Source organism: Actinoallomurus vinaceus, assembly GCF_039542055.1.
Classification (GTDB): Bacteria; Actinomycetota; Actinomycetes; order Streptosporangiales; family Streptosporangiaceae; genus Actinoallomurus; species Actinoallomurus vinaceus.
Window position 1 is genome coordinate 173,014 of sequence record NZ_BAABHK010000018.1, and the last position, 55,941, is coordinate 228,954.

Sequence of the window (55,941 nt, forward strand, 5' to 3'; positions counted from 1 at the left end):
CCGCGCGGCCCTCGCCGACCTGCTCGGCGCCCTCGACGCCGCAGTTGAGTAGGGCGTACTCATGCTCCGCCCGCCTGGCGTTTCTAGCGTGGCCATCAGCCGCCGAACCTCCGGCGGCGAGACGGGGAAGGGGCAGAGATGGCCAAGCTGTACGCGTCATGGGTGCCGGGGTACTCCTGCGTCGCCCAGAGCATGGGCCCGCCGACGCTCGCTCCTAACAACCAGCCGTTCGTCGACGTCAACGGGCTGCGCGAAGGCTTCGGGGCCTACTACTACCTCAAGGAGGGCCAGAGCAACTGGTTCCACATCGCGATCCCGACGCCGGTCATCGTCGAGGACCGCCGCGCGACGCTCGGCCGGGTCATGATCCTCTTCTCGGTCACGGCGCAGTTCGGCGCGCTGCGGTCGGTGCACGTCTGGGACGGCCCGAACCGCATCCTGCAGCGCGACGGGCTCAGCGTCGACGGCAACCACTCCGGGAGCCTGGACGCTTTCAACACCTTCAACGTCAACCATGACGGGATCGCGTGGGGCGTCGGGATCTCCATGCTCTTCTCGGCGCCCGGGGGCGCCGAGATCTACTTCGCCTCCGCCGGCGGCGACTTCTTCCACAACATCTGACCCATCGCCCGGCCGTTGCGGGGGCGCCGGCCGGGCCCTTTCCAGCCCGCATCAGCCCTGCGGGACCACCAGAGCAGACGGGGAGACCGGCGTCATGACCGCCAGAACATCGATCCAGGATCTGTCCGGGCCCCGCCGCGGCCTCGGCCGGAGAACCAGGGGCCCGCTGGCGGCCATGGCGTTCGTCGCCACTCTGCTCGCCGGCTGCAACAGCGGCGCCGTGAACGGCTCCGGCGGCGACCACGGCGGCTCCGGCGGAAGCGGCGGCCACGGTGGCGGAAACGGGAACGGAGGTGGCAGCGGCGGCGACCGATACGGCTTCGGCCTGCCCGACGGCCCGAGCAGCGGTAATCCCCCTGCCTTCGTCTACAACTTCATCCGTAGCAAGCAGTGCGATAAGGCGCAGAAGGAGATGGAATATCAGGGTTTGGACAAGGACGGGAGCAGCTACGGGAAGATAATGAAGATCGGCATCGCGGTGTGCCGACATGACCTGGACACCGCGCAGGACGGTCTTCGAACGCTCACCCGGCCCTCTTTCGATTCGCACAACTGGTTCCTCTGCGAGCTTTACCGGGCCTCCGCGTCCGTCGTCTACCAGCGGCCGAGATCGGCGTACGGGACCTGCCCGGCGCCTGAGCCGGAACCCTCCGCCCCCTCGTCGCCCGGAGGAGGAGAATCGTCCGGGCCCGCGACCTCCACCGGCCCCTCCGACTCCCCGGAGTCCTCATCCGGAACCGGCGGGTGACCCATGCCGGACGGGCACCCGGAACGTACGGAGGCCTCGGCGGGAGGGCGGGAGACGGCGCCGGGAACACCGACCCCTCCCCCTGGAACGGCACCCGACGCGGGCACTTCGATCTCCCGCCCGGGCGCTCCTGAAACGGGGACACCGACCTCCCTGCCAGGCGGCCCGGAGACGAAAGCGGCACCGCAAGGGGGGACGGCGACGGGCGAGGCCCCCGGTGAGGGCGGGAAGGACAACGAGATCCTCCGCTGGATCTTCGGCGTCGTCGCCAACGCCACCGTCCTGACCGCCCTGTTCGTGTACTTCGGCTGGCGGCGCAACGACGTGCAGTCGAGGGAGCTGGGGTTCGACGAGAGCATCCTCGGCATGCCCACCCGCGACTACGTCCTGCGCAGTGTCCTACCGGTGCTCGTGCTGCTCCTGGTCATCGCGGTCGGCGGGATGGTATGGCTCCAGTGGGACGACCGGCTGGTGCGGCGCATCCACGGCAAGGGGCGGGACGACCGCGTCGTCCGGTGGACGCTCCGGATCCTGCCGTTCGCCTGGCTCATCCTTCCGGGGCTCGTCTGGGTCCTCGGCTACGTCTGGCGGGCGACGGCCTACGTCGCCTTGCCCTTCGGCATCGGCGCCGGCGCCCTCCTCATCCTGTACGCCGCCCACCTGCGGAGCATGCTGCCCGGCGCGGCCGAGCCTCTGCCGGGGCGAGTGCCGCTGCTGCGCGCGTTCATCGCGATCATCGTCGGCGTCACGCTGTTCTGGGGGACGTCCAACTACGCCGAGGTCCGCGGCTACGCATTGGCGGACCACTTCGCCTCCCACATCGGGGGCCTGACCCAGGTCGTCGTCTACAGCCCCAAGCGCCTGTACCTGACCGCGCCGGGTGTGACGGAGACCACGCTGACCGACCCGCAGGCCGCCTACCGCTACCGGTACACCGGCCTGCGGCTCAACCTCCACACCGGCGGTCACTACGTCCTCGTCTCCGACGGCTGGACTCCGACGCACGGCGTCGTACTACTGATCGCCGACAACGACCCCGTACGCCTGGAGTTCGTACGGCAGCGGTGAGCCTTTATCCGGCCGGCAGAGAACGAGCGAACCGCCGGGCCGTGCGGCTCAGCAGACCCATGACACAAGCGAGCGAGAGGACGGCACCCCAGAATGCCGCAGGCAGGAGGATAAGGGCGCCTGGAAGGGTCGGCCATTCGCCTGATGGCAATGGAAGCATTTTGAAGGAGAGGTAGGTGCCGAAGCAGGCCATCAGGGTCTCCAGGCCGATGACCGTTCGCCGTACTCCCTTCCTGCCGGGCTTCAAGTACAGCGCCAGCGCCGCGGAACCCGCGGCGAAGCACGGGGCGATGACGGCCCAGGCCGCGGTCGCCCCGTCGAAGTGGGGAACGCTGCCGGTGTAGAGATAGCTCAGAGCGGAGGGCGAGAGGCCAAAGGCGAGAAGCGCCCAGATCGAGGCCTGAACCGAGAGGAGTATGCGGGCCGACAGCACCGATATGGGCGCAGGATGCCGCGCTGGGCCGCCCGGCCCCATATACGCATAGGACATGATCGGAGCGTACTCCCGCCCCGGCCGGCCCTTCATGGCGCATTCCGGGAACCAACCGAATGACGCGATCCGGGGCCCCGGCACGACCGCCGAGGGTATTCGTGGCCAGGACCCCGAAAACCCTCGGCGTGGAGGCCGGGAGTCAGAACGCGGCGTCGAGCCACTCCTGGAACGTCGGGCCGGTGAGGGTGGCACCCGGGCCGGGCAGCAGCGCACCGGCCCGTACCACGTCGCGGTCCGGGTCCGCCGGGTCCTCCGCGCCTTCGACGCGCACCGGCTCGCCGCGCCGGGCCGCGAGGCGGGTGGCCATGTCGACGAGTTGTTCCTCCCGCGGACCGGCGATCTCCAGAATCGGCGCCTCGCCCGGGCCCGTGGCGGGCGCCGGTCGGGCACCGGTGACCAGGTCGGCGAGCGCCCGGGCGACCGCCTCGGCGGCCACCGGCTGTACGCGCATGACCGGCACGTGACTCACCGCACCCTGCCTGCCCCACTCAAGCGTCTGCCCGGCGAACTCATGGAACTGCGCCGCACGCAACACGATGACCGGAACCGAACCCGAGACCACGGCCCGCTCCTGCGCCGCCTTGGCCGCCATGTACCCGCCGGAGAACCGGTCGACCCCCAGGATGGAGAGCACGACCAGCCGGCGCACGCCGGCCCGCTCCCCGGCCTCCTGCAGGTTCCGGGCCGCGGCGGTGAAGAACTCGGTGGCCGCGGCCTGATCGGTCGTTCCGGCGTTGGCCACGTCGATGACGCCCTCCACGCCCTTCAGGGCCGCGGCCAGACCGTCACCTGTGACCACGTCCACACCGCCGGAACGTGACATCGCGACCACATCGTGTCCGCCGTCCTTGAGCACCGCCACGAGATGACGCCCGACCATCCCCGTCGCCCCCGCTACCGCGATCTTCATCTACCTGCCCCTGTCCCATCGGCTCGCTCTGATCCGTCATCAGGGAGACGACGTATGACCTTGGGATGTGACAACGCGACCTCGGAAATCCCAACAGAGTGACGGCGGTCCCGACGCCCAAGCCGCACGATCACGCCGTTTGACCCTTACGTAACAGGAGGGCCTACCTTCCGAGCCATGAAGATCGTGGTTCACGACACGGCGTCGGCCATGCTCGACCTCCTGCGGCGACCGCTGGAGGAACGGCCCGACGCCCTGCGAGAAATGCTCAGCCCGCTCCAGAGCGCGATGTCCGCCGCGATGGGCGATATCGACCTGGTCCAGATACACCAGATGGGCAGCGGCTTCCGGCTCGACCGCGACGATCCCCGGCACGTGCCCGCTCTGCGTCAGATGCAGGACACGGGCGTGTGGAGCCGGGTCGAGGACTCTCTCGCCGCCGCGTGGGAGCGGATCAGCGGTGCGGTGCCCGGCATCGAGCACGCCGAGACCGTGGACGTCGTCCTGGTGCTCGGCGACCCCGACGACCACCACCTCACCGTCCGCAGCGCCGGCTACTTCGGCATGGGCGGGATCCCAGGCGCGATCCACCTGCTGATGTGGCCCACCGAGACGAGCCTGAAGAAAATCGGCCACGCCGCCGCCCACGAACTCCACCACAACGTGCGCTACGCGAACGTGGTCTGGAACCCGATGGCCGTCACGGTCGGCGAACAGGTCGTCGCCGAGGGACTGGCCGAGGCGTTCGTACGGGAACTGGCCGGCGAACAGGCGATGGGCCCCTGGTCGCAGGGCCTGACCGGTGCGGAGCTGGACAGCGCCTACGAGAAGATCACCGCCGGGATCGACGTGGCCGGGATGCGGAACCTGCCCGCGTACGTCTTCGGCGACGCCACCGCGCGGCTCATGGGGCAGCAGCCCGTGGGGCTGCCGGACTTCGCCGGGTACGCGGCGGGACTGCGGATCGTGGACGCCCACCTGGCGGCCTCCGGTCTGACCGCCGCCCAGAGCACCGCCCTGCCGGCGCGCGAGATCCTCGTCAACGCGGGCGTACCGACCAACGCGTGACCACCCGGACGGGATCGCGCGGGCGCGTTTCGTACGAACAACCGATTGGTTGGCATTGCCGGCCGACAGCGGTCCGCCGCCCTCGACGCATGCCGGCTCCGGCGACCTGGAACCGGCATACGTCGGGGGCGGCGGCATCGCGACCGGGCGCAGAGCTCGGTGATGACGACCACTCTTGGGCGATTTGCCCGGGGGATGGCGACTCGCACATTCCGTTTCCGAGCATTCGGCCCGCGCCAACGGGGGCGCCTGGTGACCCACCCGCCCCTGCCCGCTGCCCTGCGGCGCGGGCGGGGCCCTCAATCGTCCGGCCGATCGACCGCCCCGGCCGGTGGGCACGATGCCCGCGTCAGCGGGCGGCCGGGATCGTCCGGTGCTCGCGGACGCGGTTGTGACGCGCGGTCTCGACGGTGCGGTCGGCGACCGGCTCGAGTGCGGCGCGGCGGCGCATCCAGAAGTTGTTCCGCGCCCAGTCGAGGCCGTCGCGGCTGTCCGCGCCGGCTAGGGGTCCGAGTACAGCGAGCGCGACGAGAATCGCGACCATCGCCAGCATGGCGATCTCCTCCGTCATCAGTGTTCTGCTTTCTTGCTGCTTACATTGTCGGCCCTTAAACCATGAAGGTCCAGCGAGCATTACTGCATGGAACGTGTAAGACTTGCTGAATGATTGACCTGGCCCGGTTGCGGGTGCTCCGCGAGCTTCAGCTGCGCGGCACGGTCGGCGCGGTCGCCGGCGCGCTCGGCTACAGCCCGTCCGCGGTGTCGCAGCAGCTGGCCCAGCTCCAGAAGGACATCGGGGTGCCGCTCACCGAACGTGTCGGTCGCCGCCTGCGGCTGACCGAGGCTGGCGAGACGCTGGCACGCGCCGCCGAAGGTCTCCTCACCCAGGCCAAGCAGGCCGAAGACGCCGCGCGCGCCGCGTGCGGACTGGTCGCCGGGACCGTACGGCTCGTCGCGTTCCAGACCGCCCTGCTGCACGTGGTGGCACCCGCCCTGGAGGTGCTGTCCGCCCAGTACCCGGATCTCGTAGTCGAGGTGCTCGATGACGAGTTCGAGCACGCCTTGCAGGCGCTGGTCCTGCAGGAGGTCGACCTGGTCATCAGCAACGAGTACGACGTCCTCCGTCGGCCGCGCACCGCCGACCTGATCGACGAGATCCTGCTCACCGAGCCGACCCGGCTGATCCTGCCCGCCGGGCACCGCCTCGCCGCCTCGGAGTCGGCCGTACGGATCGCCGACCTCGCGGGCGAGGTGTGGGCATCCGGGCACCCCGGCACATCGCACGCCGAGATCACCGAGCGGCTGTGCGTGGAGCATGGCGGGTTCCGCCCCGAGATCCGGTACCGCTCGAACGACCTGCTCGTGAACCTCGCCCTCGCCGCCCACGGCCAGGCCATCGGCTTCCTGCCCGAGCTGGTCCGCTTCACCGAACAGTCCGGAATCGCCGTCCGCGACCTGGCCGACGCGACCGTACGGCGCCACGTGATCGTCTGGACCCGCAGGGACGGCGACGTACGGCCGTCGGTCCGCGCGGTCCTCGACGCCTTGCGGGCCGCGGCCGACACGCTGGCGGCCGAGCATCCCGGCGTCGCCCGCCCTACGTGAAGGCGATCACATGGCCGGCGACGTCATCCCGGGCCACGACCAGCGCGTCCTCGTGGGGCGGCCCCCACGGCGGCGGGTCGTCGTCCTCCAACCGCAACCACGATAGGTATTCGGTCGCTCGTGGCCGTCGCTACATGCCCGGCCCGGGCGTCAGCGGGATCGGCGGGGGGCGGCGTCGCGTTCGCGGCGGACGGTGGGCTTGCGGCCCTTGATGGTGGTCCTGCGCAGGGCCTTGATCACGTCGTCGGCGGCGCCTTCGGGGATCTCGACGAGGGAGAAGCGGTCCGCGATCTCGATCGTGCCGATGTCGCGCCCGGACAGGCGGGACTCGCCGGCGATGGCGCCGACCAGGTCCTGCGGCCGGATCCCGGCGCTGCGGCCGGCGCCGACGAACAGCCGTGTCATGCCCTCGGCGGGTCCGCGGCCGCGGCGTTCGCGACGGTTGCCGTCCCGGCGGTCGCGGCCGTCACGCCCATCGCGCTCGGGCCTGGGGGCGACCTCCGGGATCTCCTCCTCGTCGACCGTCGCCCCGCTGGAGTCGTACGCGAGCTTGACCGCCGCGAGCGCCACCTCCATGACGTCGAACTCCTCGGCGAGTGGCTCGACCACGCCGAGGAACTGCTGCAGGTCGTCCTCGAGAAGGCTCTCCTGCAGCGCCGCGCGGGTCAGCTCGAAACGCCGGGCCCGCAGGTCGGCGACGGTCGGGACCTTCTGGACGGTGATCCGCTGCTTGGTCTGACGCTCGATCGCCTTGAGCATGCGGTGCTCGCGCGGCTCCGCGAGAGTGATCGCGACGCCCTCGCGGCCCGCGCGCCCGACGCGGCCGATGCGGTGCACGTACGTCTCGGGCGCGGAGGGGACGTTGTAGTTGACGACGTGGGTGAGCTGCTCGATGTCGAGCCCTCGCGCGGCCACGTCGGTGGCGATGAGCAGTTCGGCGGTGCCGCCCCGCAGCCGCCCCATGACCCGGTCCCGGTGTTCCTGGCTCATCCCGCCGTGCAGGGCCTCGGCGCGGTAGCCCGAGCCGTTGAGGTTCTCGGTGAGGGTGTCGACCTCCTCACGCGTCCGGCAGAACACGATCGCGGCCGTGGGCGCCTCCACGTCGAGCAGCCGCCCGAGCGCCGCCGGCTTGTGGGCGCGGCCGACGACGTACGCCTCCTGCCGCACCTTCGGCGTCTCGCCCGGCGCGGCCGTCTCGCGGCCCATCTGGATCCGGGCGGGTTCGCGCAGGTAGCGCCCGGTGAGGCCCTCGATGCGCGGGGGCAGCGTCGCCGAGAACAGCACGGTCTGGCGTTCCTCGGGGGTCTCCTGCAGGATCGCCTCGATGTCCTCGGCGAAGCCCATGTCGAGCATCTCGTCGGCCTCGTCGAGGACGACGACGCGTACGGTGTCCAGCCGGAGCGTGCCGCGCCTGATGTGGTCGAGGGCCCGTCCCGGTGTGGCGACGACGACATCGACTCCGCGCTCGATCGACTTGATCTGCCAGCCGATCGGCTGGCCACCGTAGATCGGCAGGGCGCGCGCACCCAGCTCCCGGCCGTACCGGTGGAACGCCTGGGAGACCTGGACGGCCAGCTCACGGGTCGGCACGAGCACGAGGGCGAACGGGCCGGCGCCCCGGCCCTCCGATATCCGCTGCAGGATCGGCAGCGCGAACGCCGCGGTCTTGCCCGTCCCCGTCGCCGCCTGCCCGACGAGGTCGCCGCCCTCGATCAGCGGCGGGATCGCCTCCCGCTGGATCGGGGTGGGCTCCTCGTAGCCCAGACCGGACAGGGCGTTCAGCAGCTCCGGCCGCAGCGGCAGGTCCGTGAAGCCCGTCGTGCCGTCGACCGTGCCATCGGCCGTGCCATCGGACTCATTCGGGGTCGTCATCGACTCGTCCTTCCCAAAGCTCACCTCTACGCCTACACCGTCCCGTTCGGCGTCGTTCGACCACCCCGGGTTGGAGCGTTCCCGACGGGGCGGGAGCCGTCCGCGCGGAAGGCGCGGAAGTGAAACGCTCGGGGCGGGGATGTTCTGCGGCGGCACCCGTCAGGGCTTGCGCCCCACGCCCGCGATCGCCCAGACATCCCGGGGGTCGACGGAGGGTTCGCCGGGGTCCGGGCGCCACGCCGGTACATGGACGATACCGGGCTCGGCGAGTTCGAGCCCCTCGAAGTAGGTCTCGACCTCCGCCCGGGTGCGGACGTTGCGCCGGCGCGACCCGCGGACGATCTGCTCGTCCTGGTAGAGCGCGGACAGCTGCTCGGTGACCTCGGGACGCACGTCGGAGATGGCCTGCGTCATGACCAGGTGGCTTCCGGGAACGACCGCCCGGCGCAGCCGGTCGACGACGCTCCGCGCGACGTCGTCCTCCGGTATCACGCCCAGTACGCCGACCAGCACGACCCCGACCGGCCGCCCCAGGTCGATCAGATCCGTCAGCCGCGGATGGGCGAGCAGTTCATCGGGTTCGCGCAGGTCCGCGTGGATCGCGGCGGTCCGGGCCGTGTGTGTCAGGAGCGCCTGGGCGTGGTTGACGACGAGCGGGTCATTGTCGACGTAGACGACCCGCGCGTCCGGGGCCGCGGCCTGCGCGACCTCGTGCACAGGGCTCTGGGTCGGCAGCCCGCAGCCGATGTCGACGAACTGCCGGATCCCGGCCCCCACGAGGAAGCGCACCGCCCGGTTGAGGAACTTCCGCGACTCGCGCGCCATCATGGGCAGCTCAGGTGCCAGGGCGAGGGCCCGGTCGGCGGCGGCGCGGTCGGCGGCGAAGTGGTCCTTCCCACCGAGCATGTAGTCGAGCATCCGGGCTTCGTTCGGCATCGTCGGATCGAAGCCCGACGACCGCGACGCTGACTCCACGTGTGCTCCCTCGCGAACCGCCACGGCGAAATCATCCCAGAAAGCGGCACTTACCGTTGGACCATCAAAGAGCCGTCTAAAGCGGTCCGTCCGGAAGGTCCTCCGGCTGCACAATCGTCAGATCCTCCTTCGTCGGCGCGCGCAGCTCCGCCACCCGCTGTGCCTGCTGCTCGGTCACCCGCTGGAACACCTGCCGGGCCGCGCGGCCGTTGCCGAACCGCGCCCCGCGCGGGTAGCGCTCGAAGTAGTCCAGCAGGCGGGCGAGGGTGTCGTCCGGCAGGTGGTAGTCGTGCTGCCGGGCCTGGTGCTGCACGATCCGGACGAGTTCCTCGGAGGAGTAGTCCTCGAAGGTCAGCGTGCGCGTGAACCGCGACGCGAGCCCCGGGTTGGAGTCGATGAACCGCTCCATGTCCCCGGGATAGCCGGCGGCGATCACGACGACCTCGTCGCGGTGGTCCTCCATCAGCTTGACCAGCGTGGCGATGGCCTCCTGCCCGAAGTCGTTGCTCTGCCCGTACGGCGCCAGGGCGTACGCCTCGTCGACGAACAGCACGCCGCCGAGCGCCCGCTTGAACACGGCCTGCGTCTTCGGCGCGGTGTGCCCGACGTACTCCCCCACCAGGTCGCCGCGGTCGGTCTCGACCAGGTGGCCGCCGGACAGCAGCCCCAGGGCCGCGAGGATCCGGCCGTAGAGGCGGGCGACGGTGGTCTTGCCGGTGCCCGGGTTGCCGGCGAACACCAGGTGCCGGGACAGCGGCGGCGGCGAGAGCCCCACCTCCTCGCGGCGCTTGACCATCTGCATCAGCTTGGCCAGGGAGGCGACCTCCTGCTTGACGCGGCCCAGGCCGACCAGGCGCTCGAGCTCGGCGAGGAGGTCGGCCAGGTCCTCCTTGCCCTCTCCGTTCGCGAGGGCGCCGCCGGCGGTCGCGTTCGCGGCGCCGGGGCGGAACACGGCGCGCTGGCTGCGCTCGGCGGACGGCATCGCGCTGGTGGCCACATTGCCGGTACGGCAGTCCTGGAAGACCGGCTCGGCGCCCTCCGCGACGGTGAGGTCCTCCTTCGTGTCGTGGATCAGACAGCGGCGCACGGTGGGCGTGGCGTGCGGTCCGACGAACAGCGCGGGAAAACCCGTCTCGGAGATGTCGCAGTCCTCGAGCACGCCCGCGCCGCCCTCGTTGACGTACACGCCGTTCTTCCCGCACCGGGCGATGGTCACCGACCGGACGCGCGGGCGGGCACCCGTCCAGATCACCAGCGCGCTGCCCTCGGTGTCGCAGATCTCGACATCCTCGATCCACGCCTCGCTGCCCTCGTCGAGGAACATCCCGGCCGAGCCCGTCCCCGACACGCGGCCCCCGCGGATCAGCACACCGGTGTCGGGCCCGACCTCGATCCCCGTGCGCACCACGTCGGAGAAGTCGCACGCGTCGAGCAGCGGCCGGTGCCGCGTGGTGATCTGTGCCCCCATCTCGACGTCGCTGATCCGGCACTCGCGCAGCACGGCGTCAGCGCCCTCGATCGACACTCCCGTCATCCGGGCCCGCTCGATCCGGGTCCGCTCGGCGAACAGGTCGGCGCGCTCGTCGACCCGGACGCCGTGCTCCGGCGACTCGCGGATGTGGCAGTCCTGCAACGTGGCCCGCGCGCCGCCGCCGAGGTGGACCGCCGTGAACGCCGTCCGGGCGATCTCGCACTCCCGCAGCGACACGACCGCGTCGCCCTTGCAATGGACGCCGTTGGCCGCCGACCGGGCGAAGACCGACCGGCGGGCGCGTACGGCGGCCGAACCGGTGACGACGAGCGCCGTCCCCGTGACGTCCACCGCGCGCACGTCCTCCAGCTCCAGCCGGCACGACCCGGTCGCCATGATCGCCACCGCGTCGGTCTCGCGGACCTGACAGTCCTTCAGCCGGGCGACGGCCTCGCCCCGGACGAGGACGCCCTCGGCCTTGGTGCGGACGATCTCGCACCCCTCGAGCCGGACACGGCGGTCGTCCAGGCCGGCGGAGGCACCTTCGGCCTCGTCGCCCCGGTGAGCGGCACCCGAGGCGGCCGCCTGCCCCGCGACCCCTGCCGAGTCCTCCAGGCGCACCCCCTGCGCGCCGGAGTCGTGCAGCTTGCACCCCCGGAGGTAGGCGTACGCCGCCGCTCCGATGGCCAGCGCGGCCTCTCCTGACCCGCTGACCTCGCAGTCGGTGAACAGCCCGTGGGCGCCGGCGGTCAGCTGCAGGCCGGGACCGCGCGCCCCGTCGACGACCGTTCGGACGCACTCGAGCTGGGCGACGCCGTCGAGGCGTACGCCCGCGCCGGCCGCCGACCGTACGGTGCAGTCCGCGACGATGCCCGTGCTCGTGCCCGTCACGCGCACGCCCGAGTCGCCCGCGTCGCGCACGGTGCAGCCGCGCAGCGTGAACGCCGCGTCGGTGAAGGTGATGCCGCCACCGCTGATCTCGCAACCTTCGATCACCGGAGTGCCGGAGCGGACCAGCACGGCCACGTCCGCCGACGCGGGCGCCTCGAGCGTCAGGTCGCGCACGGTGGCCGAGCAGCCGTGCAGACTGAGCGCCGGCCCGTGCGGCGAGACGACGCGTACAGTGCCCGCGCCCCTGGCGGCGACGATCGTGACGTCACGGTCGACGATGAGCGCCTCGTTGTAGATGCCGGGCGGCACGGAGACCACCGCGCCGTCGGCGGCGGCCCGCACGGCGGCGCCGATCGTCCGGTGCCCGCCCCAGGCTCCGGGCGCGACGCGCTGCCACCCCGCCTTGACCCTGCTCTCCCCCAGCGGTCCCTGCTGACCGGGCGGCCGCCGATCTCCCGGGGCTCCCGGCCCGGGGACCGGGGGCCGCGGGCCGGTCAGGACCGCCCGCCGATCGTCACAAGGGACCCACCGGCCGTCGCCGCGAGTCCGCCGATCCTCGCCCCGAGCCCGCCGGCCGCGGTCGCCCCAGGCCCGTGTGCCCCGGTGGCTGCAGGCCTGCCCAGTGCGGCCACCGCACGCCCTCGCATCCCGGGTACCCCGGTCCCGCGTCTCCCGGCCGCCGCCGGCCCGCGTGCCCTGGCGGCTGTTACCGTCACCGCGAGCACCGGGGGAAGAGGTGCCGCGGCGTCCGGCCGGCATGACCGGAAGTCCTCACGATCCGTGTTCCCTGGCATACCCACGCGATCAAGCTTGCCAGGCTCATCTGCCGCACGCGAGTGCCGCGATTTCACGATCCGGCGTCCGATACGTCTCGCTCGATCACGATGCCGCAACGCGCACCGGCACCGTTCCGGTGAGTGAGATCATGCCTTATGGCCTACCCTGCGCGACCGCCCGGCTACCCGAGCCGGGCGAGTATGCCGGACCGGCGGACGGCGCTGCTGGCCGGTCTCCGGCTGGCCGCCCTGGGGACGGCCGGCCTCGGAGCGGCCGGTGGCTGCGCGCTGACCGGTGGCTCGGGCGACTACCGGAAGGGGCCGCTGCCGATCGCGACCGGCGTCGCGGACGGGGTCTACTACCTGTACGGTCGGCGGCTCGCCGGGCTGATCGACCGTGAGCTCCCGGGCGTCCATACCTCAGTGGACGTCACCAGCGGGTCCGTCGACAACCTCCAGCGGCTGCGGGACGGCCGCGACCGGCTGGCGTTCGTGGCGGCGGACGCCGCCGGCACCACGACGTCCGGATCCGGTGTGCCGCTCCAGGCGCTGGCCCGCCTGTACGACGACTACATCCACCTGGTGGTCAAGGGATCGTCGGGCTTCTGGTCGATCGACGACCTGCGCGGCCGGGTCGTCTCGGTCGGCGGGAAAGGGTCGGGCGTGGAGATCGTGGCCCAGCGAGTGCTGACCGCCGCCGGGCCGAAGGTGGAACGACACATACGGCGGGTCCATCTGGGCCTGGAATACGCGGCCGCCGCGCTGCGCACGGGTTTGATCGACGCGTTCTTCTGGTCCGGGGGTCTGCCCACAGCCGGGATCGCCGAGCTGGCCGGGCGCCTACCGCTCCGCTTCATCCCACTGGGCGGGCTGGCGCCAGAGATCCGCCGACGCTACGGCCCGTACTACCGGGCGGCCACGGTCCCCGGCGGCACCTACGTGAACGTCGACGAGGTCCAGACCCTCGCCCTGGCCAACTACCTGGTGGCCCCGCCCGCTCTCGATGCCGGGCTCGCCTACCGCCTGACCGAGGTCCTGATCCACAACCGGAACGCCATCGCGGCGGCCGTACCCTCGGCCGAGCTGTTGGACGTGCGCAGCGCCGTCCAGACCGATCCCGTACCCCTGCATCCGGGAGCAGCGCGGTACTACCGATCCATCAAGCTTTGAAGGGCCGCCGCACCCTGTGAAGGGCCGCCGCAACGTCCGCCCATCACACCAGCGCGGTGCCCGGCCACCGTCGGCCGACGGGACGCCGATCAGGCATTGACGGCGGGCACGGCCATGGTCACCCGCAGGCCCGCCCCCTCGGCGGCGGCCACCTCCAGCCGACCGCCGCTCGCCTCGAGGAGGGTACGGGCGACGGAGATCCCGAGCCCGGAGCCGTCGACGTTCTGGTGGCCGGGGCTGCGCCAGAAGCGGTCGCCGATGCGGGCGAGTTCCTCGGGCGGCAGGCCGGAACCCTCGTCGATGACGCGGATCTCGACGTCGTCACCGACCGCGGCGATCTCGACGGTGACGGCCGATCCCTCCGGGGAGAACTTCAGCGCGTTGTCGATCACCGCGTCGAAGGCGCTGCCGATGCCGGTGGGGTCGGCAGCGCCCAGCACCGGCCCCTCCCAGCTTCGGCGCACCTCGATGGCGCGCTGGTCGGCGACGACCTGCCAGGCGGTGACGCGTTCGTCGACGAGCACGGCCACGTCGATGGCCTCCACCTCGGGGCCGCCCTCCTCGGCGAGGGCGAGTTCCAGCAGGTCGTCGAGGACGCGGGTGAGGCGCTGGGCCTCATGCCGGAGATCCTGGAGCTCCTCTTCCGACCCCGGGGGCAGGGACAGCGCCAGTCCCTCGAGCCGCAGCATGACGGCGGACAGCGGATTGCGCAGCTGGTGGGAGGCGTCGGCGACGAAGGCGCGCTGGCGTTCCATCGTGGCCTCCACCTTCTGCACCATCTCGTTGAACGACGTCGTGAGGCGGCGCAGCTCCGGAGGCCCGGTGGCGGCCGGCGCGCGCACGTCGAGCCGACCGGTCGCGATCGTGTGGGTCACCGCGTCGAGCGCGCGCACGGGCCGCAGAACCCAGGTGGCCAGCAGGTGGGCGAGGGCCAGGAACAGCAGTACGGCGACCGCCTCGGCGGCGGCGAGCAGCGCCCAGTTCCGGGCGACGGCGGAACGCATGCGGTCCGTGGGCGAGACCGTCACCACGGCGCCGATGACGTCGCCGTTCCGCGTCACCGGCGCGGTCACCACGAGAGGGCGGTCGTCCCAGGGCCAGATCGTGCGGGGCTCGGCGCTGTGCCGGCCCGCGAACGCCTGCCGCAGCCCGACCGCGATGTCGCCCGTCTCATTGTCGGGATAGCCGGGCGTGCTGACCCAGGTCGAGCGCTGCCGGTCGATCACCGCCACCGACACCCCGTACAGCTGGTGGTAGCGCGTGAGTTCGGAGCCGACGTCCAGGGAGGACGCGCCGATGGGAGCGCCCATGGCGCGTGCCGCGAATCGCGCCGTGTCGTCGAGGCGGTCCTGGAACAGCGCATCCTGGTGCTGCCGGACGATGCTCGTGGCCAGCGGGACGCCGAGCGCGAGCAGGCTGCAGATGACAAGGGTGTTGAGGACGAGAATCAGGCGAGCGCGCACGGTCGGATCAGGGTAGCGGGCGTCCGGAGCGCGGGCCCTCGGCGGACGGCCTCGTGATGCGCGGGCTTCCGGCCGATGGTCCGTTCGCCTTCGGAGCCTCCGCCGGCGGGTCCGTCACTTGTGGGCCCCCCGTCGAGGGGCCGGTCACCTGCGGAGCACCGGCCGACGGGCCTGTGGCCGGCGAGCCTTCCGCCGGCGGGCCGCCGTCGGGAGTGACGCGGTAGCCCACCCCCCGTACGGTCTGGATGGCGTCGGGCACCCTCAGTTTGGCGCGCAGGGAGGCGATGTGGACCTCCAGGGTCCGTTGGTTGCCCTGCCAGTTGGTCCGCCACACCTCGCTGATCAGCTGCTCGCGGGGGCAGACGACGCCGGGTCGGCGGGCGAGGACCGCGAGCAGGTCGAACTCCTTGCGGGTCAGGCTCGCGGGCACCCCGTCGACGCTGACGACCCGGCGGAGCCGGTCCAGGTGGATGCGCCCGGCGATGAGCGCGTCGGCGGGCGGCTCGGCGGGCCGGGCGCCGTCGTGCCGCGCGGTGCGGCGGCTGACGACGTGGATCCGCGCGATCAGCTCGCCGACGTCGTACGGCTTGACGACGTAGTCGTCCGCGCCGAGGTGGAGGCCGTGGATCCGGGAGCGCACGTCGGCCCGCGCGGTGACCATGATGATGGGGATGTCGCGGACGGCGCGGATGCGGCCGCACAGCTCGAACCCGTCGCGGTCGGGCAGGCCGAGGTCCAGCAGGATCACGTCCGGTTCGCTGTCGAGGCGCTCAAGGGCCTCCGCCGCCGTCCGCGCGGGCTCGACCTCGAAGCCGTGTCGCCGGAGCACCGAGCACAGTGCCGCGGCGACGCGCACATCATCCTCCACGACGAGCAGCCGCATCACCGCTCCTTCCTGTCCGACGTCACCGACGCCACGTATCGGGATCAATCAATCGCTCACCGTACCGGTCCCTCACCGCCGACCCGGCCGGGCCCGTGCGGTGAACCGGTCCGGGCCCTCCCGCCGGGGGGACGGAGGGGACGGGAGGGCCTGGACCGGAGTTCGGGTCAGCCCACCGGGGCCAGGTCGGCCTGCGCGGCCGCCGACTCGCCCGCGACCTCGCGCGACGGCCCCGCCCAGCCGCTGCGGACGCCCCAGGCGTAGAAGGCCAGCGACGTCACGGCGACGACGCCCATGTCCACGCCGTACGGGATCAGGTCGTGGCCGCCGAACTTCGCGCTGCCCAGCGCGGACAGCAGCACCATCCAGGCCAGGTAGGCGACGAGCCAGATGCCGGCCTTCAGGTGCGGGGCCCATCCGGCGAACCGCTGCCGCCAGCCGTAGAACAGGTAGATCGGCAGGCCGAGGGCCATGATTCCGACGACCTCACCGGTCAGCGGCCACTTCGACCAGTACAGGAGCAGGGAGGCGAACATGAACCCGGCCGGAGCGACGATCTTCAGCGCCGGCGCGCGGGCGGGCCGCTTCAGGTCCGGACAGGTCCGGCGCAGCACCATCGCCGACACCGGCCCGGTCACGTACGAGATGACGGTCGCGACCGAGATGACCTCGGCGAGCGATCCCCAGCCTCGGAACGTGAACAGGAAGACGAAGGAGACGGCCAGGTTGAACCACATCGCCGGCTGCGGGATGCCGTACTTCGGGTGGACGCGGCCGAGGATCTTCGGGAAGTAGCCGTTCTCCTTCATGCCCTGGATCATCCGGGCGGTGGAGGCGGTGTAGGTCATGCCCGTGCCGGACGGGGAGACGAACGCGTCGGCGTACAGGGTGACGGCGAGCCAGTTGAGGTTCCACGCCATCGCCAGGTCGGCGAACGGCGAGTTGAAGTCGATGCCGGACCAGCCGTGGCCGAGCAGGTGACCGGGGACCGCGCCGAGGAACGCCGTCTGCAGGCCCACGTACACGAGCGCCGCGATGACCAGCGCGCCGATCAGCGCGATCGGCACCGAACGGCCGGGGTTGCGCGCCTCACCGGCGAGGTTGATCGGGCTCTGGAAGCCGTTGTAGGCGAACACCACGCCGGAGGTCGCGATCGCGCTGAGCACCGCCGCCCAGCCGTACGGGGCGAAGCCGCCGTGGTGCGTGAAGTTGGAGCCGTGGAAGCCGGAGGCGATCAGCCCGATGACCGTCAGCGCCGGGACGGCGAACTTGACGATCATGATGAAGTTGTTCGCCATCGCGTACAACCTCACGGTCCAATAATTGAGCAGGAAGTAGACGACGACGAGGACGGCGGCGAGCGCCAGCCCCATCGGATGGAGTTCCTTCCCGTCGTACAGGCCCTTCGCCCAGTGCCACTTCCACGAGCTCATGTACTGGATCGAGGCCTCGGCCTCGATCGGGATGACCGAGACGATCGCGATCCAGTTCGACCAGCCGCCCATGAAGCCGACGAGCGAGCCGTGGGAGTACTGCGCGTACCGGACCATGCCCCCGGACTTGGGGAACGCCGACCCGAGCTCCATGTACGAGAGCCCGATGAGGATCATGATGCCGGCGCCGATGATCCACGCGAAGAGGGCCGCCGGTCCGGCGACCTTCGCGGCCTTCCAGGATCCGAACAGCCAGCCGGATCCGATGATCGAGCTGAGCCCGACCATGAGGAGCGAGAACGTCCCGAGTCGCCGCCGGTAGTCACCGGCCGACGCGGACCCGGACGGGGGTGACGCGTTCGCCATGGATCACTCCATATTCATTGCGCGCTTTCGCGGGGGGAGATTCGCGGGGGGAGAAAGGCGTGTCTCGCGAGATTTGGTCGAGGATCCACCCGCCCGGCGACGCGGCCCAAGACGTTTGAGCGAGATCTGAGGTTCCGCCAGGGACGATTCGGACACTTCGGAAGTTTTGACGGCACCGGCTTGTAGCGTCGCCGGGCATGTCGGATGTGACGCAGTCCTACGCCTATCTCCACCGCTCCTCGCTGGCCGACGGCCGGCTCGGCCTGGAGACCTCCGGCGGCACCGCGCTGGCCGGCCCGGCGGCTCATCCCCGCTTCTTCTCCGGCTTCCTGACCGACCCGGCACCCGCCGCGGCCGGCCTGCTCGCGGTCGCCAAGGTGGCCCGGACCCGGTACTTCCTGCCGATCCAGGAGCGCGTACGCGACCCGGTGGTGACGTCCAACGGCGACCGCCTGCGCTTCGAGTCGTTCTCCGCCTGCTGCGGCGTCTACGCCCGGCTGGACCTGCTGTCCGACGCGCTCGACGGCGAGATGCACGACCGTGGCACCACGAACGTCGACGTGGGCGAGCCGCTCCGCCAGTCGCTCACCCGGGTCGGCCGCGACCCGCTGCACCTCGCGGTCGGGCCGGACGAGCTCACGGTGACCACCTTCGACGGCACCGTCGTGGAGAAGAAGGTCCCGCTGCCCCAGCGCTGGCTGCGCGGGTTCGCCGAGGTCCAGGTGATCACCGCGGGCTTCGAGCCCCGCGCCGAGCTGTCGGCGGCCGAGGCCGCACGCTTCCTGCGATCCCTCCCGAAGGGTTCGCGGGCGAGCGGCGCACAGTGGGTCGTGCCGGCGGGCCGTTCGTTGCGGCTGACCCCGCGCGCCGCTCCGGGCGCGGTCTGCCTGCCCGGCCCGCAGCGCCTCGAGGCGCTGGCTCCGCTGCTGCCGTACGCCCGCGCGCTGCGCGCGTACGGTCCGGCGGTACGGCCCGGTGACCTGCCGTGCGCGAGCGCGTGGGAACTCGACCTGCCCGGCATGCGGCTCGTCCTGACGCTCTCCCCCGAGGTCCGCCGCGGCTTCTCCGGCGAGGGCGCGGTGCTCGACGGGCTCACACGCGACGAGGCCGACGCCGACCTGGTCGGCGCGCTGCTCGCCTTCGAACCGCGAGTGGAGGTCGATCTGCTCGCCGACCGGTCCGGCCTGCCCGCCGACCGGGTGCGCCACGCGCTCACCCGGCTCGGCACCGCGGGCCGGGTGGGATTCGACCTCGCGGAGGCGGCCTACTTCCACCGCGAACTGCCGTACGACGCCGGACTCGCCGAGGCGATGAACCCGCGCCTGGCGAACGCCCGCGCGCTGATCGCCGCCGGCGAGGTTCGCCCGGACGGCGACCTGACCGTCGTGGGCGGGCAACGCGTGCGCTTCGAGAGCGACGCCGCCTCCTGCACCTGCCCGTGGTGGGCCGAGTACCGCGGCAGCCGCGGCAAGTGCAAGCACGTGCTCGCCGCCGAGATCGCCCGGAGAGGTGACACGTGACCGAGCGAAGCGAGGGAGCCAAAAAGCACAGCACCTCTGGTCACTCCTCCGACGCCGGGAGTCGGTCGGGGCCGGGAGGTCGGTCGGGGCCGGTTGGTCGGGAAGAACAGGTTGGTCGGGAAGAACAGGTTGGTCGGGCGAAGGAGGAGGCCGCATGACCGGCTGGAACGACCTGAAGCCCCTGCTCGACAAGGGCGACGTCCCCGCCGTCGCCGAGCTGGCGCGCGGACTGTCGGACGAGGAGCGGCGGCCGCTGGTCACGCCGCTGAAGGAGTACGAGCGGCGGCTGCGCCGCGACTGGCAGCTCCGGTGGTCGAACAGCGGCACCGCGGTGACCATCGCCGGCGCGGCCTGCCTGTCCGGGGCCGCCGCCCTCGCTCCCTGGCTGGCCCGCGGGCGGCTTCAGGACCACGTCCAGCCGTGGCTGGCCCCGACCGACGCCTCGCCCGTAGTAGTCGTCGCGTGGCAGAACCGGCCGGAACCGTACGACGTCGTCGGCGCGGTCATCGACATCCTGATCGGACGCGAAGCCACCTGGCTGCCGGGCCTGATCGGCCGGCTCGCCGAACGGCTGCGCATGCGGAACTGGGACGACCAGCTCTTGTGGCAGCTCGTCAACGGGCTCACCGAGCGCACCGGAATCGATCCGCCCCTCGCAGACGGTTTCGTGACCGGCTGGGTGGGAGAGCACGCGGTCAACGGTTCGGCCGTGATCGAGCAGGTCCGCCGAGATCCGCGGTGGGCGGCCGTGATCCTCCAGGCGTTCGAGGTCGAGCAGGCCGGCGGGTGGTTCGACCGGCCTCACGCCGAGGGCTGGCCCGCCACCCTCACGACGCTCACCGCCGAGGGCCTCGTCGACCGGGATACGCTCCTCGACGCGTGCCTCGGCGCGCTGCAGCGCGGCGGACGCGCCGGTGAGCTTCGCGGCTTCCTGGCCGTGCACCAGGCGGTCGCACCGACCGTGGACGAGCTCGCGGTCCGGGCCCGCGACTACGCCGCCCTGCTTCCGGACGGTCCGTCGACCGTGGCCGGCATGGCGCAGGACGCCCTCTTCCGTCTCGACGACGCCGGGCGGCTCGAGCTCGACACGCTGCTCGACGCGAGCCGGTCCGTGCTCCTGCGCCGCGAGAAGAAGCTCGTCCGCGCCCAGCTCAAACGCCTGGACGCGGTCGCCCGGCGCGGCGACGCGAGCGAGGTCGTCCGCGTGATCGCGACCGCCTTCGGGCAGGAGGCGGCGGACCTGCAGGAGCGGGCCTTGGGACTGGCGATCGAGCACGCCTCCCTCGACGTGTACGCCGAGCTGGCCGAGGCGGCGTCCGTGCTCCCCGTCGATCTCAGGGAGCGCGCCACCGAGGCCTTCGGCGGGGACCCGTCCGATCCGGCCGTCCCCGTGCCCGGCCCGCCCGCTTGGTCACCGCCGGCGCCGCCGTCGCCGATCGGCTCTCCCGGCGAGCTGGCCGAGGAGTTCTCGGTGCTGTGGGCCGGCCGCTCGGACGTCGTCGACCCGACCGCCGTCGAACGGGTGCTCGCCGCGCTGGTGGCGTTCGCCTGGGCCGACCGCGCCGCGCTGCGCGACGCGCTCGATCCGGTCATGAAGCGGTACCGCATCAGCCCAGGCCTCGCCTCTCCCCCGGAGCGTTACCGGTTCCCGAGCGAGGCCGGGGAGCTGTTGTCGGCCATCGGCGCGGCGGTGGTCCCGCCCGGTCCGCGCCGTAGGGCCAGGGAGCGGAAGTGGCGTAAAGCCGTGGACCGACGTTCGTGGGCCGGGCCGGAGCGGGTACTGGTGCTCCGGCTGCACGAGATCGCGGTCGGACTCGCGCACGATCCCCGGCCGATGCTGGTGTCCACCCCGACCACGGCCTCCGGCCTGCTCGATCCGGCCGAGCTCCTCGCCCGGCTGGAGCGCCTCGCCGCCGAGGGCCTGGAGCCATGGCCGCTCGACCTCGAACAGGCTTTGCTCCGGTTGCCTCGCGAGGTCGATGACGGCATCACGGTCCGCGCGCGGCGGATCGGCACGGCCGCGGCCACGTCCCTCGCCGACCGGCTCGCGGACGGCGGACTGCCCGCTCCCGAGGTCACACGCCATCGCCACGAGTTCAAGGCCCATCACTGGGGTGACGAGAAGTGCGTCCGGGATCTGGTGACCATGACGTCCCGTGCCCAGGACGGGACGCTGGCGACCGTCCTGACCGCGATCTACGAGGCGGACACCTGGCCGGGCTACTCCTCGTACTGGCTGTCGTGCTGGCCCGCGATGCTCCCGGCGCACCGCGACATCAGCGCCTCCCACCTGGCCGGCCACTTCGCCGCCCAGACCCGGCGCGGCAGCGGGGCCGGTCCGCTGCTGCCGGTGCTCGCCGAGGCCGACGGACCCATCGGCATCGGGATGACCCTCGCGCTCGCCTACGGCCTCGGCGCCCGCGACCGAACGGACCGTGCCTGCGCCGTCGACGCCCTCCTCATCCTCGTCGCGCGGGAGCCGCGTGTGACTGCGGCGGACGCGCCCTCGGGGAGGGCCGACGGCACGCGCGGCGGCCCGGCCGCCGACGGGCCGGACTGGTCGGCGCTCGGCAGGGAACTGGGGACGATGGCCCGCGACGGTGTGCTGTCGCTCAACCGGGTCGTGGCCGCCCTCACCGACCTGGCCCGGTCGGGAGCCTGGGCGCAGACCTGGGAGGTGATCGCCGCGGCGCTCCCGCCCGCCCTCGAGGGCCGCCCGCAGCGCCTCGCCGACCTGCTCGCCCTCGGCGTGGAGGTCGCCGGCGTCGTACGGCCCCGGGAGGGGGTTCCCGCGCTCAAGGCCGTCGCCGAACGCGGCGGTTCCAGCCGCCTCGTCGCAGAGGCGCGCCGCCTGACACACGTCCTCCCCTGACCCGGAACCACCGACGGCCGGCCGAGTCCGCTCGGGCTCGACCGGCCGCGTCTCCCACGCCGTACGTGCGTCCTGCCGTGCAGCTTTGTCGAGCTTTGGTCACCAGCGACATCCACCACGGCTACACGATCCGCCCCATATGAGACAGGAATGATGGTGTCGTGCTGATTCGCATCGAGGCGTCACAGCTGCCCGGACGGGATTGTGGACAGGCCCCCGGTTTTCCCGGTTACCGCAACATCCACGTCGGCGTGCAGCGGCGTGACCGCCCGGCTGAGCTTCTCGACCTGCACCCCGGCGACGCCCCCTCCGCGGCATGGGAGCTGGAGGTCACCACCACCGCGACCGAGACGGGGTGGGATCTTCGCGGCCCCTACGTGCAGGGTCGTCCGGGTAGCCGGTTCGTCTACCTGTCATGGGGGGCCGTGAACAGCGACGGGCATTTCGCGATGTTCCGGCGGGCGAAGCTGTGGTTCGACGCCATCGGCCTGGACGTCCTGGACGCGGCGGTGAGCAGCGGGCTGTTGGTGGCCCAATTGGGATTGACCGATGCGCGCGGCCATCCGCTGTGCGCGGCGGTCCGGCCTCCGCTGATCGAATGGTCGGCCGGCTCCTGAACTCCCGTCTGTGTCCCTATCACCGGAGATAACCCATCAGTAACGCCGAGCAGGGCAGCGGGGGTTCCGCTGCGTCCACCGCCGAGCCACGTCCCGACGCCTCGGCTCCGGCCGGGCACCCCCGGCTGCCGCGCGCGTATCTCGTCTGGCTGTCGGGCGCGCTCGCGTCGCTCGCCGGCGACTCCATGCTGTACTTCGCGCTGGGCTGGGCGGCGACCGCGCACAGCGGCGCGGTGGCGGGCCTGGTGCTCACCGCGATCAACCTGCCCCGCGTGGCGCTGCTGCTCGTGGGCGGTGCGGTCGGCGACCGGCTCGGAGCGCGTCGCGTGATGATCGCCGGTGACTCGGCGATGCTCGTCGTGTCGCTCGTGCTGGCCGCCCTGTCGTACCACTTGGGTGCCGAGCCCTGGCTGCTGATCGCCGCGGGTGTCCTGATCGGCGTCGTGGACGCCTTCTACCTGCCCGCCTCGGGGTCGATGCCACGCCGTCTCGTCGGCAACGCCCGCCTCCCCCGCGCGCTCGCGCTGCGGCAGGTCGGCGCACAGCTCATCACGATGGGGGGCGGCCCGCTGGGTGGTCTCCTGGTCGGGCTCGCGGGCCTGGCCGGGGCGGCGCTCGTCGACGCCGTCACCTTCGTTCTCGTACTCGTCGTACTGATCGTGATCAAGCCGCGTCAGGACGTACCGGCGGCCGGCACCGAGCGGAACGTCCTACGGGAGGCCGCCGACGCCGTACGCGTGGGCTTCGGCGACGCGGTGCTGCGGCCGGGGCTGCTCCTCGTGGGGACGGCGGCCGGGTTCCTCCTGCCCGTCATGCCGCTGCTGCTGCCGCTGCTCGCCCGCGACCGGCACTGGAGCGCGGGTGCCACCGGCCTCGTCGTCGGCGCCCAGGGCATCGGCATGGTCGCCGTCACGCTCGGTGTCGTACGACGCGGTCCACTGGGCCGACCTGGTCTGCTGGCCGCATGCGGTCTGATGGTGGCCGGGCTCGGCGTGCTCGCGCTCGCCCTCGCGCCAAGTTCCGCCGCGGCAATGGGCGCGGGACTGATCGTCGGGCTCGGCAACGGGCTGTTCTCCTCGCACATCGGCCCGCTGATCATGACGGTGACGCCGGAGTCCCATCTCTCCCGTATTCAGGCCCTGTTGACGCTCGTGCAGAGCCTGTCGCTCCTGGTCATGAACAACGTCCTCGGCAATGTCGCGGGCCTGGCCGGCGCTGCCCTCGCCGTCGCCGTGTGCGCGGTCGCGGTCGCCGGGACCGGGCTGCTCGCCCTTGCCTCCCGCCCGCTGCGCACCACCCGCACGGGGCTCGGCCGGCCGCGGCTCCCCTGATCAGCAGCCGATGCGGGAGGAGCCGACGGCGACGTCGTCGAACCAGAGGGTGTCCTGCGCGCCGCCGTAGCTCTCCCAGCCGAGGCGCAGGTCGGTGGGGTGCGGGCGCCAGTTCGCCCGGCTCAGCCACTGGCGGTCGACGTCCGGCGTCGGGGTGCCGTCGAGGTGGAGGCCCGCCACCTCGGTTCCGTTCAGCCAGGTGCTCATGGTGCCGTTCGTCCCGTTGACGGCGAACTCCAGGCAGGACCACTGGTTCACCGGGAGCGGCACGCTCATCGCGACTCCGGCCGGGCTCTGCTCGGGCAGCGTCGCGTCGTCGGACTCGCGGTTCCACTGCAGCGCCTGGTTCTGGCCGCCCAGCCGCAGGTGCTTGCCGCCGTCGGCCGCGTCGGTGAGGGTCGTGAAGGCGACGTGCCCGGCCGGCAGCGCCTGCGTGTGCCGGACGTAGTAGCGGACGTACACCACCGGCCCGGCCGCGGCCACGCCCGTCGTGTTGACGGCGAACGCGTGGTCGCAGTAGGTCGCGCCGCCGTCGACGCGAAGCGACGTGCTGCCGGTGTGGGCCTGGGTGTGGTCGACGGCCACGGTGCCGGTGCCCTGGCAGTCCGGGTACGACGGCTGCCAGGCGCCGGACGGCGTCGTGCCGGTCTGGCCCTCGAAGCCGTCGCAGAACGCCGCCTGCGCGCATGACGTCGGCGGCGTGGGCGTCGGGGTGGGGGTCGGCGTGGGCGTGCCGTCACCGTCGCAGCGCGCACCGTTCAGGGCGAAGTCGCCCGGGACCGCGTTCTGGCCGCTGAAGGTCCCCTGGAAGCCGAAACCCGCCGACCCTCCGGTCGCGAGCGTGCCGTTGTAGCCGCTGTCGTGGGCCGTGACGGCCTGCCCGGTCTGCGTGACCTGGGCGTTCCAGGCCGAGGTGACCTTCTGGTCCCCGGCGAACGTCCAGGTCAACGTCCAGCTCGTGACGGGCGCGGCGTTGTTGGTGACCGTGACCTGCGCGGTGAAGCCGCCCGTCCACTGGTTGAGGGAGTAGGCCACCGCGCAGGGCGGCGCGGCGGACGCCGACCCGGCCCCCGGCAGGCCGAGGGTGAGCGACACCACGAGGAGCACGGCCCCGAGCACCGCCGGGACCACCCCGTACGGCCACGAGAGACGCCGGGAAGTCGTGGGACGGGGGTTCGCTGGGCCGGTCATGGGCACTCCTCACCGGGGCGGCGCGTACGCACCAGAGTGCGAGCACCTCAACCACCCCGGCAAGGATCTTCCACGTTCTTTCACGACCGGCCGGAACGGCTCAGTGAGTGGGCTTCCAGCCGTGCAGGCGCATCAGGACGGCGGCCACGTGGGCGAAGCGCTCGCCTTCGAGGATCGCGCCCTCCCGGCGGATGTCGTCCTCGTCGAGCTCGAAGACGCGGTCCAGCCGCACGTACGAGTCACGGCCGTCACGGTCCCAGGTTCCCGAGCCCAGCTCCATCCAGTCCGGGTCGTCACCGTGGTCGCGGCTGGACAGCATCATCGCGAGCAGCCGGCGCCCGTGGCGTCCGACGACCAGCAGCGGCCGGTCCTTCCCGCGCGCCGGGTCCTCCTCGTAGGGCACCCACGCCCAGACGATCTCACCGGGGTCCGCGAGCCCGTCCAGGTCCGGGGAGTATTCCAGGGTCGCGGCCCGCTCAGGGGTGTAGATCTCACGCACCACTCCGCGGGCCGGCCGCGGGTCTTCACCGTGATCAAGCATCCGGGCAGCCTATCCGGCCGGGTCCGGCGCCGTTCCCTCGGCCAGAGAGCACGCCGGACGGTGACCGAGGCGGAGGCCGGCGATGATCTGGGCGATGTACGCGTCCTCCGCGGGTGCCTCACCGAGCAACATCTTCATGAAGACGTGGTTGAGGCAGGCACCGAGGAGGAGCTGGGCGGCCGCCGTGCAGTCGACGTCCGGCGCGATCCGTCCGAGCTCGCGCTCCCCGGCGAGGTAGCGCGCGACGGCGTCGTACGCCGCCTGCGGACCCAGGTCATGGGTCTGGAAGACCTGCCGGAGCCGCATCAGCTGGTCCGGGTTGGCGAAGACGGACACCTTCGCGGTCAGGATCCCCGTGTAGAAGCCGATGGTCGCCTGAGCGGCGGGAGCCAGGTTGTCGGTGACGTCACCTTTGCCGACCCGCGTGCCCAGGTCCTTCATGACGCGCGCGTAGACGGGCAGCCGGTCCTGCAGAAGGGCGAGGTAGAGGGTCACCGCGGACTGATCGGACGGGTCCGCGGCCGCCCGCCCATCGGAGCCGACGGCCGGGGCGCCCCGCATGATGTCCGCGGCCGCTCCGAGCACCTGATGTCGTACGGCGTCGCCATGACCGCCCGCCGGCGAAGACCACGCCGATTGATCATCGGATTCCATGACGCACAAGGATCTTGCGTAGAACCGACCCCGTCAACGCGAACGTTCCAAACAGCGCGGAGTCGCCCGGTCGTCGCAGGCCGGGTGGCGGCCGGAACCGTCCAGGCCGCTGACCTCGTGGCCCCGGGACAGCGCCTCGGCCACCACGCGGGCGCCGACGTCCCCGGTGATGCGCATGCTCACGAACTCCGTGCCGTCGTGATGGGGGTGGTCACGGTCTGCGGGCGCGGTCTGGCCGAGGTCTGGCCGGCCAGCGTGCCGCCGAAGGCGAGGGCCATGCCGAGCAGCTGCAGCGGGGTCAGGGCCTGACCGAGGGCCGCCCAGCCGATGACGGCCGCGGACAGCGGGCTGAGCAGAGCGAGGAACGACACGGAGGTGGCGGGGAGCCGGGAGATTCCGCGGAACCACAGCCAGTACGCCGTGGCCGTGCCGACCGCTCCGAGGTAGACGTAGCCGCCGACGGCGCGCCCGTCGAGGGCGGGCGGCGGGCCCTCGATGAGGAGGGTGACCGGCACGAGCAGCAGCCCGCCGGCGGTGAGCTGCCAGGCGGTGAGGGTGAGCGCGCCGACGCCCTCGGGGCGGCCCCAGCGCTTGGTGAGCACCGTGCCCGCGGACATGGACGCGGCCCCGGCGAGCCCGGCGAGCACTCCCACCACGTCGAGCCGCGCGTCGGCGCGCAGGACGACGAGGCCCACCCCGGCCAGCCCCGTGAAGGCGGCGAGCAGCCTGCGGGCGGCCGGCCGCTCGGCGAGCAGCAGGGCCGCGAAGCCGAGGGCGAAGAGAGGGCCCACCGCGCCGAGCACCGCCGCGATGCCGCCGGGCAGCCGGTAGGCGGCCAGGAAGAGCAGGGGAAAGAACGCGCCGATGTTCAGAAGGCCCAGCACCGCCGCTCGCCAGAGCCACGCGCCGCGCGGGAGGACCCGGGTGGCGGCGAGCAGTACCAGGCCGGCGGGCAGTGCCCGCATCGCCGCGGTGAACAGTGGCCGGCCGGGCGGCAGGAACTCGGTGGTGACCGCGTAGGTCGATCCCCAGGTGAGGGGGGTGAGCGCGGTGAGGGCCAGATCGCGGACGTTCGGCAGGGAGACGCCGCGCCGGGCCGTGAGGGCGACCATGAGATCACTCCTTATTAAGAATCTCAACGTTGAAATATCAGCACGACGGTATGCTCAACGTCAAGTAGATGAACGTTGAGATTGTTCGCGTTGAGAGGTGTGCCCGATGGCCGATGCGGTGGACCGGATCCTCGACCAGTGGCGGAGCGAGCGTCCCGACGTCGACGTGTGGCCCATGGGGGTCATCGGCCGGCTCAACCGGCTGTCGCGGATCCTGGACCGGGAGCTCAAGGAGTTCTTCTCCGGCCACGGCCTCGAACACTGGGAGTTCGACGTCCTGGCCACCCTCCGCAGGTCCGGCCCCCCGTACGAGCTGACGGCGGGCGCGCTCAACCGGGCCGCCATGGTGACCTCCGGCGCGATCACCAATCGGATCGACCGGCTCTCCGCCCGGGGCCTCGTCGAACGGGTTCCGGACGAGGAGGACCGGCGGTCCGTACGGGTCCGGCTGACCGACGGCGGCCGGGCGCTGGTCGACGAGGTCGTCGGCCTCCACGTCGCGAACGAGGTCCGCCTGCTCGGCGCGCTGGCCCCGGACGACCGCGACCGGCTGGCGGATCTGCTCCGCGGCCTGCTCGAGTCCCTGGGCGACACTTCCATCGATTAGGACACGTCCGGAAACCCCGGCCGCTACGGTAAAGAACCGGTAAATCGGCACCCGGCCGCCGTGACGCGCCGATCGAGCGTTCTGTCCGGGCCGGGAGACGTTTCCAAGGGGGATCAGTGAGAGTCATCCGCAGAAGCGCCTCGGCCGTCGCCCTCGCCGGGGTCCTCATGGCCGGGCTGTCCGGCTGCTTCGGGGATGACGAGAGCGGCGGATCCAAGGCGCAGGGCGGCACCGGAACGACGGCGGCCAAGGGCGGCGTGACGGTCGCGAAGGCCGACAAACCGATCGCGCAGGCGACGTTCCCCTCTCCGATCGCGGCGGGGGCCACCGTGGACCTCGCGATCCTCGGTCTGAAGGTCGACGGCAGGCTCGCCGATCTCACGATCTCGATGACCCCGCACGTGCGCGCCGCCGGCTCCGCCCAGCGGCTGACGCCCTACCTCCTCAACGGCGGCACCTCGCTCGGCGTCTTCCTGATCGACACCGTGAACCTCAAGCGCTACCTGGTCGTCAAGGACAGCTCCGGCAAGGACCTGCAGACGGACTACGTCACGACGAACCTCGCCAACGACCAGCCGGGCCAGCTGAGCTTCACGTTCGCCGCGCCACCGAAGGGCGTGGACCGGATCGACGTGCAGATCGGCAACTGGCCGACCTTCCACAACGTGCCGATCGAGCGGTGACCGGGATGCGGCGCGGTTCCCTCTTCGCAGGCGCGGCGCTCGCGCTGTTCCTGCCCGCCGCGGCGAGCGCCGGCGACGTTCCCGACGCGAACCTCCGGCAGTCCGTCCAGTCCATCTCCGTGGCGGACGGCGTACGCGACATCGACCTCGGGCACGCGGTGATCCCGCTGGAGGAGAAGGACACGTCCGGCGGGGAGGTCACCGTACGGATCAACGCGGACGTCCTGTTCGACTTCGGCAAGGCCACGCTGACCGACGTCGCGCGGCGCAGGATCGCCGAGATCGCGAAACAGATCCACGGGCCGGTGCGCGTCGCCGGGTTCACCGACGCCATCGGCTCCCCCGCGCACAACCGCACGCTCTCGAAGCAACGGGCCGAGGCCGTGCGCGCCGAGCTCGCCCGGCACGTGAAGGTGACGATCACCGCGGTCGGCTACGGCGAGGCGCGGCCGGTCGCTCCGAACCGGACGCCGGACGGCAAGGACGACCCCGTGGGCCGCGCCAAGAACCGCCGCGTGGAGATCTCCTACAAGCAGTAGGTCAGGTCGTGTCGAAGCAGCCGTCGAACTCCCACAGCGGGTTGGTCACGGTCGCGCCGTCCGCCGCGACGATCATCTGCTGGCCGTTCAGGTCCGCCGGGCCGTCGCCGTCCGCGGAGTAACAGCCGTTCGTCTGGACGTGCAGCTGGTACGACGCGGTCTCCGGAACGGCCGGTCCGACGTTGAACCAGGTCACCGTGCAGGTCCAGTCGTTGCCCGCGCCCTGGTCCGGGGTGGTCGGCCCGCCCTTGGCGCAGGCCGCCTTCGCGTGCATCGACGCCGTCGTGACCGTACGGCCCCGCAGGGACTGCTGGAGCACGTAGAGGTTGGCGAACGTCGGCGCGACGGCGATGTTCAGCCGGTCACGGGTGATGCCGGACGATCCGCAGCCGGTGGTCGCCAGCAGGACGGCCGCGAGCGCGGCGTTCGTTGCCCATCGCATGGTCTCAGCCCTCGGTGATGTCACGGCGGCGCAGCAGCGCGTGCGCGCCGACGACGCAGACGACGAAGTACACGGCGCTGACGACGACTCCCTGCGCCAGCGGCCCGGCGAACGACGGCTCGGTGAACAGGCCGTGCCAGGCCCCGAACGCCGTGGTGGGCAGCAGCATCCGGACGGCCTCCGGGGCGTTGACCAGCGACGCCAGCTGCAGCGCCAGGCCGACGACGACCGGGCCGCCGATGCCGGCCGCGCTGTTCCGGCTCGCGACCGACAGCAGCAGCCCGAAGGCGGTGAACGCCAGGACGGGCGGCAGCACCGTCGCCCAGGCGGTCAGCACCAGGGCCGTGCAGTGCCCCGGCTGCAGGAGCGTGCCGGACAGCCCGATCAGCGGCTGCCGACCCACCAGCAGCACCCCCGCGGCCAGGCTCGACAGCGCCACGAGCACGGTCATCGCCACCGCGTACGTCATGGCGGCGAGCGCCTTTCCGGTGAAGATCTGCGAACGGCTGCGGGACCTGGTCAGGATGGTCTTCCAGGTGCCGTACCGGTCCTCGCAGGAGAAGATGTCGCCCGCGACGACGCTGGTGAGGGCCGGGAGCGCCCACTGGCCGGCGAAGCCGAGCACGACGAGCGGGATCGCGAAGCCGGAGTCGTGCACCCACCGGCCGAAAAGGGTGTCCTGCGGGGTGTTGCTCTGGACGTTCAGCGCCGACACGAACAGGAACGGCGCCAGCAGGCACACGACCGCCGCGGCCTGGACCTTCAGCTGCCGGACGAGCTTGGCGAGCTCGCACCGGTAGACGACCCACGATCCACCGCGCGCGGCCGTACGGGGCTCGGGGGGTGCCGCGACCGCCGTCATCGGGTCGCCTCCTGGGGGACGCTTGCGGCCGGTTCGGCCGACTCTTCGGGTTCGTCCTCGGTGAGCGCGAAGAACAGGGCCTCGAGCGGGGAGGACTCCAGGTCGAGGCGGCGTACGGCGACGTCGGCCCGGCCGAGCGCGATGACGTATCCGTCGAGGTTGTCGCGCTGGGCGTGCACGAGCAGTTCGTCGCCCGCGACGGCGGCGGCGATCCCCGGCGCGTCGCGGGCGACCTCCAGCGCCCGCTCGTCGTCGCTCGTCGCGAGCCGGAACGCCGGGTCCGGGGCGCGCTGCCGGAGGGTGCCCATCGACCCGTCGAAGACCACCCCGCCCCTGCGCATGATCGTCACGTTGTCGCAGAGCTCCTCGACCTCGGCCATGTCGTGGCTGCTCAGCAGCACGGTGGTCCCGTCGTGGGCGAGCCTGGCGACGAGGGCGCGCATATCGCGCATCCCGGCCGGGTCCAGGCCGCTCGCCGGCTCGTCGAGGATCAGCAGGCGGGGGTCGCGCAGGAGCGCCGCCGCGATGCCGAGCCGCTGGCGCATGCCGACCGAGTAGCCGCCGACCTTCGCGCCGGCCTGCTCGCGCAGGTCGACGAGGTCGAGGGCCTCGTCGATCCGGCTCGCGGCGGCGCCGCCGTCGAGCTCGGCCAGCAGCGCCAGATTGCGGCGGCCGGAAAGGTAGGGGTAAAAGCGCGGGCTCTCGACGAATCCGGCGACCCCGTCGAGCATGCACGCGCCGAATTCGTCCCGGGTGCGGCCCAAGATGCGGATGGTGCCCGCGTCGGGCCGTACCAGGCCCATGAGCATGGTGAGCAGCGTCGTCTTTCCGGCGCCATTGGGCCCGAGCATTCCATGGACCCGGCCGGGGCCGACCACGAGGCCGACCCCGGCAACGGCCACCGTCTCCTCGAAGCGCTTGGTCAGGCCGAGCGCCTCGATCGCCGGTGAGAAGGATTGATCCATCTGTTTATCGATACCTGTCAGTTCGCCTTGTGGGGCACCTGGGCGCGGCTTGACGGAATGTCATTGTCCACGCCGCCCGTCACCGTCGTCTGCGGGAACTTCTTGAGCACCTCTTCCGGAGTCATCACCTTGGAATCGCCCGGGTACGGCCGCTTCCAGCCGGTCGTGGCGTACCACGTGAGCCGGTTGAACGGAGCGAACGCCAGCTGGTCCTCGGACTTGAAGTTCTGCTTCTCGGACCAGGCGAGCCAGGCCTTCTGCATCGGGTCCGTGGCCTGCGCCGCCGTCCCGTTCATCGTGTCGAGCGGGATCTGGTTCGGCAGCGCGGTGTACGGGGTGAAGTCGGGCCGGTCGGTGAACGCCCCGTACATCGGCTCGGCCGCCATGTCGAGCTGGTTCATCGGCGGAAGGCCGAGGATCTGCTCGATCGTGCGGACGACGTTGAGCTGGCTGTAGTAGGTGTGGTCGACCGCGCCGCGCTTGGCGTACGGGCTGGCGATCAGCGTGACGTTGCGGTGGCCGTCGACGTGGTCGATGCCGTTCTGGGAGTCGTCCTCGACGACGAAGACCGCGCTGTCCTTCCAGTACTTCGAGTGCGAGATCGCGTCGATGATGCGGCCCGTCGCCAGGTCGTTGTCGGCGACCATCGCCGACGGCGTCGGGTAGCCCTTGTTCAGGCCGTTGGTGTGGTCGTCCATCACCCACAGCATGTTGAGCGCGGGTAGCTTCCCGTTCTTCTCGTACTGCTGAAGGTCCCGCGTGAACAGGTCCGCGCGGTACTGGTCGGGGATGTTCGTCTGGAAGTTCGGGAAGTCCCGCGACAGGACCTTGTCGAGCGAGGGCACGTCGGCCGTGGTCTGGCAGTAGCCGACCGGCACGTGCGGGGTGCCCGTCGCCTTGCCCTCGAGAATCTGGGAGTCCTTGTACCAGTCCGCCCACGTGCCGGGGCAGACCGCTCCGCCCGGGGCGTTCCAGAACTCGGCGTACTCGCCCCAGACGTGCGCGGTCAGGCCGTGCGCCTGGGCGTTGTCCCACAGGAACCCGGACTTGGGGTAGACCATCGCGTCTGGCTGGCCGTAGTCGCGGATGTAGTTGGCGTAGGACCGCTCGAGGTAGTCGTTGACGAAGCCGGCGTCCAGCCAGGTGTGACCGACGGCGGAGTTGGTGCCGTCGGAGTACAGGTTGTCGATCAGCGGGAACTGCTGGGCGAGCGCGTGGATGTTCGGCGTGGTCTTCTGGCCGAACTGCGCGTACGCCGGGTTGCCGTTGCCGCGCGGGTCGTCGCCGAGGACCTGGTCGTACGTCCGGTTCTCCTTCACGATCATGAACACGTGCTTGATCTTCGAAGGGTCGCCGACGCGGAGCGGGAGAGCAGTCGGCCGGGTGCGCCGGGAACCCTTCTGGTTCCGGGCCCGCAGGCCGAGCCACTGGTTGTTCCGGAAGACCTGAGCGGTGTACTTGGCGATCTGCGCCCGGGTCGGCCGGTCGACGAGACCGACGGTGCCGACGTCGGCGTACACCTGGCGGCCGGTCGCGGGCGTCGTGCCCGGTCCCTCGCTGATGGTCCCGTCCTTGCCGAGCGCACCGACGCCCGCCTGGTTCGCGACGACGAGCTTGTTCAGCGTGGCGTTCCAGTGGAGCGTTCCCGGGTACCAGGCCGTCGGGATCAGCCCGTCGAAGGCGACCGGCCGGCGCGCGCCGCGGTACTCGTACACCGCGAGGGCGTTGTTCCGGCCGAGGCTGACGACGAGGTGCGACGGGTCGAGGAACTCCAGCGCGTTGGGCGAGCTGCCGAACGGCTGGCCGGGCAGCGGGTTGACGTTGAACGTCTGGGTGACCCGCTGGGCGGCCGTGTCGATGACGGACACCGTGTCGTCGCTGGAGTTGGTGACGAGCACCTCGGTGCCGTGCGCCAGCATGCTGCTCGGGTCCAGGCCCAGCCGGTACGTCTTGACGACCTCGTTCGTGGCGAGGTCGACCTCGGAGACGGTGCCGGTGCTCGCCCGGCCGTCGACCTTGTCGGCGACCACCGGCGAGTCGTAGCTGAGGTTGGTGACGTCGCCGTCGGCCGGCTTACGGCCGCCCTCGTTGCTGACGAAGGCGTGGTTCCCCACGACGACCACGTCCCGGGGCGCGACGCCGACGGACGTCTGGGCGGTCAGCGTACTCGTGGCGGGGTCGAGTACGCCGAGCCGGTCCCATCCGTCGAGCACGACCAGGATGTGGCTGCCGTCCGGGGTCCAGGCCAGGTCCGTCGGCAGGGGCTGTGCCGCGGCACCGGTGGCGTCCTTCGGAACGTTCGCGTCGGCCGGGAGCTTGATGACGCTCGGGCTGCTCAGCGTGCCGTCGGCGGCGACGGCGAACTTCAGGACGTCGCTGCCCTGGGCGGCGTAGAGGGTGTTGCCGTCCTGGGAGTAGAGCAGGCCGCCGACGCCGACGTTGCCGCTCCCGGTTCCCTTCGGCGGGGTGTACTGCTGCACGACCTTCTGGCCGACCAGATCGACGACCGTGAACAGGCCCGCACCCGATTTGGTCAGGTCGACGGCGGTCTTGCCGTCCGGGCGTACGGCCAGGTCCATCGGGCGGCCGGACTGTTCGATGCTTACGCCTGCGGGGGTGACATATTGGTTGTCGGGGGTGAGTACGGAACCGTCAGCCTGCCGTCCGACCAGGTGGTCGGCCAGCGGTTTGTTCTGGCTGGTCACGCCCGCGGCGAAAGCCGCCGTGGATGTGGCCAGGGCCATGGCAATGCCGAGTACCGGCATTGACAGGAGCCTTCGGGCCATGGATTCCTCCTGACGCATGGCCTGCCGGGCGGCAGACCAATCCGCCGGAGAAATCTAGACCGGTAACAGCCGTCACGCCTCCCCCGTGAGGTGCAGAACACCTTAACTATGGTGGCCGAAATAGGCCTTTAAATCCGGTTTTAAAACGATCACTCGATGTCCGGCGCGTCACCGGCCGTTCATCCGCTGGCTACTTCCGGCGGAAGACGTCCTCGATTCCGCCGTTCCACGCGACGGTGAGTGTCCTGGCCCCGGCACCGAGCGCCGCACGGCCGGCGGTCCGGTCACGAGCACCGTTCGCGCACGTCAGCGCGATGCGCATCGCCGCGTCGACCGTCCCGGTGCAGAAGTACGGGGCGTTCAGCGCCGCCGCGCCACGGAAGAGGTAGAGGGCCACCCGGGTGTTACCGCTCCGGGCGACCCACGTGCCGTCGGCCGCGGACTTCCGCTCCGCTCCCGGGTGGACCCCGTTGATCGTCGGAGCGGATCCGGTGCCCTGCGTACGCCCCGCCGTACGGCCCGGGCCGGTGGCGGCGTGGCCTCCCTGGACGGACGGGGGAACGGCCGTCGGCGTCGCGTCGTGCCCGGAGCCGCCGCAGCCCGCCACCGCCACGGCGAGCACCGTCACGGCGAGCGCCGGCGTCACGGTGCCGTGCCGTCCTCGCATCCTGTCCTCCCGCTGCGCGATTCCGTGCTTCCGACGCAGAGCCTGCGACCGGCGAGCCCGCGACGAGCCCGGACGTCCCGGCGGTCCCGAGGGCCGAGCCGCCGATGGGGGCACGGGACGGCCGACGGGTCCCGCCGAGACGGGGCGTCCGCCGCGAAGGGCCGATGCGGCGCCGGCCGGCGGCCAGCGCCCCATCGACGCGGCCTAGTGCCGGGCCTTCACCTTGACGGTGACCTTCTTCGGTGCCTTGACGTGCTTCTTGCTGCCCGCCTTGGCCTTCGGCTGCGGCCGGAGGCCGGCGACGAGCTTGGACAGCACCGACGTGGACGCCGTGGACCGCAGGGCCGGAGTGTCGGCGGGGTTGATGCCGGCGCCCAGGCTCATGACGCCGACGAGGTTCATCGCGTTGTTCGCCGAGCCCGCCGGCAGGCCCATCATCAGGTTGATGACGCCGTCGAGGATCGAGCCGGGGCCGCATCCCTTGGCGGCGGGCACCGCGATCTTGTTGTTGATCTGGATCGGGTACGGCGACCAGCCGAGCGACGGGTCGCCGGCCCCGCCCGGGACGAGAACGGTCGGGGTCAGGCTCGTCGTGATCGGACCGATGACGCAGTTCGAGCCGAGCAGTTGGTTGTTGAGGTGGACGTTCAGCTGCGCGGTCGCCTGGATGCCGCCCTGGCCGAGCTGGACGGTGATCGGCGCCGCCAGCGACTGGGTGACGGTGAGCCGGTTGAACGGCAGCATCGCCGCCGGGGTCTTGCCCAGGATGGGGCCGATCAGCGGCAGCTGCCCGATGAGGCCGCCGGGGACCTCGACGGGCTGCGACACCAGCTGCTCCCCCATGACCGGTGCGTGCAGGACGCTGCCCGGGCTCAGCGAGGTGATGTACCCGGTGACGCGGATGGCGTTCGGCGGCAGGTCCAGGGCGAAACTACCGATCTTCACGCTGCCGCCGGAGGTCACCTGGGTCTGGCAGGTGGTGTTCTGCGGGCACTGACTCTGGAACTTCGCCGCGACCCGCGGCGTGCTGCCCGAGGCGAGCGGCGGGGCGGCCGGGTGCGGCGAACCGGTCGGCGGCGACGCCGGGTCGAGGCTGCCGACGACACCTCTGCCCGACTCGCTGAACCACAGTCTTCCGCCGGGGCCGGAGGTGATCCGCATCGGCGTGGACAGGGTGGCCGGAAGCGGGTACTCGCTGACGGCCCCCGACCCGGGGTCGACGCTGCCGATGTTGCTGGCGGCGGCCTCGGTGAACCAGATCAGGCCGTCCGGGCCGACGGTGATGCCCATCGGCGCGGAGTCGGCGGTGTTCACCGGGTACTCGTCGATGTTGCCCGTGGCCGGGTCGAGCCGGCCGATCTTCCCGACGCCGGGCTCGGTGAACCAGAGGCCTCCGTCGGGGCCCTTGACGATCCCGCCGAGGGTCGGCGAGCCCGAGCCCGCGGACGGCGGGTAGTAGGCGGTGACCGCGCCGGTCGCCGGGTCGAGCCGCCCGATCGAGCCGTCCGTCCCCGTGTACCAGATGGCGCCGTCGGGCCCGGCCGCGAGGCCGTAGACGGCCGCACCGGCGGTGGCGTACGCGGTGACGGTGCCCGAGGCGTCGATCCGGCCGATCGCCGTCGCCGAGACGCCGCCGAACCACATCGCGCCGTCCGGACCGGCGACGATGTCGGTGAGCCTCCCGCCCGCGAAGTTGACGTCCGTGGTCGTGGGGACCTCGAACAGCGTCGTCTTCCCGGTCGCCGGATCGACGTACCCGACCCGCGGGACGTCGACGGAGGAGTCGGTGAACCAGAGCCGCCCGCCCGGCCCGGCGGCCATCGCGTCGGCCGCGCCGAGCGTCTTCTGCGAGTTGGCGGGAAGGGCGTACTCGGTGACCTTTCCGGCCGAGTCCACCTTTCCGAGCCCGCCGGCGTTCTCGCCGAACCAGACGCTGCCGTTCGGGCCCGCGACCAGGCCCGCCGGGGTGACGTCGGGTACGGGCAATCCGACCTCGGTCACGCCGGCGGCGGCGCCGGCGGGCGAGGTGGGGCTCAAGGCGACCGCGCCGAGCAGGGCCGCCGACGCGAGGACCCCCGCGCGCACACCACGATGGCGCATGCCATCGCCTCCTTGACTGACTTCCCCCGAGGACGACAGGACAGAGCAGGTAATGGGCTACTAGAAACCCATGGGTGTTTCACGTCAAGACGATCAGTACCGCCCGACCGGTTCCGGTCACGTCGCGGTACGCGGAACGGCAGGGGCCGCCGGAAGACGGCCCTCACGAAGGTGTCCGAGGACGGCCCTCGCGGAGAGGGGGCAGGGGCCGCCGGACGGCGGCCCCTGCCCGTCTCGTGTCGCCGTCGGACGTCAGGTGATCGTCACGAGCGGGCTCGTGCTGTAGACGCCGGTCGCGGTGCCGGTCGGGCTGATGCTGCCGCAGGCGGACGTCCCGGAGAACGGCACGCTCGCGTTGGTGAACGTGGCCTTGCCGGTCGTGTTGCTGTAGCTGGCCGTGATCGTCGCCGGAGCGGTCGGCGCGGCGGTCACGGTGCAGCTGGGCAGCGTGCTCGTTGTGACGGTCACGCCGGCCGTGGGGATGGTGATCTTCACCTGGGTCGGGCTCGCCACGGCGGTCAGCTGCCAGCTGCCGTTCGTGTGGTTGGCGGTGATGGTCGCCGTGCCGCCGAAGTTGTCGGTGCAGCCGGTGAAGGTCGGGTCCGGGCTGATGGCGACCGGGCCGTACCCCGACGCCGGGGTGGTGAACTGGATCGTCGAGCCGGTGCAGGTCACCGAGAACGACAGGCCGGACAGGGTACCGGCGAACTTCACGCTGGTGCTGGTGGCGGTGATCGCGGTGCTGGCCGGGCTGACGCCGGCCGCGTAGGCGGTGCCGCCCATCATCGCGACCAGGGCGCCCGCCCCGGTGATGGTCAGGGCGAGTTTCGCCGTCTTGGGGATCATGCGCTGTACCTCTCGTAAAAAGGGGACCGGGAACCGGCGTCGCCGGTCTCGGGTGGCGGGGTTGGTGGCGGGGAGTACCGATAGAGAGAGTTGGATCAGGCGGGGGATGTGAGTCACGGCCTCCTTCCGGTCAGTTCGCGTGGGCTCCCGCTCCGACGCTGAGGATCGCGGTGAGGTCGAGGGTGTTGCCCGAGGTCGAGGGCAGGCCCATGGTCGAGTTGATGACGCCGTCGAGGATTCCGCCGAGGCCGCAGCCTGCGGCCTTCGGCACGGCGAGGGTGTCGTCCTTGATCTCGACGTTCAGGGGCTGCCAGCCGAGCTGCGGGTCGTGCGCCGAGCCGCCGGACCGGTCCGTCGGTCCCAGCTTCGCGGTGATCGGGCCGATGACGCAGTTGCTGCCGAGCAGCGTGTTGTTGAGGTGGATGGTCAGCGAGGCGGTGGCCTGCAGACCGCCGGGGCCGAAGCCGACCGTGATCGGCCCGGCCAGGGACTGGGTGATCGTCAGCTTGTTGAACGGCAGCATCGCCGCGGGCGTCATGCCGAGAATCGGGCCGATCAGGGGCAGGGTGCCGATGATGCCTCCCGGCACCTCGACCGGGACCGACTCCAGCTGGGAGCCGGTGAGGGGCGGCTGGAGGACGATCGAAGCGCCGCTGAGCGAGGTGACATAGCCGGTGACGCGCAGCGCGCCGGAGGGCATCGTCTGGCTGAAGCTGCCGATCTTCACGCTGCCGCCCGTCGTCAGCTGGGTCTGGCAGATGATCGCGGTGGTGGGGCAGCGGCCCTGGAACGACGCTGCGATCCGCGGGCTGGTCCCGTCGACGATGGGCGGGGCCGCGGCGTGCGGCGAGCCCGAGGGCGGTGAGGCGGGGAGGAACCGGCCGACGTTGCCCGTTCCCGACTCGGTGAACCACAGCGCTCCGCCGGGGCCCTTGATGATCCGCGTCGGCGCCGACAGGGCGCTCGGCAGCGGATACTCGGTGATCTTCTTGGTCGAGGGGACGATCCGGCCGACGTTGCCCGCGGCCGCCTCGGTGAACCACACGTTGCCGTCCGGGCCGGCGGTGATGCCCTCGGGCCCGGAGTTCGCGGTGGGCACGGCGTACTCGGTGATGGCGCCGGTGCCGGGCACGATCCGGCCGATCTTCGCCACCCCGGGCTCGGTGAACCAGAGGGCGCCGTCGGGTCCGGCCGTGATGCCGCCGGCCGCCGGGTTACCGGTCCCGGAGGAGTCCGGCGAGTAGGTCGTCACGTCGCCCGTGGCCGGGTCGAGACGCCCGATCGATCCGCCGTTCGTGTCGGTGAACCACAGCGCCTTGTCCGGCCCCGTCGTGATCGCGTACGGCGACAGGCCGACGGTGGCGTAGGCGGTGACCGCGCCGGACGAGGTGACCCGGCCGACCGCGCTGGACGCGCCGCCGGCGAACCACATGGCACCGTCCGGACCTGCGGTGATGTCGGTGAGCTGGCCACCCGCGAAGCTCACGTCTCCGGTGGTCGGCACCTCGTACGTCGTCACCGCCCCGGCGGCGGAGACCTTGCCGACGCGCGGCACCGCGGTGGACGCGTCGGTGAACCACACCGTGCCGTCCGAGGCGGTCGCGGCGCCCTCGGGGACGGCCACGTTCTGCTGCGAGTTCGCCGGGACGGCGAACTCCTTCAAGACGCCGAGGGCGTCGACGCGGCCGAGGCCCTGCGCGTGCTCGGCGACCCACACGCTGCCGCTCGGCCCGGTCGTCAGGCCGAGCGGCGTGCTGTCCGGAACACTCAGCGCGGTCTCGGTGACCGTGCCCGCGGCGGCCTCGGCCGGGACGTACGGGAGTGCCACGACGAGCGCGGCCAGCAGGAACACTCCCGCTCTGGATCCACGATGGCGCATGCCACCGCCTCCTTGGGACTCATCCCCCGAGGACGACGTTGGGCCCGAAACCTGTCGGTAACAAACGAGCTTGCTTGAAATAGAAACCGTATGGTGTCTCATGTCAACCACAGCCGGGACAACGGCCGGATCCGGCCGCCGCCGGATCGGGATCGGCGGCCCCTCACCGTTTACGCCCACCCCGGCAGGCGATAGACAGCCACCTAAGGTGCCCACCGACGAGAGATCAGCCCATGCGCGAAGGAACCCCGAGGGCCGGGCCGGACGCCGTCCCGCCACCGGCCGAACCCGGCCACCCTCCTCGACGCCGGCCGAGACCGGGCTCGCCCGATGCGACGGACGCCGGGCAACGAGCCCGGCTCATCGACGCGCTCGTCACCGTCGTCGCCGAGAAGGGCTATTTACGGACCACGGTCGGCCAGGTCGAGTCCACGGCCGGCCTCCCCGAGAACGCCTTTAACGCGCATTTCCGCGATCTCGACGAATGCTTTCTGGCCGCGTACCGGCGCGGGACCGAGGTACTGCTGGCCGGCGTGGAGGCCGCCTATCGGGCGGAGCCGTCATGGCCTGCCGGGATCAGGGCCGGCCTTCGGGTGGTGCTGGAGCTGGTGGCCGCCGAACCGGCCTTCGCGCGAACGTGCCTCATCGAGGCCAGCGTCGCCGGCCCACGGGTCCACCGGGCACGACTCGCCTTCCTCGCGAAGTTCCGCTCGTACTTGAGCGGTCCGGACGTTCCCCAGGTACCCGATGTCATCCGCGACGCCGTCATCGGCGGCGTTTACACAATGATTTACAACTACGTGGAGAGCGACCGGACCGCCGAACTCCCCGGCCTCCTGGATCCCTTGACCGATTTCACGTTGATGTTCTTCCGCGGTTAGGGCTCCCGGTCGAGCCGCACCGCTCAGGGCTCCAGATCGAGCTGGGCCGCCGCCTCTTCGCGGCCGAGCGGCAGCAGCGCGAAGTAGACGAGGGAGGGGAGCAAAGCGGGCAGCCGATCCCCCTCCCCCGCCTCCACCGCGCCGTAGACCGCTCCATAGATCCCGCCGATGATCGCGTCGATGACGACCGTGGGAAGCGACGGCAGGTCGTAGGCGGGATCGGTGAAGTACCGCCGGAAGCTCGCGAGGTGCTCGATCCGCGCCTTGCGCAGCCGGGGGCCGGCGGCGTTCACCTCGACCAGGGCGGCCCGGGCGAACCGCGGCTCGGCGGCCAGGACCTCGAGCATCACCCGGAGCCCCGCACGGATGCCCTCGGGCCAGGACGGCGCGGCCCGGTAGGCGTTCGTCATCCGGTCGAGCAGGATGCCCGTCCCACGCTCGTACGCGGCGAGGAAGCAGTCGTCCATCTCGGTGAAGTGGACGTAGAACGTCTTCTTGGTCACCCCGGCGGCTTCGGTGATCTTCGCGATGGTCGTCCGCGCGTAGCCGTGCTCCGCCACCACCTGGACGAACGCGTCGATGAGCCGGTCGCGCTGGATGCCGGCGACCGTCTCCGGCGGCAGCCCGTGCCGCCCGGGCTTGATGGCCCGGCCGGGCTCGCGGGCGGATCGGGATCCCGGGAGGGCCGGCTCCGCACCGGTCGCCGCCGGAAGGGCCGGAGCGTCACCGGTCGTCACCGGCCGTTCGGACTGCCTCGACATGAATCCGCGCGTTTCTCCCGATGCCGGAAAGCCGGCGCTCACCTGGTGTCCGGCTCACACTACTTGCGGTACCCGAAGCCGAAAGGCTACCTCCCGCATGCCGGGAACGCACGAGGCATGGGCCGAACCCGGCCTCAGCACGTGGTTTCGAACCACCGATGGCCGGGCCTCGCACCATCGCGCGGTCCCGGCGCCTCTCCGGCGGTCGTGACGTCATCGGCCCGCCGTCCGATCCCGGCCGCCACCCAGGGACACCGGTCGCCACCGCACAGCCCACGAAACACCGCGATAACACGCCTGTAAAACGACCATTGCGTGTCCGCAATCCGGCTTCTATCGTGTGGGGCACCGCGGTTCCCTCTTCCCCGCAACAGTCGAATTGACGTCGAAGCGCTTCGACGCTTATTCGACAGAGAGGTGATCGAATGAAAGCGGCGCGATTCTCGGTGCCCGCATTGGTCCTCACCCTGCTATGCCTCGTGTGGTCCGGGACCGCCCAGGCGGCGACCTGGTCGTCCTCCGACCAGTGGGGCACCTGGTCCAACGGCGGCTACACCCTCTACAACGACGTCTGGGGCAGCGGAGCCGGCCCGCAGACGATCTGGGCCAACTCCTACAGCAACTGGGGCGTGTGGGCGAACCACCCGAACACCGGGGGCATAAAGTCCTATCCCAACGTCTCGACGTCCATCAACAGGTCGCTGAGCTCGCTCGGCTCCCTCAAGAGCAGCTTCAACGTCACGGTCCCGGGCTCCGGAGCGTACGAGTCGGCCTACGACATCTGGGCCGACAACAACGCGTACGAGATCATGCTCTGGATGAACAAGACCGGCGCCGTGGGGCCGCTCGGGTCGTACCAGACCAGCGTCTCGGTCGGCGGCCACTCCTGGAGCGTCTACAAAGGCAGCAACGGCTCGAATCAGGTGTTCTCCTTCGTTCGGTCCGGCAATACCTCCTCCGGCAGTGTCGACATCCGCGCCGTACTCAACTGGATCAAGAGCGCCGGCTGGTTCGGCAATATCACGGTCGGAAACGTGCAGTTCGGGTACGAGATAACGTCCTCGAGCGGCGGCCTGAATTTCACGACCAATAGTTACTCGGTGTCGTCCAGCTGACGAACGCGGAAAACGGGTGAGGGCCCGCCCCCGATCGGCCGGCCCTCACCCGTGACCCCTCTGGTGGCCGGCGGGCCGCGTGGCCCACCGCCACGACGCCTCCACTCAAGGCCCGCCCGCGAGCCCGGCCGTTGTCAAGCGTTGATACGAAGATCGTCACGCGTTATACATAGCAAGATCATCCGAAGCGCCGGCCGGCGCAGATGTGGAGGCAGCACGTTGAACGATCTGCTTACCCTGGAACCCCGCGAAGCGGGAGCCGACGAGATGGAACCCACCGTCGACTTCTCCGACACCGTCCGGCCGCAGGGTGACACGACCTGGTCCATGGCCGGTGGAGACAGCACCTGGGCGATGGCCGGTGGAGACAGCACCTGGGCGATGGCCGGGGACAGCACCTGGGCGATGGCCGGTGGAGACAGCACCTGGGACATGGCCGGGGACAGCACCTGGGCGATGAGCCGCTAAGGACAAGAGGTCCGGCATGCTCCCCTGGCGTTATGGCATTGGTGGCTGAGATGCAGGAAAGGGACACCGACGTCATCGAAAAGATCGTCAGGGAGCATGTCCGGGCCGGCCATGGAGTTCACGTCGGCCCGACGTGGCTGACGGTGAATCCCGACGGGGTCCGGCTGGCCGAGCACGGTTGGAAACTGCATGTCTCCTCCCGGTCGGCGACCTTCGCGGAACTGGTGGAGAGGCTTCTTCCCCGGTTGCTCGCCGAGGGGTGTGTCTTCAAGCTCGCGCGCTCACGCCGGGTACTGCAGAGGCTGAACGACGGGCACAGCTCCCCGGCGACCGTCGGCAAGGCCTTCACGATCTATCCGGACCAGCGGCGCGTCCGGGAGCTGGGCCTTGAGCTGGCCGAGCTCCTTCGTGGCCATCAGGGACCACGAGTGCTCAGCGACCGGCGGGTGGACCAGGACGCACCCGTGTATTACCGCTACGGCCCGCATCAGAAGCCGGCGGACTCCGGCCGAGGACGGTTCGTCGCCCGGATCGACGGGCCCGACGGTGAGGCGTTCGAGGGGATCGCCGGCCTTCGATACGAACAGCCGGCCTGGGCCGTCGATCCGTTCACCGGCCGACGTGCGAATGAAGAGGCCGCCCTGACGGAGCCGATGGTTCTGGGCCACCATTACCGGGTCGTCACGGGAATCTTCGAATCCGCGCGCGGCAACGTCTATCGCGCCATCGATCAGCGCGACGGGACGAACGTCGTGATCAAACAGGCCCGCGCCCTGGTGGACGAAACGGAGGACTTGGGCGACATCCGGGTACGCCTGCGCAACGAACGCCGTGTCCTCCAGGCGCTCAAGGATCGCCCCGGGATTCCGCGGTTTCTGGATCACTTCCGGCACGGGCAGGACGAGTTCCTCGTGACCTCCGACGTCGGCCCCTTCAACCTCGCCGAAGACGTCGCCCGCGACGGGCCGTACCCGATCGGGTCAGATCAGGGCGCCGGCGACGGGCGTTCCCTCGAACGGCTCGGCAGCGGACTCGCCGAGATCCTCCTGGATCTTCACGCGCGCGGCGTCGTCATGCGCGACCTTTCGCCGAGGAACGTGGTGATCGACGGCGACCGGATCAGCCTCATCGACTTCGGCGTGGCGGGCTTCGACGGTCTGTACCTCTCCGGAGGCACGAGGGGCTACGCGCCGACGCGGCAGTGGCGCGGCGAGCCGCCGCGGGACACCGATGACCTGCACGCCCTCGCCATGACGCTGCTGTTCGCGACGTGGGGTCTGCGCCCGGTCACGTTGGGAGACGACGCCGATCTGCCCCGCCGGCGCGCCCTTCAGGCGATCCGATCCGCATACGGCGAGGAACCGGCCGGAATCATCGGCGTCATCGTGGACCTGTTCGGCGGCGACGACGCCGCCCGGCGCGCACTGCGGCGGCTCGCGACCGAGGAGATCTCCGCGCGGACCCCGGGCGAGCAGAAGGTGAGACGGGCCGGGTTCCTGCCTGAGCCCCCGACCGTCACCCCCGAACTCGCAACGGACATCGTGGGGAACCTTCTCGCCGATCTGGTCGGCCAGGCGCGCGAACTCCTGACCGGCTCCGCGAGGGCGCGCAGCGCCGAGGTCCACCGCGGGATGGCGGGTATCGGCCTCGAACTCCTGGAGCATGTGGGCGAGCCGGGTGTTGCGGACTGCCTGCGCGATCTCGCGGCGGCCACCGCGCGCGCCGCGCCTCACCTGCCGCCGGGGTTGTTCCACGGCCGGACGGGGATCGACGTCTTCCTGAGCCGGGCGCGCGACCACGGCGTCGAGTTCTCCGGCGATCATCTCCCCGCCTACATCCCGGATGCGGAGTGGCAGCCGGAAGGGCTCGACCTGATCTCCGGGGCCGCCGGTGTGGGGATCGGTCACCTTCTGCTGTCGGATCACGATGGCGACCCGGCTCATGGCGCCATCGTCCAGCGGTGCGTGCGGTACGTCATGGACGGCGGCGGACCCGGTTCCATGGCCGACGGATCCCGGCCGTACGGTGCGACCTCCGTCGACCCTTTCGCGGGGCTGGCGCGCGGTGACGCGGGCGCGATCGAACTGCTGCTCGGTGCCGGCGAGCGCACCGGCGACCGTCGTCTGTTCACCGAGGCCGCCAAGCGCACCGAGCGGTTGTCCGAATACGCGGGTTCCTGGGTACGGCGTGTGCGCGACGGATCCGCGCCGCCGCTCGCCCTCTCGTGGTGTCGGGGCCTCGCCGGCATCGCGCACACGCTGCTCCACGCGGGCGTGGCGCTCGAGAATCCGACGCTGACCGGCCTCGCCGGGGAGGCCGGCGCGGCGATGGAGCTCTGCCTGCCCCGGATCGGCGTACTCGATCAGTGCTGCGGCGCGGCCGGCATCGGCGACGCGCTCATCGATCTCGCCGTCCTCGACGATGATCCGCGGCGCTGGGACGCCGCACGCGCCGTCGCCGTGCAGATGCTGCTGCGCAGCGCCGGTCCGACCGACCACCCGGTCTTCGTCAAGGACCCGGGCGAGGCCGGTGCCGCCTCCCTGGCGACCGGCCTGGCCGGGATCCTGGGCTTCTTCCGCAGGCTCGCCCGGCAGGGCGGCGAAACGGCCCTTCCCGTGCCCGGCATGACGACGAGAACAGCCTTGGAGGCTCCTTGAACACTCCAGAGGTCCGCACCCGTGAAGGTCTCGCGGAAGACCAGGGGCCCGAAGGTCGCCAGGAGGATCGGGCGGAGCGGTCCGGTCCTCGCATCGGTGACGCGATCGGGGACATGCTGCGCGACGCCTACCAGGCGTCTCTGACGCAGAACGCCGCGCCGGTCGTCCAGATCGTGGAACGCGACGACGGCCTGGTGAAGGCCCTTCCCGTCGCGCCCTGGATCGCCCCCGTCGAGCAGTGGCCGGACGAGGAACGCCGAGCATTGGACCTGCTCAAGGGCAAGGTCCTGGACATCGGCGCCGGCGGAGGACGAGCCGCACGCGCCCTGCTCGACCGAGGCCACGACGTCACCGCGATCGACATCTCCCCTGGCGCGCTCGACGTGTGCCGGCAGCAGGGGATACGGTCCGTCCTTCGCACCACGGTCGACGAACACGCCGCGACCGGGGTGCGATACGACGGCTTCCTGCTCCTGGGCGCCAACCTCGGCCTGCTGGAAAGCCGCGAGCGGGGCCCGCGGTTCCTTCGGGCTCTGGCCGCGATGGCCGCACCCGGTGCCGTCATCGTCGGCCACGGCAACAACGCGACCGATTCGAGCGACCCACTGCAACTGCCCTACAACGAACGGAGCCTGCGGGCAGGCCGCATCGCCGGACAGCGCACCCTGCGGATCCGCTACCGCGACGTGGCGACGCCCTGGTTCCACTACCTGTGCCTCGCTCCACGCGAACTCGCCGAACTCACCACCGGCACCGGCTGGGAACTCGCGGACACCACCTATTTCAAGGACTCGACGACCGCCTACATCGCCACCCTCCGCCGAAAGGGCTGACCCTCGGCGGGGTGCCACCGGGCCCGTCGGACTGTTGTTTCAGATGCGATGGTTTGGGCGGTTGCGTGCGGAGCACAGCAGCCACATGCGGACGGAACAGATCCCCGACGAGACGCTCCGTCATCGCTGGAAGGCGCTGGCGATCTGCCTGGTCGCGGCGTTCATGACGCTGCTGGACGTCAGCATCGTCAACGTCGCGCTGCCGTCCATCCGCTCCGGCCTGCACGCGTCGCCGGACGGGCTGCAGTGGATCCTCAGCGGATACGCCCTGACGTTCGGCCTGACGCTGGTGCCGGCCGGGCGGCTCGGTGACGCGCGCAGCCGGCGGGCGGTCTTCATGGCCGGCCTCGTGGTCTTCACCCTGGCCAGCGTCGCCGCCGGCGTCGCCCAGAACATCGTCTGGCTGGTCGTCGCCCGGCTCGTGCAGGGTATGGCCGGGGGGCTGCTGAACCCGCAGATCGCAGGGCTGATCCAGGTGATGTTCCGCGGACCGGAGCGGGGCCGGGCGTTCGGGAGTCTGGGCGCGACGATCGGCATCGCCACCGCCGCCGGCCCGATCATCGGCGGCGCGCTGATCGCGCTCGCCGGTACGCAGGAGGGCTGGCGATGGGTGTTCTACGTCAACGTCCCGGTCGGGCTGATCGCGCTGCCGCTCGCCTGGCGGCTGCTGCCCGCGCCGAGCCGGACACCCCGCCCGCAGAGCCTGGACCCGGTCGGCGTCGTGCTCCTCGGCGTCGGCGTGGTGGCGCTGCTGCTCCCCCTCGTCCAGGAGCAGCAGTGGCACGGGCGGGCGAAGTGGCTGCTGGTGCCCGTCGCGGCCGTCATGCTGGCGATCTTCCTCGGCTGGGAGCGGCGGCACCGCGAGCCGATGATCGACCTGAGCCTGTTCCGCCGCCGCTCGTACGCCCTCGGCTCGGCGATCGCGCTGCTGTACTTCGCGGGCTTCACCGCGATCTTCTTCATCTTCACCCTCTACCTGCAGAACGGCCTGCACTACAGCGCGCTCATGGCCGGCCTGGCGATCACGCCGTTCGCGGTCGGGTCGGGTGTCGCCGCGACCGTCGGCGGCCGGATCGTCTCGCGGTTCGGCCGGCCGCTGGTGGCGGCGGGCCTCCTGGTCGTCGCCGCCGGGCTGGCGGCCGTCCTGCTGGCCGTCCACGCCGACCCGGGCCGGCACGTGGCCCTGGCCACCGCCGCGCCCTTCCTCCTCGCCGGGCTCGGCAGCGGCCTGGTCATCGCGCCCAACCAGACGATCACCCTGTCGGAGGTGCCGCCCGAGGGCGGCGGCAGCGCGGCGGGCGTCCTCCAGACCGGCCAGCGGATCGGCACCTCCGCCGGCATCGCGGCGGTGGGCGCGGTGTTCTTCGCCGCGGTGACCGGCACACGCGGCGACTGGGCGACGGCCTTCCAGCGCGGGCTGCTCGTCGTCCTCGCGTTCGTGCTCGCCGCCCTGTGCGCCGCGGTCGCCGACCTGGTCATGGGCCGCCGCGAGACTCATCCGCGGCACGCCCGCCAGGCCCGGGACCGCCACCCCGTCACGGGCGGTTAGCCGAGAAGAGCCGGGGTAAGGCAGCGCGCATGGTGGAGATCACGCTCCGGGTGAACGGCACGGAACACTCCGTGAGCATCGACACCCGCGTCTCACTGCTGGACCTGCTGCGCGAGCGCCTTGGCCTGACCGGTTCCAAGAAGGGCTGCGATCACGGCCAGTGCGGCGCGTGCACCGTGCTGATCGACGGACGGCGGGCCAACGCGTGCCTCGCCCTGGCCGTCGCGCAGGACGGCCGCGAGATCACGACGATCGAGGGCCTGGCCGACGGATCCGACCTGCACCCGCTCCAGGCCGCGTTCATCGCGCGCGACGCCTTCCAGTGCGGGTACTGCACCCCGGGCCAGCTCTGCTCCGCGGCCGGGATGCTGGCCGAAGGGGGGCCGAGCGCGATCACCGGCGACCTCGCCGCCGATCCCCCGCTCACGCGGGAGGAGATTCGCGAGCGCATGAGCGGCAACCTGTGCCGGTGCGGCGCCTATGTCAACATCGTGACCGCGATCGAGGACGTGTCCGGGTGAAGCCGTTCGAGTACACGCGGGCCCGCGACGCGGCGGAGGCGGTGGGCGCGTACCGGCCGGGCAGCATGTACCTCGGAGGCGGGACCAACCTGGTCGACCTGATGCGGCTGGGCGTCGCCCGGCCGGATCTTCTCGTGGACGTGAGCCGTCTCCCGTACGACCGGATCGAGGAGGCCGACGGGGGCCTGCGCGTCGGCGCCGCGGTGCGCAACACCGACCTGGCCGTCCACCCGGTCGTCCGCGCGCGCTACCCGATGCTGGCGCGGTCCGTGCTGTCCGGGGCGTCCGGGCAGGTCCGCGCCATGGCGACGGTCGCCGGCAACCTGCTGCAGCGGACCCGCTGCCCGTACTTCCAGGACGTTTCCAAGCCGTGCAACAAGCGCGAGCCGGGGTCGGGCTGCCCGGCGATCGACGGCCACCACCACAACCTGGCGATCCTCGGGTACTCCGAGCACTGCGTGGCCACCCACCCGTCGGACCTGGCCGTGGCGCTGGCCGCCCTGGACGCGCGCGTGCTCGTCACCGGCCCGGGCGGCGACCGCGCGATCCCGATGCCCGGGCTGCACCGGCTGCCGGACGACCGGCCGGACCGCGACACGGTGCTGGAGCCCGGCGACCTGATCACGACGGTGGAACTGCCGCCGCCCCCTCCGGGCGTCTCCCGCTACCGGAAGGTCCGCGAACGCGCGTCGTTCGCGTTCGCCCTGGTCTCCATCGCCGCGGTGCTCGACGTGAGCGATGATGGAACGGTCCGTGACTGCCGGCTGGCGCTCGGCGGCGTCGCGCACGCGCCCTGGCGGGCGTATCGCGCCGAGGAGGCGCTGCGCGGCGCTCCGGCCCGCGCGGAGGAGTTCGCGCGGGCCGCCGACGCGGAGCTCGCGCAGGCACGGCCGCTGGCCCACAACGGCTACAAGGTGCCGCTGGCCCACAATCTGATCGTCCGCACGCTGCAGGAGCTGCTGTGAACCGCGTCGAGGGTCTGGACAAGGTGACCGGGCGGGCGACGTACGCCTACGAGCACACCGTCCCGGGCGTCGCGTACGCCCACGCCGTCCCGTCGACGATCGCGCGCGGGCGGATCCGGTCGATCGACACGGCGGCGGTCCTGGCGATCCCCGGCGTGCTCGCCGTCCTGTCCGGCGACGATCCCCCGGAGCTCGGCGAGGACGTCGATCCGGAGCTGCGGCTCTTCCAGGGCCGTACGGTCGCCTATCACGGGCAGATCGTCGCCGCGGTGGTCGCCGAGACGCTCGAGATCGCCCGCGACGCCGCCGGCGCCCTGCGGATCGAGTACGACGCCGAGCCGCACGACGTGCGGCTGCGCCCCGACCACCCCGGGCTGTACCGCCCGGAGACGGTCAACCCGGGGCTGCCGACCGACGTGGAGTACGGGGACGTCGCGGCCGGTCTGGCGAGTGCGGTGGTCACGGTGGACGCGACGTACACGACGCCGGTGCTGCACAACAACCCGATCGAGCCGCACGCCGCGCTCGCCGTCTGGGAGGAGGACGGCGGGCTGACGGTGTACGACTCCACTCAGGGCGCGTCCGCGGACCGGGACGCGATCGCGGCGGTGCTCCGCCTGCCGCCCGAACAGGTGCGGGTGGTCTCCCCGCACGTCGGCGGCGGGTTCGGGTGCAAGGGCACGACCCGGCCGTCCGCGATCCTCGCCGCCCTCGCCGCGCGGGCGGCGGGCCGGCCGGTCAAGGTCGCGGTGACGCGGCAGCAGATGTTCGACGTCACGGGGTACCGCACGCCGACGATCCAGCGGCTGCGGCTGGGCGCGGACGCCGTGGGGCGGCTCACCGCCGTGGCCCACGACATCGTCGAGCAGACCTCGACGGTCCGGGAGTTCGCCGAGCAGACGGCGGCGGGAACGCGGGTGATGTACGCGACGCCCAACCTGCGGACGACGCACCGGCTGGTCCGGCTGGACGTGCCGACGCCGTCGTGGATGCGCGCGCCCGGCGAGTGCCCCGGCATGTACGCCCTGGAATCGGCGATGGACGAGCTCGCGCACGCCGCCGGGATGGACCCGATCGAGCTGCGCGTCGTCAACGAGCCGGACACCGAGCCGGAGAGCGGGCTGCCGTTCAGCTCCCGCAACCTGATCGCCTGCCTGCGGGAGGGCGCCCACCGCTTCGGCTGGGATCCGCGCCATCGCGACCCGGGCGTCCGCCGGGACGGCCGGTGGCTCGTCGGCACCGGCGTCGCCGCGTCGACGTACCCCTCCCGGCGCAGTGCCGCGCAGGCGGACGCCGCGATCGACGGGGACGGTTTCGTCGTCCGGATCGCCGCGGCCGACATCGGCACCGGCGCCCGTACCGCGCTGACCCGGATCGCGGCGCAGACCCTCGGCGTCTCCCCCGACCGGGTACGGGTCGAGGTCGGTGACAGCGCGCTGCCGAGGGCCCCGCTCGCGGGCGGATCGATGGGCACCGCGTCCTGGGGCTCCGCCGTCGTGAAGGCGTGCGAGGGACTGCTGAAGAACGGTGAGCACGGCACCGGCGACACCACCGAGGACGTCGAAGCCGACTCGAAGCTCGCGCGCCACGCGTTCGGGGCGCAGTTCGCCGAGGTCCGCGTCGATGTGGACACCGGCGAGGTGCGCGTGTCGCGGCTGCTCGGAGTGTTCGCGGCCGGGCGGATCGTCGACCCGGTCCTCGCCCGCTCCCAGTTGATCGGCGGCATGACCATGGGCCTCGGCATGGCCCTCATGGAGGGGACCGTCGTCGACGAGCGGTTCGGCGACTTCCTCACCGACGACCTCGCCCAGTACCACGTCGCCGCCTGCGCCGACGTCCCCGACGTCGAGGCCGTCTGGATCGACGAGGACGATCCGCACCTCAACCCCATGGGTGCCAAGGGCATCGGGGAGATCGGCATCGTCGGCACCGCCGCGGCGATCGCCAACGCGGTCTTCCACGCCACCGGCCGGCGCGTACGCGACCTGCCCATCACCCCCGACAAGCTCCTAGGGAGGAGTTCAGATGACCGAGCGTGATCTTCCGGACCGGGGGCAGCCCGGACGTCCGGAGGAGGTCGTCCACCCCGACCCGGTGACGGACGAGACTCCGGGCATCGAGGAGCCCGAAGCCGACTTCATCGAGCAGCACCGACGGGACGACGAAGAGGACTCCGAGGAACCGCCGCTCGTGGCGGAGATCCCCCTCGATGCCAACGAGGCGGACGTGGTCGAACAGCGGACCACCGTGCCACCCCTCGACGAGGACTACCCGTGATCTCACGCGTTTGACGACGCCGCCTCGGGTAGGGGTGGCAGGCATACCGGATCCGATACGCCGGGTCTCGCCTGGTGAGGAGGTCATGAGATGTCCGAAGGACTGTACGGCGGCGGAGGAGGGGCGGACTCGTTCGAGGAGTTCCTGTCCCGATTCTTCGGCGCGGGCATGCCGAAACGGCCCTCGAACCGTGTGAACATCGCGCGCTTCATGACCGAAGGCGCCCGCGAACTCGTGCGCGACGCCGCCGTCAAGGCGGGCGAATGGGGCAGCCCCGACCTCGACACCGACCACCTGTTGTGGGCCGCGACCCGCCAGGAGGTGACCCGGCACGTTCTGGACCGCGCCGGCGCCGACCCGGAGGCGCTCGCGCGCCAGGTCGAGCAGGAGGTAAGCCGCGGTCCGGCCCGCCAGACCTCCGCGCAGCTCACCCCCTCGGCCAAGCGCGCGCTGCTGGACGCCCACCAGATCTCCCGTTCCGCGGGGTCCTCCTACATCGGCCCGGAGCACATCCTGTTCGCACTCGCGGTCAACCCCGAGTCGCCGGCCGGGCGCCTGCTGCACGACGCGCGGATCACCCCGGAGTCGCTGCAGTCGGCGGTGAGCGGCGGCCCGCCCGGCGGCGGCACCGCCGGCCGCCCCCCGTCCGACACGCCGACGCTGGACGAGTTCGGGCGCGACCTCAGCGCGATGGCCGCCGAGGGGAAGATCGACCCGGTCGTGGGCCGCGACGAGGAGATCGAGCAGACCGTCGAGGTGCTGTCCCGGCGGACGAAGAACAACCCCGTCCTGATCGGCGATCCCGGGGTGGGCAAGACCGCCATCGTCGAGGGCATCGCCCAGCACATCGCCGACGGCGAGGTCCCCGAGACCATCCGGGGGAAGCGGCTGATCCAGCTGGACCTGGCCGGGCTGGTGGCCGGCACCCGCTACCGGGGGGACTTCGAGGAACGGCTGAAGAAGGTCGTCGACGAGATCAGTACGCACGGCGACGAGCTCCTCGTGTTCATCGACGAGATCCACACGATGGTGACGGCCGGCGGGTCCGAGGGCGGCATGACCGCCGGGAACATGCTCAAGCCCGCCCTGGCCCGCGGCGAACTGCACGTCATCGGCGCGACGACCGTCGACGAGTACCGCAAGAACATCGAGAAGGACGCCGCGCTCGAACGCCGGTTCCAGCCGATCCTGGTGCCCGAGCCGAGTTCGGAGGACACCGTCGAGATCCTGTGCGGGCTGCGGGACCGGTACGAAGCCCACCACCAGGTCCGGTTCACCAACGAGGCGCTGGTCGCGGCGGTCGACCTGTCGAGCCGGTACCTCACCGACCGGTTCCTGCCGGACAAGGCGATCGACCTGATCGACCAGGCCGGCGCCCGCGTCCGGCTGCGCACCAAGACGCCCGGCCGCGACGTACGACGGCTCGAGGAGGAACTGGACCAGCGCCGCCGCGAGAAGGACCAGGCCGTCGCCGACGAGAAGTACGAGAAGGCCGCCTCGCTCCGCGATGAGATCGCCGAACTCGGACGGCACGTCGCCTCCGCGACCGGTGGCGGAGGCACCGGCTCGGTGCCCGAGGTCACCCCCGAGGACATCGCCGAGGTGGTGTCACGGATCACCGGGATCCCGGTCGCGCAGCTCACCGTGGAGGAGCGCGAGCGCCTGATCCGGCTGGAGGAGCACCTGCACCAGCGGGTGGTGGGCCAGGACGAGGCGGTCGGCGCGGTCGCCGAGGCGGTACGCCGGTCCCGCGCCGGGCTCGGCGACCCGAACCGGCCGATCGGCAGCTTCCTGTTCCTCGGGCCGACCGGCGTGGGCAAGACCGAGCTGGCCCGCGCGCTGGCCGAGGCGCTGTTCGGCAGCCAGGACCGCATGGTGCGCTTCGACATGAGCGAGTTCCAGGAACGGCACACGGTCAGCCGGCTGATGGGCGCGCCTCCCGGCTACGTCGGGTACGAGGAGGCCGGCCAGCTCACCGAGGCCGTGCACCGCCGCCCGTACTCCGTGGTGCTGCTCGACGAGATCGAGAAGGCGCATCCGGACGTCTTCAACGTCCTGCTGCAGCTGCTCGACGACGGGCGGCTCACCGACGCGCAGGGCCGTACGGTCGACTTCCGCCACACCGTCATCATCATGACCAGCAACCTCGGCTCCGACGTCATCGGCACCGGCGGGCTCGCCGCCGGGTTCTCCGACCGCGTCGGGGAGGACGCGTCACTGCGCGACCGGGTCATGCTGCGGCTGCGGGAGGCGTTCCGGCCGGAGTTCCTGAACCGCATCGACGAGATCATCGTCTTCCGCCGCCTCGACGCCGAGCAGCTGCGGCAGATCACCGACCTGCTGCTGGACGAGACCCGGCGCCGCCTGCGCGCCCAGGACCTGTCGATCGAGTTCACCAAGGAGGCGGTGGACTGGCTGGCGCGCCGTGGCTACCAGCCGGAGTTCGGGGCACGGCCGCTGCGACGCACGATCCAGCGGGAGGTCGACAACCGCCTGTCCAGCCTGCTGCTCGGCGGCCGGCTCAACCCGGGCGACGAGGTACGCGTGACCGTCCACGAGGACCGGATCGACTTCGAGATCACGAACACGCGGAGTGGATCGGCCGCCGACGCTGAATACCCGAAATCCTGATTCCGGCCACGGTTGACGGGTTTCCCCAGACAGGACCATCCTCGGAGAGTGAACGCGCCTGGCCGAAACGTCGTCGGCCACGTGGCGTGAACGGCGTTTACGGCGCCGTCCGGCAGCCGCCCGCCCCGGTGAGCTCGCCGGTGCGGCGGGGGAGGATGGTCGCAATGACGGATCCGCGCTGGCGCGAGCTTTCTCCTGCCGATCCGGTCATGGTGCGCGCCGCGCGGGCGCACCTGACGGGAGAGTTCTCCCGCGGTGTCGACCGGCTGATGTGGGAGACCCACGAGCGTCCCCTCGGAGACGTCCAGAGCGTGCGCGCGGTCATCCAGGCCGCGTCCGGCGGGGGCGCGGTGGACGTGACCGGTCTCGGGGCCGCGCTGCTGCTCATCCGGGCCATCCGGCTGGACGTCGACCGGCTGGAGTGGGAGCTGCTCGAGTCGGCGCGCGCCGCGGGTCTGGGCTGGGAGTCGATCGCCGCCGTCATGGACCTCTCGGGAGCGGCCGAGGCGCAGGAGCGACACCGGTGGCTGGACTCACGGCGGGCCGAGCCGGCGGCACCGGCCGAGCGCCTCGACCTGTCCGCTCCGGACGGCGTCCCGCGCGCCGAACGCATGCGCCTGCCCTGACGGGGCGCCGCGTTCGGCCCGGTCACTCCGGGCCGCAGGCGGCGGCCCGTTCGAGGAGCACCATGCGCTCGCGATCGTTGCGGGTCAGGGACGCCGCGCGCTCGAACTCGGCACGGGCCTCGTCGCGCCGGCCGAGCCGCTCCAGGAGGTCACCGCGCACGCTCGGCAGCAGGTGGTACCCCTTCAACGCCGGCTCCCCGGTCAGCCCCTCGACGATCTCCAGGCCACGGTCGGGGCCGTACGCCGCAACCGGAGTAGCCCTCAATCAGCTTCTTGGCCGTGAACGGCCGGGCTTGCGGGCCGGGCGTTCACACCTTGTCGCGCTCCCCGTCGCGGCTGGCTGTCGTGCCGGGGTCGCATCTCCCTTTCCCCTGGTGTTGGGGTCGGGGACGGGCATGCTGACGAATGCCCACGCCACACACGCCCGTTGCCGGATGTTGGTGGCGGCGATGACGTCGGCGGGGCCAGCGAACCCGCACCGACGACAACAGAAGGTATCCCGATCGGGCCGGTTGGCCCGCCGGGTGTGCCCGCACCAAGGCACGGGACACCGCTGAGAGGTGTAAGCCGGATCCACCTCCAGAAACGGCACCCCGGCCCGCAGCGCCTTGTACTGGAGGAAGGTACCGA

General features: G+C 71.6%; 50 protein-coding genes and 1 pseudogene (1 of these 51 only partly in view). 26 read left to right on the forward strand and 25 right to left on the reverse strand.

What is annotated here, in order from left to right:
* The 4 genes from ABEA24_RS43780 to ABEA24_RS43795 all read left to right on the forward strand — a co-directional run.
* Positions 1 to 52: the final stretch of a LuxR C-terminal-related transcriptional regulator gene (locus ABEA24_RS43780; protein ID WP_345439896.1), read on the forward strand. It extends 2,576 nt beyond the left edge of the window; the window shows 52 of its 2,628 coding nt (coding positions 2,577–2,628); its start codon lies off the left edge, out of view; its stop codon occupies positions 50 to 52.
* A gap of 86 nt (positions 53 to 138) precedes the next feature.
* Entirely contained in the window at positions 139 to 621 is a 483-nt protein-coding gene (locus tag ABEA24_RS43785) for a hypothetical protein (protein ID WP_345439898.1), read from the forward strand.
* A 94-nt stretch (positions 622 to 715) separates the two neighbouring features.
* The gene (locus ABEA24_RS43790; RefSeq protein WP_345439900.1) at positions 716 to 1,369 is read left to right on the forward strand and encodes a hypothetical protein; all 654 of its coding nucleotides are present in this window, start codon (positions 716 to 718) and stop codon (positions 1,367 to 1,369) included.
* A 3-nt stretch (positions 1,370 to 1,372) separates the two neighbouring features.
* Positions 1,373 to 2,437: a hypothetical protein gene (locus tag ABEA24_RS43795; RefSeq protein WP_345439902.1), complete on the forward strand. Its 1,065-nt coding sequence runs from the start codon at positions 1,373 to 1,375 to the stop codon at positions 2,435 to 2,437.
* 4 nt (positions 2,438 to 2,441) lie between these two features.
* Here the strand turns inward: ABEA24_RS43795 and ABEA24_RS43800 are convergent, their stop codons facing one another.
* Positions 2,442 to 2,927 carry a hypothetical protein gene (locus ABEA24_RS43800; RefSeq protein WP_345439904.1) on the reverse strand — a complete coding sequence of 162 codons (486 nt, stop codon included), beginning with the start codon at positions 2,925 to 2,927 and terminating at the stop codon, positions 2,442 to 2,444.
* 142 nt (positions 2,928 to 3,069) lie between these two features.
* Entirely contained in the window at positions 3,070 to 3,840 is a 771-nt protein-coding gene (locus ABEA24_RS43805; protein ID WP_345439906.1) for an SDR family oxidoreductase, read from the reverse strand.
* A 177-nt stretch (positions 3,841 to 4,017) separates the two neighbouring features.
* Here ABEA24_RS43805 and ABEA24_RS43810 point away from each other — a divergent pair, with 177 nt between their 5' ends.
* Positions 4,018 to 4,908 (forward strand): DUF2268 domain-containing putative Zn-dependent protease, encoded by an 891-nt coding sequence (locus tag ABEA24_RS43810; RefSeq protein ID WP_345439908.1) that lies wholly within the window; start codon positions 4,018 to 4,020, stop codon positions 4,906 to 4,908.
* Positions 4,909 to 5,257: 349 nt separating this feature from the next.
* Here the strand turns inward: ABEA24_RS43810 and ABEA24_RS43815 are convergent, their stop codons facing one another.
* Positions 5,258 to 5,479 carry a hypothetical protein gene (locus tag ABEA24_RS43815; RefSeq protein ID WP_345439910.1) on the reverse strand — a complete coding sequence of 74 codons (222 nt, stop codon included), beginning with the start codon at positions 5,477 to 5,479 and terminating at the stop codon, positions 5,258 to 5,260.
* A 92-nt stretch (positions 5,480 to 5,571) separates the two neighbouring features.
* On the opposite strand from ABEA24_RS43815, the gene ABEA24_RS43820 reads away from it, so the two are divergent.
* A complete protein-coding gene (locus ABEA24_RS43820; protein ID WP_345439912.1) occupies positions 5,572 to 6,513 on the forward strand; it encodes a LysR family transcriptional regulator in 942 nt (313 codons plus the stop codon).
* A gap of 150 nt (positions 6,514 to 6,663) precedes the next feature.
* Here the strand turns inward: ABEA24_RS43820 and ABEA24_RS43825 are convergent, their stop codons facing one another.
* The 3 genes from ABEA24_RS43825 to ABEA24_RS43835 form a co-directional block, all read right to left on the reverse strand.
* Positions 6,664 to 8,385, reverse strand: coding sequence for a DEAD/DEAH box helicase (locus ABEA24_RS43825; protein ID WP_345439914.1), 1,722 nt, complete (start codon positions 8,383 to 8,385; stop codon positions 6,664 to 6,666).
* A gap of 159 nt (positions 8,386 to 8,544) precedes the next feature.
* Positions 8,545 to 9,384, reverse strand: a complete 840-nt coding sequence (locus tag ABEA24_RS43830) for an SAM-dependent methyltransferase (RefSeq protein WP_345439916.1) — start codon at positions 9,382 to 9,384, stop codon at positions 8,545 to 8,547.
* A 52-nt stretch (positions 9,385 to 9,436) separates the two neighbouring features.
* Positions 9,437 to 12,064, reverse strand: a complete 2,628-nt coding sequence (locus ABEA24_RS43835) for a right-handed parallel beta-helix repeat-containing protein (RefSeq protein WP_345439918.1) — start codon at positions 12,062 to 12,064, stop codon at positions 9,437 to 9,439.
* A gap of 590 nt (positions 12,065 to 12,654) precedes the next feature.
* Here ABEA24_RS43835 and ABEA24_RS43840 point away from each other — a divergent pair.
* Positions 12,655 to 13,668 (forward strand): TAXI family TRAP transporter solute-binding subunit, encoded by a 1,014-nt coding sequence (locus ABEA24_RS43840; RefSeq protein WP_345439920.1) that lies wholly within the window; start codon positions 12,655 to 12,657, stop codon positions 13,666 to 13,668.
* A gap of 89 nt (positions 13,669 to 13,757) precedes the next feature.
* On the opposite strand, the gene ABEA24_RS43845 is transcribed toward ABEA24_RS43840, so the two are convergent.
* The 3 genes from ABEA24_RS43845 to ABEA24_RS43855 all read right to left on the reverse strand — a co-directional run bounded on the left by ABEA24_RS43845 (position 13,758) and on the right by ABEA24_RS43855 (position 17,813).
* The gene (locus ABEA24_RS43845; protein ID WP_345439922.1) at positions 13,758 to 15,131 is read right to left on the reverse strand and encodes a sensor histidine kinase; all 1,374 of its coding nucleotides are present in this window, start codon (positions 15,129 to 15,131) and stop codon (positions 13,758 to 13,760) included.
* Positions 15,132 to 15,138: 7 nt separating this feature from the next.
* Positions 15,139 to 16,014 (reverse strand): response regulator transcription factor, encoded by an 876-nt coding sequence (locus ABEA24_RS43850; RefSeq protein WP_345439924.1) that lies wholly within the window; start codon positions 16,012 to 16,014, stop codon positions 15,139 to 15,141.
* 167 nt (positions 16,015 to 16,181) lie between these two features.
* Positions 16,182 to 17,813 (reverse strand): APC family permease, encoded by a 1,632-nt coding sequence (locus tag ABEA24_RS43855; RefSeq protein ID WP_345439926.1) that lies wholly within the window; start codon positions 17,811 to 17,813, stop codon positions 16,182 to 16,184.
* A gap of 197 nt (positions 17,814 to 18,010) precedes the next feature.
* Here ABEA24_RS43855 and ABEA24_RS43860 point away from each other — a divergent pair, with 197 nt between their 5' ends.
* The 4 genes from ABEA24_RS43860 to ABEA24_RS43875 all read left to right on the forward strand — a co-directional run bounded on the left by ABEA24_RS43860 (position 18,011) and on the right by ABEA24_RS43875 (position 24,153).
* Positions 18,011 to 19,333, forward strand: a complete 1,323-nt coding sequence (locus ABEA24_RS43860; protein WP_345439928.1) for an SWIM zinc finger family protein — start codon at positions 18,011 to 18,013, stop codon at positions 19,331 to 19,333.
* A gap of 154 nt (positions 19,334 to 19,487) precedes the next feature.
* Positions 19,488 to 22,205 carry a DUF6493 family protein gene (locus ABEA24_RS43865; protein WP_345439930.1) on the forward strand — a complete coding sequence of 906 codons (2,718 nt, stop codon included), beginning with the start codon at positions 19,488 to 19,490 and terminating at the stop codon, positions 22,203 to 22,205.
* A 161-nt stretch (positions 22,206 to 22,366) separates the two neighbouring features.
* Positions 22,367 to 22,822 (forward strand): DUF5990 family protein, encoded by a 456-nt coding sequence (locus ABEA24_RS43870; protein WP_345439932.1) that lies wholly within the window; start codon positions 22,367 to 22,369, stop codon positions 22,820 to 22,822.
* 149 nt (positions 22,823 to 22,971) lie between these two features.
* Positions 22,972 to 24,153, forward strand: a complete 1,182-nt coding sequence (locus ABEA24_RS43875; RefSeq protein WP_345439996.1) for an MFS transporter — start codon at positions 22,972 to 22,974, stop codon at positions 24,151 to 24,153.
* On the opposite strand, the gene ABEA24_RS43880 is transcribed toward ABEA24_RS43875, so the two are convergent.
* The 5 genes from ABEA24_RS43880 to ABEA24_RS43900 form a co-directional block, all read right to left on the reverse strand.
* A complete protein-coding gene (locus tag ABEA24_RS43880) occupies positions 24,154 to 25,344 on the reverse strand; it encodes a cellulose-binding domain-containing protein (RefSeq protein ID WP_345439934.1) in 1,191 nt (396 codons plus the stop codon).
* A 100-nt stretch (positions 25,345 to 25,444) separates the two neighbouring features.
* A complete protein-coding gene (locus ABEA24_RS43885) occupies positions 25,445 to 25,885 on the reverse strand; it encodes a type II toxin-antitoxin system PemK/MazF family toxin (protein ID WP_345439936.1) in 441 nt (146 codons plus the stop codon).
* A gap of 9 nt (positions 25,886 to 25,894) precedes the next feature.
* Entirely contained in the window at positions 25,895 to 26,539 is a 645-nt protein-coding gene (locus tag ABEA24_RS43890) for a TetR/AcrR family transcriptional regulator C-terminal domain-containing protein (protein ID WP_345439938.1), read from the reverse strand.
* 33 nt (positions 26,540 to 26,572) lie between these two features.
* Positions 26,573 to 26,722, reverse strand: a complete 150-nt coding sequence (locus ABEA24_RS43895; protein WP_345439940.1) for a hypothetical protein — start codon at positions 26,720 to 26,722, stop codon at positions 26,573 to 26,575.
* Positions 26,719 to 27,651, reverse strand: coding sequence for an EamA family transporter (locus tag ABEA24_RS43900; RefSeq protein ID WP_345439942.1), 933 nt, complete (start codon positions 27,649 to 27,651; stop codon positions 26,719 to 26,721). The genes ABEA24_RS43895 and ABEA24_RS43900 overlap by 4 nt, the downstream gene beginning before the upstream one ends.
* A gap of 106 nt (positions 27,652 to 27,757) precedes the next feature.
* On the opposite strand from ABEA24_RS43900, the gene ABEA24_RS43905 reads away from it, so the two are divergent.
* The 3 genes from ABEA24_RS43905 to ABEA24_RS43915 all read left to right on the forward strand — a co-directional run bounded on the left by ABEA24_RS43905 (position 27,758) and on the right by ABEA24_RS43915 (position 29,480).
* Entirely contained in the window at positions 27,758 to 28,258 is a 501-nt protein-coding gene (locus tag ABEA24_RS43905; RefSeq protein WP_345439944.1) for a MarR family winged helix-turn-helix transcriptional regulator, read from the forward strand.
* Positions 28,259 to 28,374: 116 nt separating this feature from the next.
* Entirely contained in the window at positions 28,375 to 28,941 is a 567-nt protein-coding gene (locus ABEA24_RS43910) for a hypothetical protein (RefSeq protein WP_345439946.1), read from the forward strand.
* A 5-nt stretch (positions 28,942 to 28,946) separates the two neighbouring features.
* Positions 28,947 to 29,480, forward strand: coding sequence for an OmpA family protein (locus tag ABEA24_RS43915; RefSeq protein ID WP_345439948.1), 534 nt, complete (start codon positions 28,947 to 28,949; stop codon positions 29,478 to 29,480).
* A gap of 1 nt (position 29,481) precedes the next feature.
* Here the strand turns inward: ABEA24_RS43915 and ABEA24_RS43920 are convergent, their stop codons facing one another.
* From ABEA24_RS43920 to ABEA24_RS43955, 8 genes are all read right to left on the reverse strand, one after another.
* On the reverse strand, positions 29,482 to 29,922 hold the full coding sequence (locus ABEA24_RS43920) for a hypothetical protein (protein ID WP_345439950.1): 441 nt from the start codon (positions 29,920 to 29,922) through the stop codon (positions 29,482 to 29,484).
* Positions 29,923 to 29,926: 4 nt separating this feature from the next.
* Positions 29,927 to 30,784, reverse strand: a complete 858-nt coding sequence (locus ABEA24_RS43925) for an ABC transporter permease (RefSeq protein ID WP_345439952.1) — start codon at positions 30,782 to 30,784, stop codon at positions 29,927 to 29,929.
* Positions 30,781 to 31,749 (reverse strand): ABC transporter ATP-binding protein, encoded by a 969-nt coding sequence (locus tag ABEA24_RS43930; protein WP_345439954.1) that lies wholly within the window; start codon positions 31,747 to 31,749, stop codon positions 30,781 to 30,783. The genes ABEA24_RS43925 and ABEA24_RS43930 overlap by 4 nt, the downstream gene beginning before the upstream one ends.
* 17 nt (positions 31,750 to 31,766) lie before the next feature.
* On the reverse strand, positions 31,767 to 34,535 hold the full coding sequence (locus ABEA24_RS43935; RefSeq protein WP_345439956.1) for a bifunctional YncE family protein/alkaline phosphatase family protein: 2,769 nt from the start codon (positions 34,533 to 34,535) through the stop codon (positions 31,767 to 31,769).
* 190 nt (positions 34,536 to 34,725) lie between these two features.
* Positions 34,726 to 35,202 carry a hypothetical protein gene (locus ABEA24_RS43940; protein ID WP_345439958.1) on the reverse strand — a complete coding sequence of 159 codons (477 nt, stop codon included), beginning with the start codon at positions 35,200 to 35,202 and terminating at the stop codon, positions 34,726 to 34,728.
* Positions 35,203 to 35,406: 204 nt separating this feature from the next.
* On the reverse strand, positions 35,407 to 37,302 hold the full coding sequence (locus ABEA24_RS43945) for a Vgb family protein (RefSeq protein WP_345439960.1): 1,896 nt from the start codon (positions 37,300 to 37,302) through the stop codon (positions 35,407 to 35,409).
* Positions 37,303 to 37,554: 252 nt separating this feature from the next.
* Positions 37,555 to 38,148, reverse strand: coding sequence for a hypothetical protein (locus tag ABEA24_RS43950; RefSeq protein ID WP_345439962.1), 594 nt, complete (start codon positions 38,146 to 38,148; stop codon positions 37,555 to 37,557).
* Positions 38,149 to 38,278: 130 nt separating this feature from the next.
* A complete protein-coding gene (locus ABEA24_RS43955) occupies positions 38,279 to 40,027 on the reverse strand; it encodes a Vgb family protein (protein ID WP_345439964.1) in 1,749 nt (582 codons plus the stop codon).
* A 233-nt stretch (positions 40,028 to 40,260) separates the two neighbouring features.
* Here ABEA24_RS43955 and ABEA24_RS43960 point away from each other — a divergent pair, with 233 nt between their 5' ends.
* Positions 40,261 to 40,908 carry a TetR/AcrR family transcriptional regulator gene (locus ABEA24_RS43960; protein ID WP_345439966.1) on the forward strand — a complete coding sequence of 216 codons (648 nt, stop codon included), beginning with the start codon at positions 40,261 to 40,263 and terminating at the stop codon, positions 40,906 to 40,908.
* Positions 40,909 to 40,931: 23 nt separating this feature from the next.
* Here the strand turns inward: ABEA24_RS43960 and ABEA24_RS43965 are convergent, their stop codons facing one another.
* Positions 40,932 to 41,669 (reverse strand): TetR/AcrR family transcriptional regulator, encoded by a 738-nt coding sequence (locus ABEA24_RS43965; protein ID WP_345439968.1) that lies wholly within the window; start codon positions 41,667 to 41,669, stop codon positions 40,932 to 40,934.
* A gap of 425 nt (positions 41,670 to 42,094) precedes the next feature.
* Between ABEA24_RS43965 and ABEA24_RS43970 the strand changes: the two genes are divergently transcribed.
* The 11 genes from ABEA24_RS43970 to ABEA24_RS44020 all read left to right on the forward strand — a co-directional run bounded on the left by ABEA24_RS43970 (position 42,095) and on the right by ABEA24_RS44020 (position 55,311).
* The gene (locus tag ABEA24_RS43970; RefSeq protein ID WP_345439970.1) at positions 42,095 to 42,784 is read left to right on the forward strand and encodes a glycoside hydrolase family 12 protein; all 690 of its coding nucleotides are present in this window, start codon (positions 42,095 to 42,097) and stop codon (positions 42,782 to 42,784) included.
* 219 nt (positions 42,785 to 43,003) lie between these two features.
* Positions 43,004 to 43,252 carry a hypothetical protein gene (locus ABEA24_RS43975; RefSeq protein ID WP_345439972.1) on the forward strand — a complete coding sequence of 83 codons (249 nt, stop codon included), beginning with the start codon at positions 43,004 to 43,006 and terminating at the stop codon, positions 43,250 to 43,252.
* Positions 43,253 to 43,302: 50 nt separating this feature from the next.
* A complete protein-coding gene (locus ABEA24_RS43980; protein WP_345439974.1) occupies positions 43,303 to 45,909 on the forward strand; it encodes a class III lanthionine synthetase LanKC N-terminal domain-containing protein in 2,607 nt (868 codons plus the stop codon).
* Complete coding sequence (locus tag ABEA24_RS43985; protein WP_345439976.1) at positions 45,906 to 46,742, forward strand: methyltransferase domain-containing protein; 837 nt, start codon at positions 45,906 to 45,908, stop codon at positions 46,740 to 46,742. Before ABEA24_RS43980 ends, ABEA24_RS43985 begins: the two co-directional genes overlap by 4 nt.
* Positions 46,743 to 46,827: 85 nt before the next feature.
* Positions 46,828 to 48,291 (forward strand): MFS transporter, encoded by a 1,464-nt coding sequence (locus ABEA24_RS43990; RefSeq protein ID WP_345439978.1) that lies wholly within the window; start codon positions 46,828 to 46,830, stop codon positions 48,289 to 48,291.
* A gap of 29 nt (positions 48,292 to 48,320) precedes the next feature.
* Complete coding sequence (locus ABEA24_RS43995) at positions 48,321 to 48,812, forward strand: (2Fe-2S)-binding protein (RefSeq protein WP_345439980.1); 492 nt, start codon at positions 48,321 to 48,323, stop codon at positions 48,810 to 48,812.
* Positions 48,809 to 49,777: an FAD binding domain-containing protein gene (locus ABEA24_RS44000; RefSeq protein WP_345439982.1), complete on the forward strand. Its 969-nt coding sequence runs from the start codon at positions 48,809 to 48,811 to the stop codon at positions 49,775 to 49,777. Before ABEA24_RS43995 ends, ABEA24_RS44000 begins: the two co-directional genes overlap by 4 nt.
* Complete coding sequence (locus ABEA24_RS44005) at positions 49,774 to 51,816, forward strand: xanthine dehydrogenase family protein molybdopterin-binding subunit (protein ID WP_345439984.1); 2,043 nt, start codon at positions 49,774 to 49,776, stop codon at positions 51,814 to 51,816. Before ABEA24_RS44000 ends, ABEA24_RS44005 begins: the two co-directional genes overlap by 4 nt.
* Complete coding sequence (locus ABEA24_RS44010) at positions 51,803 to 52,054, forward strand: hypothetical protein (RefSeq protein ID WP_345439986.1); 252 nt, start codon at positions 51,803 to 51,805, stop codon at positions 52,052 to 52,054. Before ABEA24_RS44005 ends, ABEA24_RS44010 begins: the two co-directional genes overlap by 14 nt.
* A 90-nt stretch (positions 52,055 to 52,144) precedes the next feature.
* Entirely contained in the window at positions 52,145 to 54,685 is a 2,541-nt protein-coding gene (locus tag ABEA24_RS44015; RefSeq protein WP_345439988.1) for an ATP-dependent Clp protease ATP-binding subunit, read from the forward strand.
* 164 nt (positions 54,686 to 54,849) lie between these two features.
* Positions 54,850 to 55,311, forward strand: coding sequence for a hypothetical protein (locus tag ABEA24_RS44020; RefSeq protein ID WP_345439990.1), 462 nt, complete (start codon positions 54,850 to 54,852; stop codon positions 55,309 to 55,311).
* A 22-nt stretch (positions 55,312 to 55,333) separates the two neighbouring features.
* Here ABEA24_RS44020 and ABEA24_RS44025 read toward each other — a convergent pair.
* Positions 55,334 to 55,573 (reverse strand): annotated as a pseudogene (locus ABEA24_RS44025) (RNA polymerase subunit sigma-24); the annotation flags it as partial.
* A 3-nt stretch (positions 55,574 to 55,576) separates the two neighbouring features.
* Positions 55,577 to 55,941 (reverse strand): zinc ribbon domain-containing protein (locus ABEA24_RS44030; protein WP_345439992.1); only part of this gene is annotated, 365 nt, incomplete at its 5' end.

What these genes read in the sequence shown, in the direction of transcription:
- ABEA24_RS43865 (WP_345439930.1), top strand. Translation starts at nt 19,488, where the DNA reads ATGACCGGCTGGAACGACCTGAAGCCCCTGCTCGACAAGGGCGACGTC.
- ABEA24_RS43880 (WP_345439934.1), bottom strand. Translation starts at nt 25,344, where the DNA reads ATGACCGGCCCAGCGAACCCCCGTCCCACGACTTCCCGGCGTCTCTCG.
- ABEA24_RS43815 (WP_345439910.1), bottom strand. Translation starts at nt 5,479, where the DNA reads ATGACGGAGGAGATCGCCATGCTGGCGATGGTCGCGATTCTCGTCGCG.
- ABEA24_RS43930 (WP_345439954.1), bottom strand. Translation starts at nt 31,749, where the DNA reads ATGGATCAATCCTTCTCACCGGCGATCGAGGCGCTCGGCCTGACCAAG.
- ABEA24_RS43800 (WP_345439904.1), bottom strand. Translation starts at nt 2,927, where the DNA reads ATGTCCTATGCGTATATGGGGCCGGGCGGCCCAGCGCGGCATCCTGCG.
- ABEA24_RS43940 (WP_345439958.1), bottom strand. Translation starts at nt 35,202, where the DNA reads ATGCGAGGACGGCACGGCACCGTGACGCCGGCGCTCGCCGTGACGGTG.
- ABEA24_RS43805 (WP_345439906.1), bottom strand. Translation starts at nt 3,840, where the DNA reads ATGAAGATCGCGGTAGCGGGGGCGACGGGGATGGTCGGGCGTCATCTC.
- ABEA24_RS43825 (WP_345439914.1), bottom strand. Translation starts at nt 8,385, where the DNA reads ATGACGACCCCGAATGAGTCCGATGGCACGGCCGATGGCACGGTCGAC.
- ABEA24_RS43980 (WP_345439974.1), top strand. Translation starts at nt 43,303, where the DNA reads ATGCAGGAAAGGGACACCGACGTCATCGAAAAGATCGTCAGGGAGCAT.
- ABEA24_RS43810 (WP_345439908.1), top strand. Translation starts at nt 4,018, where the DNA reads ATGAAGATCGTGGTTCACGACACGGCGTCGGCCATGCTCGACCTCCTG.
- ABEA24_RS43795 (WP_345439902.1), top strand. Translation starts at nt 1,373, where the DNA reads ATGCCGGACGGGCACCCGGAACGTACGGAGGCCTCGGCGGGAGGGCGG.
- ABEA24_RS43855 (WP_345439926.1), bottom strand. Translation starts at nt 17,813, where the DNA reads ATGGCGAACGCGTCACCCCCGTCCGGGTCCGCGTCGGCCGGTGACTAC.
- ABEA24_RS43905 (WP_345439944.1), top strand. Translation starts at nt 27,758, where the DNA reads ATGGCCGATGCGGTGGACCGGATCCTCGACCAGTGGCGGAGCGAGCGT.
- ABEA24_RS43995 (WP_345439980.1), top strand. Translation starts at nt 48,321, where the DNA reads ATGGTGGAGATCACGCTCCGGGTGAACGGCACGGAACACTCCGTGAGC.
- ABEA24_RS43790 (WP_345439900.1), top strand. Translation starts at nt 716, where the DNA reads ATGACCGCCAGAACATCGATCCAGGATCTGTCCGGGCCCCGCCGCGGC.
- ABEA24_RS43955 (WP_345439964.1), bottom strand. Translation starts at nt 40,027, where the DNA reads ATGCGCCATCGTGGATCCAGAGCGGGAGTGTTCCTGCTGGCCGCGCTC.
- ABEA24_RS43945 (WP_345439960.1), bottom strand. Translation starts at nt 37,302, where the DNA reads ATGCGCCATCGTGGTGTGCGCGCGGGGGTCCTCGCGTCGGCGGCCCTG.
- ABEA24_RS43970 (WP_345439970.1), top strand. Translation starts at nt 42,095, where the DNA reads ATGAAAGCGGCGCGATTCTCGGTGCCCGCATTGGTCCTCACCCTGCTA.
- ABEA24_RS43915 (WP_345439948.1), top strand. Translation starts at nt 28,947, where the DNA reads ATGCGGCGCGGTTCCCTCTTCGCAGGCGCGGCGCTCGCGCTGTTCCTG.
- ABEA24_RS43935 (WP_345439956.1), bottom strand. Translation starts at nt 34,535, where the DNA reads ATGGCCCGAAGGCTCCTGTCAATGCCGGTACTCGGCATTGCCATGGCC.
- ABEA24_RS43820 (WP_345439912.1), top strand. Translation starts at nt 5,572, where the DNA reads ATGATTGACCTGGCCCGGTTGCGGGTGCTCCGCGAGCTTCAGCTGCGC.
- ABEA24_RS43900 (WP_345439942.1), bottom strand. Translation starts at nt 27,651, where the DNA reads ATGGTCGCCCTCACGGCCCGGCGCGGCGTCTCCCTGCCGAACGTCCGC.
- ABEA24_RS43850 (WP_345439924.1), bottom strand. Translation starts at nt 16,014, where the DNA reads ATGCGGCTGCTCGTCGTGGAGGATGATGTGCGCGTCGCCGCGGCACTG.
- ABEA24_RS43840 (WP_345439920.1), top strand. Translation starts at nt 12,655, where the DNA reads ATGGCCTACCCTGCGCGACCGCCCGGCTACCCGAGCCGGGCGAGTATG.
- ABEA24_RS43785 (WP_345439898.1), top strand. Translation starts at nt 139, where the DNA reads ATGGCCAAGCTGTACGCGTCATGGGTGCCGGGGTACTCCTGCGTCGCC.
- ABEA24_RS44010 (WP_345439986.1), top strand. Translation starts at nt 51,803, where the DNA reads ATGACCGAGCGTGATCTTCCGGACCGGGGGCAGCCCGGACGTCCGGAG.
- ABEA24_RS43960 (WP_345439966.1), top strand. Translation starts at nt 40,261, where the DNA reads ATGCGCGAAGGAACCCCGAGGGCCGGGCCGGACGCCGTCCCGCCACCG.
- ABEA24_RS43925 (WP_345439952.1), bottom strand. Translation starts at nt 30,784, where the DNA reads ATGACGGCGGTCGCGGCACCCCCCGAGCCCCGTACGGCCGCGCGCGGT.
- ABEA24_RS43890 (WP_345439938.1), bottom strand. Translation starts at nt 26,539, where the DNA reads ATGGAATCCGATGATCAATCGGCGTGGTCTTCGCCGGCGGGCGGTCAT.
- ABEA24_RS43885 (WP_345439936.1), bottom strand. Translation starts at nt 25,885, where the DNA reads ATGCTTGATCACGGTGAAGACCCGCGGCCGGCCCGCGGAGTGGTGCGT.
- ABEA24_RS43990 (WP_345439978.1), top strand. Translation starts at nt 46,828, where the DNA reads ATGCGGACGGAACAGATCCCCGACGAGACGCTCCGTCATCGCTGGAAG.
- ABEA24_RS44015 (WP_345439988.1), top strand. Translation starts at nt 52,145, where the DNA reads ATGTCCGAAGGACTGTACGGCGGCGGAGGAGGGGCGGACTCGTTCGAG.
- ABEA24_RS43860 (WP_345439928.1), top strand. Translation starts at nt 18,011, where the DNA reads ATGTCGGATGTGACGCAGTCCTACGCCTATCTCCACCGCTCCTCGCTG.
- ABEA24_RS44020 (WP_345439990.1), top strand. Translation starts at nt 54,850, where the DNA reads ATGACGGATCCGCGCTGGCGCGAGCTTTCTCCTGCCGATCCGGTCATG.
- ABEA24_RS43920 (WP_345439950.1), bottom strand. Translation starts at nt 29,922, where the DNA reads ATGCGATGGGCAACGAACGCCGCGCTCGCGGCCGTCCTGCTGGCGACC.
- ABEA24_RS43965 (WP_345439968.1), bottom strand. Translation starts at nt 41,669, where the DNA reads ATGTCGAGGCAGTCCGAACGGCCGGTGACGACCGGTGACGCTCCGGCC.
- ABEA24_RS43950 (WP_345439962.1), bottom strand. Translation starts at nt 38,148, where the DNA reads ATGATCCCCAAGACGGCGAAACTCGCCCTGACCATCACCGGGGCGGGC.